The sequence below is a fragment of the Pedobacter jeongneungensis genome (assembly GCF_000633455.1).
Classification (GTDB): domain Bacteria; phylum Bacteroidota; class Bacteroidia; order Sphingobacteriales; family Sphingobacteriaceae; genus Pedobacter; species Pedobacter jeongneungensis_A.
In genome coordinates this window covers 1-57,671 of sequence record NZ_AYMG01000019.1, presented here as the reverse complement: position 1 = coordinate 57,671, position 57,671 = coordinate 1, and the positions used below count along the sequence as shown (strand labels likewise).

The following is a 57,671-nucleotide window of genomic DNA, read 5'->3' as shown; positions in this document are numbered from 1 at the left end:
TACAAAAAGAATAACTTAGTATTAAAATAATTGATCAGCCATGAAAGCAATAGGATTTAAAACCTCACTCCCCATAAACGAAAGCGAAAGTTTTATCGCATTCGAAACACCTGTTCCACAGCCAAAAGGACGCGACCTGCTCGTAAAAATAAAGGCCATCAGTATAAATCCGGTTGATTATAAAATCCGCCAGAACAGTGCTAAAGATACTGTACTGGATACACCAAAAGTAATTGGCTGGGATGCCACAGGTACGGTTGAAGCCGTTGGCGAAGGCGTTACATTTTTCAAAACCGGAGACGAAGTTTATTATGCAGGTGATTTAACGCGTAGTGGTTCGAACGCCGAATATCAATTGGTTGATGAACGTATAGTAGGTTTAAAACCCGCATCATTAACTGACGCTGAAGCAGCTGCCATGCCATTAACAGCACTTACCGCCTGGGAATCACTTTACGACCGCATCCGCATCAGTGAGCAAAAAGATAAAGGAAAAAGCATCCTCATTATTGGTGGTGCAGGTGGCGTTGGTTCCATTGCCATACAGCTGGCGAAAAAAATAAGCGGCTTAAAAGTGATTACCACAGCCTCACGACCAGAAACAAAGGAATGGTGTAAAGCCATGGGTGCAGATGTGGTGGTAGATCATAAAAACCTGGTTGAAGAAGTACGTGCCGCAGGCTTTAAGGAAGTGGATTTTATACTCGATTTTGTAGACCTGAACAGCTATTGGGATGACCTGGTAGAACTGATTAAACCGCAAGGCCATATCGTATCCATAACAGGCTCAGCCACGCCTATCGCCCTAAACAAATTAAAAAATAAAAGCGTTACCTTTTCATGGGAACTGATGTACACCCGTTCCATGTATCAAACTGACGATATGGAACAGCAACACCATATTTTAAATGAACTGGCCAAATTATTCGACAATGGCACAATTAAAACCACTTTAAACCAAACCCTGAAAGGATTTACTGTAGAAAATTTAAAAGAAGCTCATCGCTTATTGGAAAGCGGTAAAACCATTGGCAAGGTAGTAATCGAATACTAGAAAATTTTTAGTCAAAAAAAGAGAGAAGCCGGTTAAGCTTCTCTCCTTTTTATATCCTGTTTCAACTAAACTTTAGTCCTGTTTTCCGAACTTCTTTTTAACTGCGCATTAATGCGTTCCAAAACATCGTAAATATCGAAAGGTTTGCTGATGTAATCATCTGCAAATGCATCGATCGCTTTTTGCTCACTATTGTTCTGTGCAGACATTACAATAATCGGGATGTGTTTGGTAAAAATATCAGTTTTTAAATCTTCGCAGATTTCTGCTCCGTTTCCATCTGGTAACATAACATCTAATAAGAAAAGATCAGGCATTGCATCCTGGATATTTTTCTTCAGCTCTGCAAATGATGAGGAAAGCTGTAATTCAAAACCCTCTTCCTTTAACAGGATTTCAATCACGTTTCTGATCTCCTGATCGTCTTCTAAAATGTGTATTCGTTTTTTTTCCATGTTCAAATTATATGTTTGGGATGTACCGTTCGCGTGGAATGCGCTACACGATAGTAACAGTAACACCCAAGCCCTCTAAATGTTTTACAATTTGTTCAGAAATTCCTTTATCAGTGATAATATGGTCAATTTCTTCTAATCCGCATATCTTTCCAAAGCCCCTCTTACCAAATTTAGTTGAGTCGGCCAGTACAATTGTTTTTTGTGAAGCGCCGATCATTTTACGGTTTAAATGTGCCTCCATGGCATTCGTGGTGGTTAATCCAAAATCAAGATCGATCCCATCTACGCCTAAAAACAGCTTGTTGAAATAAAAATCCTGTAAAACCTGTTCTGCATAAGCCCCCATTACCGATGAGGAACTTTTTCTAAGCAGGCCACCCAGCTGGATCACTTCGATGCTGGGCTCGCGCATTAATTCTAAAGCTACATTTAATGCGGAGGTAACCACGGTTAAGTTTGTTGCGGGCGCAATGTTCTTAGCAAAATAAAGCACAGTGGTGCCCGACGCAATCACAATAGAATCGTTATCGTTTAACAACGCAGCAGCAGCTATACCAATTTTATTCTTCTCGGTAGATTGTATTTTCTCTTTCTCATTAACCGGACGGTCTACAGTATATGGATTATTTACAGTAGCCCCGCCATGGGTCCTAAACAACAGGCTTTTATCTTCAAGTAGTTTTAAGTCCTTTCTTATTGTTACCGACGACACTTTCAGTTCCTTACATAAATCCACTACGTTTATGTACTGATCACGTTGCAGGCGACTTAAAATAAACTGGTGCCTCTCAGCCAAATTCATCATAGTATATTTAATTTGCAGGCTGCAAATTAGCAATAAAAACATTCTTTAAAATATTTTGAACAAATAATTAATAAATTTTTAACAGAGATATTATATTATTCCGATTATGATTTCGTATAATTGCGTATTATTTCGTTTTATTACTTTTAAACATAAAAATGAAAAGATTACATCAGCCGCTCATTGCAGAAAACATAAATTGGGACCTGATCATCATTGGTGGCGGGGCAACGGGCTTAGGCACAGCACTTGATGCGGCTAGCCGGGGTTATAAAACTTTACTGGTTGAGCAGGCTGATTATGCAAAAGGAACATCAAGCCGGAGCACTAAACTGGTACACGGAGGCGTACGCTATCTGGCCCAGGGAGATATTGGCCTGGTGAGACATGCACTTAAAGAACGTGGATTATTACAACAGAACGCTAAACATTTGGTACATAAAGAGGCATTCCTGATCCCCTGCTACAATTGGTTTTCCATTATTAAATATTTAACCGGGCTTACCCTGTACGATTGGCTGGCAGGAAAATACAGCTTCGGAAAATCTAAATATTTATCTAAGGCAGAAACACTGGCCATGATGCCTGGCATTAAAGCAAAAGGTTTAAAAGGTAGCATCAGGTATTACGACGGAAAGTTTGATGATGCCCGTTTAGCCATCAATATCGCTCAAACCGCTATCGAAAAAGGTGCTTCATTATTAAGTTACACCAAAGTAACCGGTTTATTAAAAGATGGCGAAAACGTTACTGGGATCGAAACAGAAGATACGATTACAGGTTTAAAAGCACAGTTTAAGGGCAAAGTAATGATTAATGCCACAGGTGTATTTGTTGATGATATTCTGCATATGAACAATCCAAATTCAAAAAAGATGGTTCGCCCCAGTCAGGGTGTGCATGTGGTATTGGAAAGAGGCTTCTTGAATAGTGAATCGGCTTTGATGATCCCTAAAACTTCTGATGGGCGTGTATTATTTGCTGTTCCCTGGCACGAACATTTATTGGTAGGCACCACCGATACCCCATTGGATGAACACAGCCTCGAGCCACGGGCTTTGAAAGAAGAGGTAGATTTCATTATGAGTACTGCAGCAAGCTATTTTAACCGAAAGCCCCTTGAAAAAGATATATTGAGTGTATTTTCTGGCTTACGCCCCCTGGCTGCACCTACCAGTGGCGATGGGGATAGTACAAAAGAAATCAGTAGGGATCATAAACTGATTGTTTCGGCAAAGGGATTAATTACCATAACGGGTGGAAAATGGACCACTTATCGCCGCATGGCTGAAGAAACTGTTAATTTAGCCATTACACACGCAGGTTTAGAACCGAAAGCATGCGTAACCGAAAATCTCAGCATCCATGGCAGCCAAATGATCGAAGAAGATCATCATTTATCGATATATGGATCAGACCGTGATAAAATTGAGGCTTTAATCAAACAAGATCCTAGCCTTGGGCAGCAGTTACATCCATCTTTTCCTTTTGTAGAAGCCGAAGTGGTTTGGTCTGCAAGGAATGAAATGGCAGAGACTGTAGAAGATATTTTAAGCAGAAGGCTGAGGGTATTATTTATCGATGCACAGGCTGCAAAAGATATGGCGCCGAGGGTAGCTTCACTCCTGGCCAAAGAATTATCTGCAGATCGAAACTGGGAAAACGAACAGATTGAAACTTTTAATAAATTAGCTGATGGTTACCTTTATCATCAACCTATAAAATAACCGGCGGGCACACTCCATTAACCAAATTTTAATTATGAGCAAGTACATCTTATCCATCGATCAGGGAACCACGAGTTCGAGGGCCATTATTTTTAACCACGATGGTGAAATTGTTGCCATTGCACAAAAAGAATTCACACAGATTTATCCTAAAGCCGGATGGGTGGAACACGATCCGATGGAAATTTGGTCTACACAGTTGGCCGTGGTTACCGAAGTAATTGTTAAAGCCAGTCTTACCGTAAACGATATTACTGCTATTGGCATTACCAATCAGCGCGAGACCACAGTGGTTTGGGATAAAGAAACCGGCCTCCCCATCCATAATGCCATCGTTTGGCAAGACAGGCGTACTTCTGCCTATTGCGATGAAGTTAAAGCGAAAGGCTTAGCCAATAAAATACAGGAAAAAACGGGTTTAATCATCGATTCTTATTTCTCCGCAACCAAAGCAAGGTGGATTTTGGAAAATGTAGAAGGTGCAAGAGAAAAGGCTGAAGCAGGAAAACTGGCTTTTGGCACGATAGATAGCTGGTTGATCTGGAAATTAACCGCAGGCGAAAAACACGTTACCGATGTAACCAATGCCTCGCGCACTATGCTTTATAATATCCATACTTTAAGTTGGGATGACGAACTGCTCGAGTTGTTTTCCATCCCAAAAACAATGCTGCCAGAGGTAAAATCATCGAGCGAGGTTTATGGCGAAACCGCCGGAAGAATACTGGCGGCTAAAATTCCAATAGCGGGCATAGCTGGCGATCAGCAATCGGCACTTTTTGGTCAGATGTGTACCGAAATTGGTATGGTAAAAAACACTTATGGCACAGGTTGTTTCATGCTGATGAATATTGGAGAAAAGCCCAAAATTTCTGCCAACAACCTCTTAACCACCATCGCCTGGCAGATTAACGGAGAAGTAAATTATGCGCTCGAAGGCAGTATTTTTATTGGCGGTGCGGTTGTACAATGGTTAAGGGACGAAATGGGATTTATTTCCAGATCGGCAGATGTAGAAACCCTCGCTAAAAAAGTAAAAGATACCGATGGTGTATATGTAGTGCCTGCCTTTGCAGGTTTAGGAGCGCCACATTGGGATCAGCATGCCCGTGGAACAATAACCGGATTAACACGGGGGACAAATAAATCGCACATTGCGAGGGCAGCTTTAGAAAGTATTGCCTACCAAACCATGGATGTGTTAAAAGCCATGGAAGCTGATGCAGGCGTAAACATTGCCGAACTCCGGGTAGATGGAGGCGCTACGGCTAACGATTTATTGATGCAGTTTCAGGCAGATCTTTTAAACTGTAAAGTCATCAGGCCGGAAGTTACCGAGGTAACCGCTATTGGAGCTGCTTATCTGGCTGGTTTGGCCACGGGTTTCTGGGAAAGTATCGATCAGATTCGCAACCAGTGGAAAATAAACAGGACTTTCACCGCTGAAGAAGGCATAGACAATACCGAACGGATAAAAGGCTGGAACAGGGCGGTAAAAGCGGCCAGGGTAAATGCAGAAGATTAATTAGGAAATTGATAAGATTTAAATTGTTATGAACGTATATCTCGCAGAATTTATTGGTACCGCTTTAATGATGCTCTTAGGAAATGGTGTGGTAGCGAATGTAGTATTAAATGGTACAAAAGGCAATAACAGTGGCTGGATTGTCATTACAACCGCCTGGGCACTTGCCGTTTTCGTTGGTGTTGTGGTGGCTGGTCCATACAGCGGAGCACACTTAAACCCTATTGTAACTTTAGGCTTGGCTATTGGAAAAGGCTTTAGCTGGACCTTAGTACCCTATTATATCCTGGCACAATTGGCTGGTGCAATGACGGGTTCTTTTTTGGTCTGGATAATTTACAAAGATCATTTTGATGCTACAGATGATGCGGGTTTAAAAGCTGCGCCTTTTGCGACATCACCAGCCATTAGAAATAAATTATCAAATTCAGCTTCAGAAATTATTGGGACTTTCGTACTCATATTTGTGATTTTCCACTTTACAGATGCCAGCATGGGCACAAAAGAAACGGTAATGCCCATTGGCTTAGGCTCGATGGGTGCTATTCCCGTAGCCTTTTTAGTATGGGTAATTGGTTTGGCTTTAGGTGGAACAACAGGATATGCAATAAACCCTGCACGTGATTTAGGACCACGTATTGTTCACTCATTAATCCCGATGAAAGGCAAAGGCAGCAGCGATTGGGGGTATGCATGGGTGCCTATTGTTGGCCCGATTATCGGATCGGTATTAGCAGCTGTAGCATTTTTGTTGATTAGTAAGTAGTTATTTCTTTGGAACAATTCTCATGAATAAAATTAAAAAAGAAAAGTCGTCATTGCGAGAAGGCTTTTCTGCAGACAAAGCAATCTTTTAATATCTATCTTTTCAGATTGCTTCGTCGTTCCTTCTCAGCAATGACGACCGAATTATGAATATTTTCTGTTACGCAGCTACCGAATAATAATTATCTTTGAAATAACATCGTCCTACTATTTACCTAACCATCTAAAATTGCAGGAATATTTCTTAGTTGTTGACACCGAAACATCTGGTTTGCCCAAAAACTGGTCGGCACCTTATGCAAACGAAAAAAACTGGCCCCATATCGTCCAGATTGCCTGGATTATTTACGATAAGCAGCACAAAGAAATTAAAAGAGCAAACCATTACCTCAACAGTGATGGAATTAAAATGGATAAAGCCGCATTAAAAATCCATCAGATTACTCCAGAATATCTACAGCTTCACGGCGAGCAGAAAGAAAAAGTAATGCTGGAATTTGCCCGGGATATTGAAAAATACCAGCCTTTAGTAATCGGACACTTTATCGAACTCGACTACCACATGGTGAATGTAGAATTAAACCGTATCGGCAAAGAAAGTACATTTAAAAACCTGCCTTTTTTCTGTACCATGAAAGCAAGTTCGCCATACATTACCAATACAGTAATCAGCCACTTAAAACTCGACAAATTTTATACAGTTTTATTTAACGAAATACCTGAAAATGTGCACAATGCATTATCAGATGCTTTGAATACAGCCAAAATCTTTTTTCATCTTTTAGAAACAGATAAAATAAGCTTAACTTCAGCTTACCAGCAAGAACACACTTTTAATCAGGAAAAGAAAAAACCATTTTCGTTTAAAAGGATTTTACAGGGATTTTTTAATGGAAGATAAATTAGCAGATCAGATTTATACCGCCCGCATAGGGGATATCACTTTCAAAAAAATTGTGAGTTGCAGTCCCGGCACCCCTATTTTTGAAGCTGCAATTAAAATGGCAGAACATAAAACCAGCTGTCTTTTTATTAAAAATGATCAGAATGTTTACCTTGGTTTCGTAACCGATATTACACTGAGAGATGATGTGATTGCCAGGCAGTTGGACACCAATCTACCAATTGATGCGGTAATGGATACCAACATCGTCACCATTTCGCCTGAGGCTTATGTATACGAAGCCATATTGATGATGTTTAGCAAAAAATCGCGTTACCTCCTGGTAAACGATAATGGCAACTATCTTGGCTTTTTAAGCAGGAACAGACTTTTGAGCGAACAGGCCGAATCTCCCCTGGTTTTTATTCAATCTGTAAAATCGGCTGTAAATACCAGCGATTTAAAACTAAAATGGCAAAAAGTACCCAATATTGTTGCCCAGCTATTAGCCAGGGGTGTGCATGCTAAAATTGTAAATGAAGTGGTAACTACCATTGCTGATACCATTTCTTTTAAAATTATTGAAGAAGTAATTGATAAACTGGGACCGCCACCTGCTAAATTTGTTTTCATGGTTTTAGGCAGCGAAGGCAGAAAGGAATTGAGCCTTAAAACCGATCAGGACAATGCCATTATCTATGAGGACACTTCAGAAGACAACAGGGCCGCTGTACGCTCCTATTTCCTTGATTTGGCCACACAGGTTTCTGACAAACTAAATTTTGTAGGTTTTGTATATTGCGACGGTGATTACATGGCTACCAATCCAAACTGGACGCATTCTCTTTCGCACTGGAAATACAATTATAAAAACTGGATTGAAGAAGCTTTACCAGAAGCTGCCGTAAAATTTGCAGCTTTTTTCGACTGCAGGGCAATATATGGCGATTTAGACATTATGCAAAGTTTAAGGTCTTTTGTTGATGAGGAACTACAGAAACCCATTGAGAAGTTTTATGTGTACCTGGCCAAAAATGCTTTACTTTACGAACCACCACTTACCTATTTCAGGAACATCAGAACGCAGAAAATCCACAAGAAAGAAGTATTCGACATTAAAACGGCTATGACACCTATTGTCGATCTGGCAAGGGTTTATGCGTTACAGAACAGGATTTTCCAAAAAGAGAATACCGGAGAACGCCTAAAGGCACTTAAAGAATTAGGCGTTTTTAGCGAAGCGCAGTATAACGAACTCTCACAATCCTACTATTACCTGATGGGGTTACGTCTAAAACACCAGGCCAATCTGATTGTCAACGATCAGGCTGCACCAAACAACTTTATTGAAATTGATGCTTTAACTAAAATCGAAAAGGTAACCCTCATCGAAATTTTTAAGATTATCCAGAACTTTCAGAGCGGCATCAGAATGAAATTTACGAATAGTTTGGGATAAGCGCATGGCGTTTGGCGCTAAGCGTTTCCAAGCGATCGTCATGCTGATCCGATAGCTATCGGATTTGTTTCAGCATCTATTATGCCATGAAATAAAATTACACCTAAAGAAAGGCCCTGAAATGAATTCAGGGTGACGTCTTTAGAAGAAATTACCGAAGTAATAAGTGTGCGCTACAAGACTTACGAGGTCTGATAGGCATGGTGCAGGTAGACCTCGTAAGTCTATCCGACAAAACAAAAAAGGTCCCGATTTGCATCGGAACCTTTTCTAAATATGATTATCGCCTAAGCGAAAATTTCTATTTTACTGCATCAATTACAGCTTTGAAAGCTTCTGGGTGATTCATTGCTAAATCAGCCAATACTTTACGGTTTAAACCGATTTCTTTTGAAGCTAGTTTACCGATTAACTGAGAGTAAGAAATACCGTGTTGACGTGCACCAGCGTTGATACGTTGGATCCACAATCCGCGGAATTCTCTTTTCTTAACTTTACGGTCACGGTATGCATATTGCAAACCTTTTTCTACTGTGTTTTTAGCAACAGTATAAACCTTACTTCTTGCTCCCCAATAGCCTTTGGCTAGGTTAAGGATTTTTTTTCTTCTTCTTCTCGAAGCTACTGCGTTTACCGAACGTGGCATGTTGTTGTTGTTTTTTGGTAAGCGGCGTCCAATTTAAGGAACTTTAATGCCTGATACCTGGTGAAATTAATAAATTACTTTCCGATGCAAAGCATACGTTTAACGTTACCTGAATCTGCATCTGTTACAATTCCTGCATTTCCAAGAGCACGTTTACGTTTAGTACTCATCTTTGTTAAGATGTGACTTTTGTATGCTTTGTTTCTTTTGATTTTACCTGTTCCAGTAAGCGAAAAACGCTTTTTAGCACTGGAATTGGTTTTCATTTTTGGCATAACCTGTTTTTTAATTTATAAACCTATTTTTATTTTTTTGCTACTTTAGGCGCAACTGTCAGGAACATACGTTTACCTTCTAACTTAGGTAACAACTCTACTTTCCCTACATCTTCCAAAGCCTGGGCGAATTTTAACAATAAAATTTCTCCCTGTTCTTTGTACACAATTGCCCTTCCTTTAAAATGCACATAAGCCCTAACTTTCTCACCGCTCTCTAAAAAGCTTATTGCGTGCTTTAGTTTAAACTGGAAATCATGATCGTTGGTATTAGGACCAAAACGGATCTCCTTAATTACAGTTTGTTTAGCATTAGATTTAATCTCTTTCTGCTTTTTCTTTTGTTCGTAAACAAATTTACTGTAATCTATAATCCTACAAACTGGTGGTACTGCATTTGGAGAAATTTCTACCAAATCTAATTCCAGTTCATCAGCAAGCGCCAAAGCTTTCGCCAAAGGATAAATCCCCGGCTCAACATTATCGCCAGCTAAACGCACTTCGGGCGATTTTATATACTGATTAATGTTATGCTCTGCTTCTTTTTTCTTAAAAGGTGGACGTGGTCCCCTGTTAAATCCTGGTCTTCCTAATGCCAAATTTGTACTGTTTTAATTTAAACTGTTATTTCTTTTCTTAATAAATTGTTGAATTCTTCCAACGTCATTTCGCCTAAATCTCCCTCACCATGTTTACGTACAGAAACTTTTCCTTCTGCCATTTCCTTATCACCGATAATGAGCATGTATGGGATCTTTTTAACTTCCGAATCGCGTATTTTACGACCGATTTTTTCATCCCGGAAGTCAATCAGCCCGCGAATATCGGAATTATTTAGCTCATCCAAAACTTTTTTTGCATATTCTTCATATTTTTCTGAAATAGGAAGAACAATAAACTGCTCCGGGCTTAACCATAATGGGAAGTTTCCGGCACAATGTTCGATCAGCACGGCGATAAATCTTTCCAACGAACCAAATGGCGCACGATGGATCATTACCGGTCTGTGTTTCTGGTTATCGCTACCAGTATATTCCAGTTCGAAACGCTCAGGCAGGTTATAATCAACCTGAATGGTGCCTAACTGCCATTTTCTACCCAAAGCATCTTTCACCATGAAATCTAGCTTAGGACCATAGAAAGCGGCTTCGCCATATTCTACAACGGTATTTAAGCCTTTTTCTGCAGCTGCTTCGATAATTGCATTTTCAGACAGCCTCCAGTTCTCATCAGAACCGATGTATTTCGCCTTGTTTTCCGGATCTCTCAACGAAACCTGGGCAGTATAGTTATCAAAACCTAATGATTTAAATACATAAAGTACTAAATCGATTACTTTTTTAAACTCTTCTTTAACCTGCTCTGGCATACAGAACAAGTGTGCATCATCCTGAGTAAAGCCACGTACACGGGTTAAACCATGTAATTCGCCACTTTGTTCGTAACGGTAAACCGTACCAAACTCTGCAAAACGAACCGGAAGATCTTTGTAAGAACGCGGTTTTGTTTTGTAAATCTCGCAGTGGTGCGGACAGTTCATCGGTTTTAAGAAGAACTCCTCCCCTTCCTGCGGGGTTTTAATCGGCTGGAACGAATCCTTACCGTATTTCTCCCAGTGACCAGAAGTTACGTATAAATTTTTATGACCAATATGTGGTGTTACTACCTGCTCATAACCTGCTTTAGCCTGTGCTTTAGTTAAAAAGTTAACCAAACGTTCGCGCAAAGCAGTCCCTTTAGGTAACCATAATGGTAAACCCATTCCTACTTTTTCAGAGAAAGCAAATAACTCCAGTTCTTTTCCCAATTTACGGTGATCGCGTTTTTTAGCTTCTTCGATCATCAAAAGATATTCGGTAAGCTCGCTCGCCTTAGGGAAAGTTACCCCATAAATACGGGTTAACTGTTTTTTGGTTTCATCACCACGCCAGTAAGCACCGGCCACATTCATCAGTTTTACAGCTTTTACAAAACCTGTATTCGGAATGTGCGGACCACGACACAAATCAGTAAACGAACCTTGGGTATAGAAGGTAATTTTACCATCTTCCAGGCCATCAATCAAATCCAATTTGTACTCATCGCCTTTTTCAGTAAAATATTTTACCGCATCAGCTTTGCTTACACTTTCGCGCACAAAAGTTTCCTTTTGTTTGGCCAGTTCGATCATTTTGGTTTCAATGGTTTTGAAATCATCCGAAGAAAATTCGCGGTCACCAAAATCTACATCATAATAAAAACCAGTTTCGATTGCCGGACCGATACCAAATTTAGTACCTGGATAAAGCGCCTCTAAAGCCTCAGCCATTAAGTGGGCCGATGAATGCCAAAAAGTTGATTTTCCGGCAGTATCATTCCAGGTTAACAATTTTACTGATGAATCAGATTCGATTGGTCTTGTTGAATCCCAAACCTCGCCATTAACCTCAGCGGCTAATACGTTACGGGCTAAGCCCTCAGAAATTGACAATGCAATTTGATGGGCAGAAGTGCCCTTTTCATACTGGCGGACAGAACCGTCAGGTAAAGTAATGTTAATCATCTACAACTATGATTTAATTTTTAAATAAAAAAGTTTTAAAGATCACTTACAATGTGATTTTATTTTGTGCAAAGGTACGAAATTTATACTGTTATTGATAGAATAACTTAAAAATCTACCTGGCTTGCAGGCCAACTTCGTTGAGGTATGTTTTTTGTATTGCCAGTACATGGTCAGGGTATGTATTCAATTTTTCGTACTTCAACATCAGCTGATCATGTAATTTTTTCTTTTCGTTTATGGTTTTTACCCGCAACATTTCTTGTGCGGTTTTTCCATAATCGTTTATTGCTTTAAGGTAAGCTACCACCCCATCATTAAATTTTTCGGCTGCTTTACCTGGTTTTAAATCAGCAATATCGGCAAGTTCCATTTTTGAATTGTTGACCAGGTTATCTGCTTTGTGCGATAAGGAAATAGAATCCGGAAATCCTTTCATATAAACTTTCGAAGTATCCTTAAAAACACTGTCTGTTTCGTCGATCTGCCTCATCTGGCGCAAAAATATGGACGTTACTTTTTCGTTATAGGCATAATCGTTGGTTGATGATGTACAACTAAACAACAGCATTAAGGAAAGGGATAGCAAAGTAAGTTTTAATGATTTCATATTTTATTGTCGCTTAACTCTTTGTTTAATTATTACTATCGCCATGGTTCGTTTCTCCATGAAACAATCATAACATTAAATCAAAAATTTGGTTTTCAAATATTTACGCAACGGAATATCTATAAACCTCATGATGAGGTAAGATAAAACAATTAAAATCAATACCGAAACAGGAATAACCACCCATAAGGTTGACATTGCAGGTTTAACCACGGCCACATAAGTTAAAAACACCCAAACAAATGGATAATGTGTCATATACAAGGGATATGATATTTCACCAGAAAGTTTACAAATATTTTTTGAAGATGGATTTAATGCTGCACCAGCACCTAAGGCAACCAAAAACGGGAAATAAAACAATACAATTATCGGTTCGGTAATCCAGTTGTAACGATCGGCATAAGGGAATAGAAATGCAGCAAGCAAAAGCACACTCACGCCCAAAAAGCCTAATTTATTTTTAATAATCCAGTTGAAACGGTAAACCAGCATGCCAGCAGAGAAAGAATAAAGTACCCGCGCTCCTCCATCCCAAAAATTTTGTCCGCCCCAGCCGCCGCCTAAATTTCCATTGGGAACCTTTACACCGATATAAACAAGCCATGCCGCCCCGACTAATGCCAAAGCCACCAATACTTTTTTATTCAGTTTGTAAAGGATGATGATGTAAAAAATATTAGCGATATACTCCCAAAACAGTGACCAGGCCGGTGCATTCAAGCAGAACAGATTAGTATATCGTTCAGGCATTACCGGATAAGGAATTAAAAAGGCTGAAGCTAAAAATAACAAAGCCGTTTTTCCAAAACCATAAATGCTGTAAAAATCGCTAAATGGATCGAACAAAAAGGTGAGCAGTCCTAAAACGGAGCCAATAACAACCAGCGGATGCAAACGGATTAACCTCAACTTAAAAAACTGGAATAACCCGATATGTGGCGCACGGTTATCGTATGCATAAGCGATTACAAAACCCGACAAGCAGAAAAAGAAATCGACGGCGAGGAAACCATGCGACAGAAAATTCTTGTTATAATCGGTAATGGCGATTTCCATAAAATGATAAATCACCACAATTATGGCTGCTACGCCTCTTAATCCATCTAAAATCTCAAAATGCTGTTTGGTTGCTAATAGGTTAGTCTTTTCTACTGTAATCACTTGGTTAGGTTATTTAATTTTGTTTCAATAATAACCATTCTCATTTTATATGGCAAATTACGAAGGCAGATGAAGCATAATATTCAAAAATGATACAAAAAAAGCCCTGAAGCTTAAAAGCTTCAGGGCCTGATAGAAAATTATGGTGGTCTTTAATTAATTCATTCCAAATGCTCTTCCCTGACCGCCACCACCTGGCCTGTTCTGTCTAAAACGTTTCATCATGTTCTCCATTTTAGTTTTATATTCTTCAGGAGTGATCAACTTCGCTTTTTTAGGCGCGGTTACATCTTTCGAGCTTACATTTCTATATTCAATGCTTTTGGCAATCGAGCTGTTTCCCCTACCTTCAATGGCCAAAACAGCGCCTTCTGTCCACATATTTGGATTTGGAGAAAAGTCGAAGCCTAAATCTTTCGTATACCAGATTTTAGTTTCTTCCACTACATTTTTATCCATATCCAGGATTTTAATTGCCCGGGTAGATCTTACAATTGCCTGGTGACATGTAAAGCCTAAAATCTGTTTGGTAGAATCAGTTTTAACCACTTCAACAGTTGGTGCCGGAGCTGGTTTTGCCTTTGCAGTATCGTTTGGATTTCCACCGCCCATCCTCATAGAGCCAATCGGACCGGAAGTAGATAAAGTTAACTTACTTGGCATGTAATACGTGGTATTGTTCAGGTCGAAAACCTCGGTAAGGCCTTTATCTGCGAAAGTATAATAGTATTCGCGGTTGCCTCCACCACCACCAAAACGCATCATCATTCGGCCCATTCCGCCGCCACCGCCACCTGCACCATTGCTATCTTCCGTTTCTTCAACAGGCATATAACTGGCGTTTGTAGCGGTAAATAATAACTCAAAATTGGTTTTGCTTGATGAGGGCATTCTGGCTTTCATTTGGTCGGTTAACTGTATACCGCTGGCTGATGCCATAGCGGCCGGATCGATGGTATTTTCGAACTGTATTGCTCCGGAAGTCTTTTTTTGTGCACTTGCAACGCTTGCAATCGACATTACTCCTAATAAAGCGATGAATATTTTTTTCATTATGATTTTGTTTTGTCTGTTAGATACGAAAGCCCTTAAAAGGTTTAACAAAGGTATTGTAGATTATAACGTAAAGCATGTTAAATTGTGTTAAAATCAATAGCAAGATTAGCAGATCGAACTGTTTAAAGGCAGTTGTAATTTATTTTTTACAATTAAGTTTTTTTGAAAAGCAATTGCAGTGGTTCTTCGGTGGCGGTAGTCCTGCCCTCTGCTTAATCCCGATAGAACATACCGTTTAATTTAAAATTGATCTTAAATCGGGATAACGCTGACGGCCAGGTTTATTTTAGAAAAAGCAGTGGTTCTTTTTTACCGAAAAACCTCGCAGGTTTAGTTGTGCTTTACCTTGAATTTAGTTAAAGGCCGATATTTCCCCCGGTCTGTGTCCTCACAGACCGAAATCTTTGATTATAGCCATGATGATCTGTGAGGACACAGACCATGGAGGAAGTTTTTTTGAAAAGCAATTGCAGTGGTTCTTCGGTGGCGGTAGTCCTGCCCTCTGCTTAATCCCGATAGAATATGCCGTTTAATTTAAAATTGGTCTTTAAATCGGGATAACGCTGACGGTCAGGTTTATTTTAGAAAAAGCAGTGGTTCTTTTTTACCGAAAAACCTCGCAGGTTTAGTTGTGCTTTACCTTGAATTTAGTTAAAGGCCGATATTTCCCCCGGTCTGTGTCCTCACAGACCGAAATCTTTGATTATAACCATGATGATCTGTGAGGACACAGACCATGGATAATAATAAAATCCAGTTTATAAATTGACTGATGAGCCACCAGCCTGGGATTGGTGGCTCCCCTTTAGGAGTTGGGGGTTAATATTCTGTACTTTCCAACCACCCATTACAAAGCACATCGGCAATGTGCATGGTTTTTATAGGCAAGTTATTTTTATCAATATAGCCCTGAAGGTGCAAAAGACAAGATAGATCGGTAGAAATAATGTAATCTGCCTGTTGAGCTAAAGCATGATTAACTTTCTGCTCGGCCATGGCAGATGAAATGGCATCGAACTTTACGGCAAAAGTACCACCAAAACCACAGCACATATCGGTATCTTCCATTTCGATCATCTCCAAACCATGTACTTTCGAAAGCAGTTGACGGGGTTCATCTTTGATTTTGCATTCGCGTAGAGCACTGCACGAATCGTGGTAAACCGCTTTACCTTCCAGTTCAGCACCGAAATAATCCTTTTTGGCTACGTTAACCAAAAAGTCAGAAAGCTCCCAGATGTTTGATTGCAGACTTCTGCATTTATTATGCACAATAGTATTGGTAAACAGATCGTTAAATCCACCTTTCACCATGCCTACACATGACGCAGATGGTGCCACCACATAAGTATTTTCGGTAAAATCATTCAGAAACTTTGTGCCTACTTCTTTAGCTTCATCCCAATAACCCGCATTATATGCCGGTTGTCCACAACAGGTTTGCTTTGAATTGTAAGTAACATTACATCCCGATTTTTCCAATAACCTTAAGGTATTAAAAGCAGTTTCAGGATATAACTGATCTACAAAACAAGGCACAAATAATTCTACTTTCATCATATTCTAAACGACTGCAAACTTACAATTTTAGCGATTCTTTAAGTTCGATTTTTCTTAAAAGCACTAAAAAGATTAATCCAACAATAAAAAATGATGCCAAAGCGATAATTGAGAAGCGAATATTTCCGGTTAAATCTTCAATGTATGCAAAGCTGAATAAACCAATTACAATGGCTAATTTTTCGGTTACATCGTAAAAACTGAAAAATGAAGTACTATCTTTTGTATCAACAGGTAAATATTTAGAATAAGTAGAGCGCGATAAAGATTGAATTCCACCCATTATTAAACCCACAATTGCTGCCAATGAATAAAATTGATATTCAGTTGTAATGTAATAGCCATAAACACAGCAACCGATCCATACTAAAACAACCATAATAAGCACATTAACATTGCCTATTTTTTTAGCGAGAAACGACATCAGCATAGCACCCGGAATGGCTACTAACTGAATAATTAATATTACGGCAATCAGTTTTGCAGTTCCTAATTTTAAGGTTTTTTCGGCAAAACCTGCCGCTGCAAGCATAATGGTCTGCACACCCATCGAATAGAAAAAGAAAGAAAATAAAAATCCCTTCAGTTTGTTGATCTGTTTTAGCTGTCCCCATACTTTAGATAGCTCACTAAAACCATCTTTAAAAATATTGGTTTTTACTTTATCATTTTGCGGGGTTCCATTTGGAAGTACTTTAAATGGAATCTGCGAAAAGCCAATCCACCATACACCAACCAGTAAAAAGGACAGTCGGGGTGGAAATGATGCATCGTTAATGCCAAACCATTCCGGTTTTAACACAAACAGAAAACAGATTAATTGTAATATTACCGAACCAATGTAGCCATAAGAAAAACCTTGTGCACTTACACGGTCCTGATGCTCTTCTGTCGCAATTTCAGGCAGGTAGGAGTTGCTAAACAATACCCCACCTATATAGCCCATAGCTGCCAGAGCGAATAAAATAATGCTCATTTCGAGGGTATCCAGTTTAAAGAAATATAAACCGATACAGGCTAATCCACCCATATAGGTAAAAAACTTCATAAAGGATTTTTTATTCCCCCTTCTATCTGCAATAGATGAAAGCATTGGCAGAGCAAAAGCCATAATCAAATACGCAAATGATAAGGCGTAATTAGAAAGAGAAGTGTTGATATAAGTCCTTCCGAAAAACTGCACCTTATCGCCATGCTCTTTTGTGGTGGTAATAATGGTGTAATAAGCCGGGAAAATGGTAGAGGTGATGACTAAGTTATAGGCAGAGTTTGCCCAATCAAAGAATGCCCATGAGCGGATGGTCTTCTTATTATTTTTTGTTATCATTTAGTTTTTTCGCTTCGCTGGTGATTGCGTTGATTAATTTGATTCCACTGATTAAATAGTTCATTACAAAACTAATACTTTATTGGTAACTTAACTGGCATTTTTCTCACATCTCACATCTCACATCTCACATCTCACATCTCACATCTCACATCTCACATCTCACATCTCACATCTAAAGATAATATTTCTTCCCATCTGTTTTTATTTTACCCGCATCTAATAATTCTCTAATGGCATCAATTCTTTCAGCTTCAGCACCATTTTTAATATTGGTAACCAGATCATCAAGGCTAAGCGGTTGCTGTTGCAGTAAAGAAACAATCTCAAATTCGATCTCCTCGCCCATTTGACTTTGGTTCTCGGCTCTTTTTTCTGCCAGACAAACATCGCATACACCACATTTTGTAGCATGGTGTTCATCAAAATAATTCAGTAACTGAACACTCCGGCACAAATTAGACGAGGCATAACCTACCACCGCATTAATCTGTTTATGCAAAATTTCTTTTCTTAGTCCGAGGTATTTTACATCCAGGTCAAAATGATCCATATCTACCCGTGGCCTAACATATTGCAATTGCGGTTGATCGGTTTGTTGAGTGTAGGTAAGCAATTCGATGCTCTGCAGTTTATTAAGGAGCGCGACAATCTCTTTATAAGAAAGTCCGGTTTTTTTGGCCAGATCGGCTTCATTGATTTTCACAAAACCATCAAAAGCGCCGCCATGTGAGCGTAAAATGGTTTTGATAATGCCATCATAAGCTTTGTTTTCGATCTGAAAACGGTAAACATCTTCATGACTAGCGATAAACATCATTCTTGAAGGCAGAAAAACACTTTCTGATAAGGTGAGGTAACCATCGTGCTCCAAAAATTTAAGTGCAGAAATTGTTTTTAATACACTTACATTAAACCTTTTACAGAAATCGGCAATATCGAAATTAAAGGTTAAACCTTCGCCAGCACCAAATGCCAATTGAAAGTAATTGCCCAGGTAGTGATAGGTTTTTCTGATTTCATCCGGTGAAGGAAAGCTATCTAAATATCGGGATTCTAATCCCAAAATATCAGACTGATTAGCCAATAGCACCGCATAACTCCTTTTTTCATCGCGTCCTGCCCTTCCCGCTTCCTGATAATAAGCTTCCAGACTTTCGGGCAGGTCTAAATGCACCACAAAACGAACATCGGCTTTATCGATACCCATTCCAAAAGCATTGGTAGCCACCATGATGCGGGTTTTATTGTTTTTCCACTCTTCCTGTTTCAGGAAACGAACATCGCGTTCTAACCCGGCATGGTAAAAATCGGCTTTAATCTGATTTCTGTTAATAAAATTGGCTACCTCTGCGGTTTCCCTCCGGTTACGCACGTAAACCAGGCCTGTTCCTTTCACATTCTGGCAGATATCGATCAGTTTTTTGTATTTATCTTCATTACCAAAAACCACGTAACTCAGATTGTCCCTGGCAAAACTTTTAACAAAAACCTGTGGGTCTTTCATTTCCAGTTTCTCGATAATATCCTTCCTTACAAAATCAGTTGCCGTGGCGGTAAGTGCCAGCACCGGAACATTAGGAAGAATTTCGCGGAGTTTTGCAATCTGTTGGTAGGGAGGCCTAAAATCGTACCCCCATTGCGAAATACAATGTGCTTCATCAACCGCAATCAGGTTTACATTCATGTACGAAATGCGCACACGCACCAGATCAGCCAATAAACGCTCGGGAGACAGGTAAAGAAATTTAATTTTGCCGTAAATGCAGTTGTCCAATAAAATATCGATTTCACGTTTCCCCATCCCTGCATAGATGGCAATAGCTTCAATTCCTTTCGATTTGAGGTTTTCTACCTGATCTTTCATTAAGGCAATTAAGGGAGAAACTACGATGCAAATTCCTTCTTTGACTAAGGCAGGAACCTGAAAGCAGATTGATTTGCCCCCACCCGTAGGCAACAGCGCTAAACTGTCATTTCCTTCTAAAACCGAGGTAATAATGTCTTGCTGCAGTGGTCTGAAAGCCTGGTGTCCCCAATATTTTTGTAAAATCTCTATTGCTGTCATAAATCGGCGGTATCAAAACTATACATTTAATCCAAAATCGCCACTTATTATTGTTAGAAATTGAAAAAATCATCTTTAGAAAAGATTATTAACTTTGCCATATAAGACAGATTCCATGTTGGAAACGCAGTTTGCTGATTAAATGTTTTCCTTAGCACCGTCACCCTGAATTCATTTCAGGGTCTGAATAGCAAGAAAGATGCTGAAATAAATTCAGCATGACGATCTTAGTAAACTCCATTTATTCAGATTGAAATATTAATTAAATCATCAAAACTCTCACCAGTGGTGAGATAAATACATTCCGATAAAAAACTACTTCAAAGAAAAATACACGAATTATTCAAATAACCATCCAATACATAATGAAACACCTCTATTTTTTATCTGCTCTTTCGCTATTATTTTTCAGTTCTTATGCTCAGGAAAAAAAATGGGATATCGAAAAATACCAGGGCACTACAAAAAACTTCACCTTAAACACAGATGAAGGCACCTGGATGAACCTTGATGTAAGTGCCGACGGACAGGAAATTGTTTTTGACTTATTAGGCGATATTTATGTGATGCCGATAACTGGTGGTGGTGCAAAACTGATTAGCGGAGGCGCGGCCTGGGATGTGCAGCCAAGGTTTAGCCCTAATGGAAAGTACATTTCTTATACGAGTGATAAAAGCGGAGGTGATAATATCTGGATCATGAACCGTGATGGCTCAGGTAAAAAGCAGATTACCAAAGAGAGTTTCAGGTTACTGAATAATGCAACCTGGATGCCTAATAGTGAATACCTCGTGGCCAGAAAACATTTTACCGCAAGCCGATCGTTAGGTGCCGGTGAAATGTGGATGTACAGCATAAATGGCGGCGATGGTGTGCAGTTAACCAAACGTAAAAATGATCAGCAGGATGCTGGAGAGCCTAATGTTTCGCCAGATGGAAGGTATGTTTATTTTAGTGAAGATGTTAGCCCTGGCCCAAACTTCGAATATAGCAAAGATCCAAACGGTACCATTTATGCCATTCGTCAGCTTGATTTAACAACAGGAAAATTAACGACTTTGATTAATGAACAAGGTGGCGCCTGCCGTCCGCAGGTTTCGCCTGATGGAAATCTGATCGCTTTTGTAAAACGGGTAAGGTTAAAATCTACTTTATATGTTCAAAATCTTAAAACAGGTGAAGAATGGCCGGTAAACGAAGATTTATCACACGATCAGCAGGAAACCTGGGCTATTTTTGGCGTTTACCCGAATTTCGCATGGACACCAGACAGCAAAAGCATCGTTTTTTACGCCAAAGGAAAAATCAGGAAAACCGAAATAGGTACATTGATTAATAGCATCATTCCTTTTCAGGCCAATACCATTCAAACCGTGCAACAGGCTTTACATTTTGAGCAGCAGGTTTTCAGCAATGAATTTTCAGCCAAAATGCTAAGACAGTTAACAACTTCACCTGACGGCAAAACAATAGTCTTTAATGCTGCAGGATTTTTATATAAACAGGAATTATCAGTAGGAACGCCAGAGCGGTTAACTAGTGGATTGGATTTCGAGTTTGAACCGGCTTTTAGTCCGGATGGGAAATATGTTGTTTACACCACCTGGAGCGACGAATTACGCGGAGCTATCAAAAGGACCGATCTAAAATCAGGAAAAACCATTACCCTTAGCGATGAAAAAGGCTTTTATTATTCTCCGCAATATTCGACCAAAGGCGATAGGATTGTATTTAGAAAAGGAAGCGGAAATGATGTTTTGGGTTACAATTATGGCCGTGGAACCGGTATTTTCATGATGCCGGCCAACGGAGGAGCAAAAACTTTAATTTCTGACAATGGCATCCGTCCACAGTTTAACAATACAGATACCCGCATTTATTTCCAGAGTTATGCAGATGGTAAAAAAGCATTAAAAAGTATCGATTTAAATGGCGCAAATGAAAGGACGCATTTCACTTCTCAATACGCCAATCAGTTCGTCATCAGTCCCGATAACAAATGGGTAGCATTTAACGAGCTTTTTAATGTGTACATCACCCCAATGATAAACATTGGAACTGCACAGGATGCTTCAGCAGGGAATAAAGCCATTCCGGTAACCAAAGTAACTACCGATGGTGGAACCTATATCCAATGGAGTGCCGATAGTAAAAATTTACACTGGACATTGGGACCAAAATATTTTACTGTTGATGTAAACAGCGCTTTCAACTTTGATGGAACTACACCAAAAACTGAAGCATCATCAATCGATATTAACCTGGTTTTAAAATCCGACATCCCTACCGGAATTGTGGCTTTAAAAGGTGCACGGATTATTTCGATGAAAGGTGATGAAGTAATTGAAAACGGAACTATCCTTACCGATGGAAACAAAATTACCGCAATTGGAAAATCAGATGCCGTAACCATTCCGGCCAATGCCAAAGTGATTGATGTAAATGGCAAAACCATTATGCCTGGCATAGTTGATGTTCATGCTCATTTACGCACCAGTCCGGATGGAATTACGCCTCAGAGCGACTGGAGCTATATGGCCAACCTGGCTTTTGGGGTAACCACTTCGCACGATCCATCGAGTAATACTGAGATGGTTTTTAGCCAAAGCGAAATGCTTAAAGCAGGTAGAATGGTTGGTCCGAGGGTTTATTCTACAGGATCAATTTTATATGGTGCCGATGGTGATTTTAAGGTGGTGATTAACAGTTTAGACGATGCTTTAGCCAATTTACGCAGATTAAAAGCCGTTGGTGCTTTTTCGGTAAAATCATATAATCAGCCACGTAGAGAGCAGCGCCAACAGATTTTAGAAGCCGCACGACAGTTAAAAATGGAGGTTGTTCCTGAAGGCGGCTCAACATTTTTCACCAATATGAATATGGTTGCCGATGGGCATACCGGAATTGAGCACAGTATCCCGGTTTTACCGGTGTATAAAGATGTAACTACGCTTTGGAACAATACCGAAGTAGGCTACACTCCCACTCTGATTGTGGCTTATGGCGGTCAATGGGGCGAAAATTATTGGTACGATAGAACCAATGTTTGGGAAAACGAAAAATTGATGACTTATACCCCACGCTCCATTATAGATGCGAGGGCAAGACGCAGGACCACTTCTGAATACAGCGATTATAACCACATCGATATTGCAAAAGCAACCAAACAGATTGCCGATGGTGGTACAAAAGTTAATCTTGGTGCACACGGGCAAATCCAGGGTTTAGGTGCGCATTGGGAACTGTGGATGTTGGTTCAAGGTGGTTTTAGTCCTCTGCAGGCCATTAGGGCCGCAACATTAAATGGCGCAGGCTATTTGGGTATGAATAAAGAAATTGGTTCATTAGAGGTTGGTAAACTGGCCGACTTGGTTATAATGGATGCCAATCCGTTAGATGATATTAGAAATTCGGAAAAAATTAAATATGTAATGATCAATGGCCGCCTTTACGATAGTGCAACATTAAATGAAGTGGGCACAAGAGAAAAATTAAGAGGCAAACTTTGGTTCGAAAATGCAAGGGGAAATGGTTACATCATTCCAAATGGCGAATCAGAAACCTGGACATTTACGGTTCCGCATTGTGATTAAGTTATACATTTTTAAGCTACCTAAAGAACATGAACTTTTTTAAGTTGATGTTCTTTAGGTGGTAAATTAAATCAATATGAAACCAAATAAACTTTATACAACCGCTTCAGTTATATTCTTAATATTAAGCATACTGGTTTTCTCTTATAGCGGCTATTACATTTTGGGCATCCAGACTGTAAACTTATTCCTTGCGCTTATTGCGATGGCTTACATCACATCTTTTATAGCGTTGATGAAAAACCGGAAATCCATTATTTCGTGGTTATTACTCATCTTAAATTCGATTATACTCATCTGTATTATCTATTTTCTTACGCATTTTAAAATGAAAATGTGATTTTAGTGATGTTTGAGATAGAAAGACGATTAAATTGTCATTAAAGCACCAGCAAACCGTATTCTCTTAACGTATTAATAGGTTTCGAATACCAGAATAATTCGAAGTTTTCCAATTCCTGTTCAAAATCGGCTTTGACTTCCTGAAAAGTAAATACTTTCTCATTCGAGATCGAAATTTTATCTAAAACAGCACTTAACCATTCCCCTTCGCTTTTATTCGTTTGTACTGTAAAGGTTTCTTTTTTATCGTGAAAAGTAAGCGATGCCATTTCCCAGGTATTGCCTTTTTTCGATTTGGTGAAATAATCAGCCGAAGGTTTCCCTCCTATCCATACTACTTTTGCGGTAGGTTTGGTATTAAAATGATCTCCGTCATTTAAGGCTTTTTCAATAAAATCAGCTGGGATTTTCGTCCTTGGGATTTTAAAATCGAACCAATCCTGCAGTTCGTAGTCAAAACAGATTCCATGCATAAAATTGAAAAGCGATTTCTTCAACCCAAAGCTGAATTTATTGTGATCGATACCTGTTTTATCGGTATAGTTAATATCATTGTTGGCAAAAGTTCCAATCACTTCGGTTTCTTTTACTACGCCAAATTTTTCGGGGTACATACCTACCGGACTATGTGCCGTCATGGCAAACTGATGCCAAAAACCCGATTGCAATATCCCAACTTCAAACAGCTGGCGCACCATTTCTAAACTATCAACAGTTTCTTGTATAGTCTGTGTTGGATAGCCATACATTAAATAAGCATGCACCATAATCCCTGCTTCAGTGAAGTTGCGGGTAACCCTGGCCACTTGTTCTACTGTTACGCCCTTATCGATCAGCTTCAGCAAACGATCTGATGCTACTTCCAGTCCACCCGAAACAGCAATACAACCTGAAGCCTTAAGCAACAGGCATAAATCCTGACTAAAACTCTTTTCAAAACGGATATTCGTCCACCAGGTAACGGCTAATCTCCTTCTGATAATTTCTAAGGCCACTTCACGCATCAATGCTGGTGGAGCTGCTTCATCAACAAAATGGAAACCATTCTGTCCGGTTTTCTCATATAGATCCTCAATCCGGTCTACAATTAATTTAGCAGCAACAGGTTCGTAAACTTTAATATAATCAAGAGAGATATCGCAGAAAGTACATTTACCCCAGTAACAGCCATGCGCCATGGTGAGTTTGTTCCAGCGCCCATCGCTCCACATGCGGTGCATCGGGTTAACAATTTCAATTACTGAAATATATTTATCTAAAAGCAGACCTGTGTAATCGGGTGTGCCTACATCTGCTTGTTTGTAGTCATTTCTGAAGGCATCGTTACGATAAAGCACTTTGTCATTTTCCAGCAAAAAAGTCCTCTTGTAAAAATGGGCTTCAGCAGGAATAGGATGTGTGATGTTATGGTATAAAAGTTCTATCGGAAGCTCTCCGTCATCCAGGGTGATGTAATCGAAAAACTCAAATACCCTTGCATCTGATAACGATCTTAATTCGGTATTCGGAAAACCACCACCCATAGAAATTTTAATTTCAGGATGATTGGCCTTTATCCATTGTGCACAGCGAAAAGCACTGTACAGATTGCCAGGAAAAGGAACTGAAATCAGAAATAATTTAGGCTGTACCGTTTCAATTTTCTCTTTTAAAACCGAAATCAGGATGTGATCGATGTAAGTAGGTTCTTTTAATAATGCATTATATAATTCATCAAAAGAATTCGCACTTCTGCCTAAACGTTCGGCATATCGGCTAAAACCAAAATTTTCATCGATACATTCTACAATATAATCGGATATATCCTCGAGATAAAGTGTGGCCAGATGTTTTGCTTTATCCTGGGTCCCCATGGCTCCAAAAGCCCAGTCTAACTCTTCTAACTGTGAAAAACGTGAAGCCTGAGGTAAAAAATCATCGCTGCAGATCTGCAAAGCTAATGTTGGGTTTTTTCCCTGCAGAAATGCAATTACTGCGTCAATAGTTTTTAAATATTCGTCCTGTAAAGCGAAAATACGTTTTGAATTATCGCTTTTTGGTCTTCGGATTGCACTTTCACCCTGCTCAGTGTGACCAAATAAATCTTGTAAACCATTTTTAGAGAACAATTTCAAAATTACTTCGATCCCTAAATCGGCTTGGGTTGCACTGATATTTTTGGTATTCAGAAAACCTTTTATATACGCCGTTGCTGGATATGGGGTATTCAGTTGGGTAAACGGCGGCGTAATGGCAAATATTTCGGTTTTCAAAAGGAATTGTTTTTTATGCAAAAGTACGGGATTTTTGGAAGTTTAGCGGTGTAATTTTAGCACCATTACACTAGCTGAAGGTAAACTGCGATTAATTTTCAATGTTTTCTGTGATTCCGTGGCTGTATTGGTCTTTGAGCTGAATGGCAAACTAAAAGCACAAACCAAACGTTTTAACCTTACATCAATACCTTTTTCTGCCTGAATGAAAGTTTTTTATTTATCCATCCTGATGCTCTGTGCGCAAATCGGTTTTGCGCAAAAAACATTTATTTTTCCAAAAATCAAAGCACAAGGATCTTCTGTTGAACAGTTTACTCCGCCAAACTGGATGATTATAGATCAAGTTCACGGCGATTTAAATAATGATGGTTCAGAAGATTTAGCGGTAGTTTTTGAATACAACAAACCGATTGATGAAACAAGGGTTTATGGCGACAATAGCAGCGCCATTATAAAGGAAACACAAAAACCGAGGATTTTGGCCATATTTTTTAAAGATAAATCGACAGGTGCTTTAAGTTTATCTACACAAAATAACGATTTCATTTTACGCTCCGAAGAAGGTGGTAAACTGGGAGACCCACTGCAACAAATTGCGATTAAAGACCAACAACTTTATCTCCGTTTTCAAGGGGGGGCAGAATGGCGCTGGGAATTGGGCTATACCTTTAAATTTGAAAACAAAGATTGGTTTTTAACCAGTGCCATTAATCTTTACTTTAACCAAAATACTGGAGATATGACCGAGAGGGTTTACGATTTTAAAACACGGGAATTATTTACCACCGTTGGTAACCTGCACAGAAGGGATATTGCGAACCGCAGAACAAGTGAAGTATTATATTTTTCTGAACTGAGAACGTTTAGGACATTTAAAAAGCCCTGGGCCTGGGAAATTATGCCGAATGTTTATTTGTAGGTGATTATGTTAGTGCCAACTTTAAGATTCGATTTCAGTAATAATAAATTTGAGGTATAAATTCCTTTAATGTCAGATAAGTATTATCAAATGCATTCAAAACGATTATTGGAAGTGTATATTTTGAAAAATTTTGTTGAAACTGAAGATTTTTATCAAAAGTAATCAATACATCAAATTCATCGGCAATCATTAATTTCAGTAATTCTCCATTCTTAACACCGTTCCAGCCCATGTCACGAACAGTATAAATCTCATGTTCTTCGAAATGTTCTTTTAATCTTTTGGGAAGGTTTTCATCAAGAAGCAATTTCATAGATTTTATCTATATGATCTGATGTTATCAATTTATTAGCAACTTCTAAAACACTAATAACTTGCTTCTTAGAAACACTTGGAAAATCTTCTAAAAATTCGTCAATGGTAATTCCCTTTTCGACATGGAAAAATAAGGTTTCAACTGGAACTCTTGTACCTGCAAAAACAGGTAAACCTCCCAAAATATCGGCGTTGGTTGAAATAATATCTTTTAATGATTCCATAGTATATCAAATTTACTAAATTTAATCGTAAGTTTCAAACCTCGCAGGTTTTGAAAACCTGCGAGGTTTATTTTAACTATCCCTTAATAACCAGTGTTTTAGGTTAAATAAACCTGATAAAGTGGAAAGCCCGGAGCGAGGAACGAGTGAGGACTTGAAACGATAGCAGGGCTGCAAATCCGAAGCACTACAGCCGTTCATTTTCAAAATAATATTTGACCACTTTAGTCTCCTGAGGACATTTAAGTAGAGCGACTTACAACCCTTAAATATGCTGCGCAATTACAAAGCCACTGGCCCAGGCCCATTGAAAGTTATAACCACCCAACCAACCGGTTACATCTAAGCATTCGCCTCCAAAAAACAGGTTCGGGATTTTTTTACACTCCAGCGTTTTAGAAGAAATTTCGTTGGTATCAATTCCGCCACGCATCACCTCGGCCTTATCATAACCTTTATCGCCTGCGGGCTTCACTTTAAAGTGGTGGATCGTTTGTTCAATTAAATCGATTTCTCCTTTAGTTAATGCAGCAACAGGTTTATTTAAAGGCAAAAACTTACCTAATGCATCGGTAAATTTCCTGGTATAAATCCGGCACAGCAGCGTCGACAATAAAGTTTTACCATTTGTTTTCCTTTCTTCATCCAATAATGCTGCGATATCCTGATGGGGTAATAGATTCAGGTTGATGCTTTCACCCCTCCTCCAGAAAGATGAAATCTGCAAAATAGCCGGACCGCTTAACCCCCAATGGGTAAAAAGAATATTTTCTTCAAAGGAAATTTCATCATTGCTGACTTCACAAAAAACAGAATTGCCCGAAAGCTGTGCAAACCATTCCTCATCCTTGCCGGTAATGGTTAAGGGAACCAAAGCCGGAGCAGTTTCTACAATTTTCAAATCGTGTTTTCTGGCAAAACGCAAGGCAAAATCGGTAGCACCCATTTTCGGAATTGGTAAACCACCAGCGGCAATTACCAGTTTAGCTGCCGTTAAAACCACTGTTTTACCATTTTTCTCATAACTTACTTTAAAGCTGTCAGGTAATATTTCAATATCCTTTACATCAGCACTGCACCTAATTTCCTGTCCGAAATCTTCACAGATAGACGTAAAAACCTGTACCACATCTTTGGCATTTTTATCATCAGGGAATAATTGTCCCAATGTTTTTTCTTTGCCCTCAATGCCATAAGTTTCAAAAAAACTGATGGTATCATCAACGGTCCACTGGGTAAAGGCAGATTTAATAAAATGAGGATTGGCAGATATAAACTGCTCAGCTGATGCGAATTGATTGGTGTAATTGCAACGGCCGCCACCAGAAATTAAAATTTTGGCGCCAGGTTTTTCATTTTTTTCGAGCACAATTACTTTTTTACCCAGATAGCCTGCCTGCACCGCACACATCAATCCGCAAGCACCTGCACCAATAATTATTGCATCAGCATTCATCAATAAAATTTATTATGGTTACTTTTGTGCAAAAATAGCATTATTTTCAAGCGCATGGCAAAACAGATTAGCGAATTAAAATTAGGTATTTTAGGTGGCGGACAATTGGGCAGAATGCTCATCCAACAGGCAATTAACTACAATGTAAGCACATTGGTTTTAGATCCTGATCCTGATGCTCCCTGTAAACATATCTCAAATTATTTCGAAAATGGCTCTATTACCGATTTTGACACCGTTTATAACTTCGGAAAGAAAGCCGATATCATTACCATCGAAATTGAAAAAGTAAATATCGATGCGCTTGAGCAGCTCGAAAAAGAAGGTAAAAAAGTTTTTCCTCAATCGAGGGTTATCCGTTTAATTCAGGATAAAGGTGTACAAAAACAGTTTTTTAAAGAAAATGACATTCCTACCTCCCCTTTCCAGATTGTAAATACCAAGGAAGATATGGAGAATAGTCCTTTTCATTTCCCATACATCTTGAAATTGAGGAAAGATGGTTATGATGGTAAAGGCGTGATGAAAATCAATAGTGCTGCTGATCTGGATAAAGCATTTGATGCTCCTTGTATTATTGAAAAATTAGTCGATTTTGAAAAAGAAGTCGCCGTAATTGTGGCCCGTAACGCAAATGGCGATATGAAAACCTTCCCAATGGTAGAAATGGAATTTAATCCGGAAGCCAATTTAGTAGAGTTTTTGATTTCTCCATCAACTTTTGCTGAAAGCTTGCAGCAAAAAGCAGAAAATATTGCTAAAAATATCGCTTCGGCAATGAACATCACCGGGATTTTAGCGGTTGAGATGTTTGTTTGCAAAGATGGAGAGTTATTGGTTAATGAGGTAGCCCCTCGTCCGCATAACAGTGGTCACCAGACTATCGAAGGTAACTATGTTTCTCAATTTGAACAGCATTTACGTTCCATCTATAATTTACCACTTGGCGACACCAGCAGTATTACCAATGCCATCATGATCAATCTGCTTGGAGAAAAAGGTTTTGAGGGTGTGGCCAAATATGAAAATTTAGAAAAAATACTGGCTATTGATGGTGTTTATGTTCACCTTTATGGTAAAAAATATACCAAGCCTTTCCGCAAAATGGGACACGTAACCATTGTAGATATCGACAGAGATAAAGCAATAGAAAAAGCAAGGTTTGTACAAAAAACATTAAAAGTAATCGCTTAAGCCCCCTGGCCCCCTGGAGGGGGAACTAATAGCAGGGTGGTAATACAAAAAAGCTTAAAGGACAAATAAATATAAGATTAAACGACATATATGAACTTTGGAAATTCAAAGTCCCCTTCAGGGGATTTAGGGGCATTAGTAGGAATTATCATGGGAAGCAAATCGGATTTGCCAGTGATGCAAGATGCGGCTGATGTATTAAAAGAATTTGGAATAAATTATGAAATAACGGTGGTTTCTGCGCACAGAACACCAGAACGTATGTTTAATTATGCTAAAGAAGCACAAGGCAGGGGTTTAAAGGTAATTATTGCCGGTGCCGGCGGTGCTGCACACCTACCTGGCATGGTGGCTTCTATCACAACATTACCCGTAATTGGTGTTCCGGTTAAATCATCAAACTCTATTGATGGCTGGGACAGTATTTTATCGATCTTGCAAATGCCAAATGGTATTCCTGTGGCAACAGTAGCCTTAAATGCGGCTAAAAATGCAGGTTTACTGGCTACGCAGATCTTAGCTACAGCTGATGAATCTTTAACGGTTAAAATGCAGGCTTATAAAGATGAGTTGAGAAGAAAAGTTGAGGAAAGCGCTGAAACAATGTAATAAAGGACTAAGACAAATTCTTAAAAAGAGTCGTCATTCCCGCGCAGGCGGGAATCTTAAAGCTTATTGCATTACGATTCCCAATCAAGTTGGGAATGACGCTCTAACTATGCTTGTCTAGAAAATCAACACTCCAAACTAATTCAAACTCGGATCTGCCGGGAAATTACTGATATGTGCATATTTCGGCCCCAGGTTTACAATTACATCTCTCCATAACTTTTCATCGTCGTTACTGAAAATAAGATCCGGATTAAAAGTATCACTCACCATCCATGCATTTTGATCTATTTCCTGATCAAGTTGTCCATTGCCCCAGCCTGAATAACCCATAAAAAATTTCACTTCATCCTGGCTTATAGCATTGGTATTTAAGAGAATTTTAAGTGTTTCAAAATTCCCACCCCAATACAAACCATTTCCAATAGGTTCGCCACTTTGCAATTTATCATAACACCTATGGATAAAATGTAAGGTATCCGCAGCAACAGGTCCGCCGAAATAAATATAGTTTTTTGCATCCCATAAGTCCTGGATTACATCGTTCAGGATCAGGTTTCCTACTTGATTGAGGATGTAGCCCACCGTACCATCATCGCCATGTTCGGTTAACAATACCACAGATCTTTTAAAATTGGGATCGGCCATAAAAGGTTCTGAGATGAGTAAGCGGCCTGTTTTTGGTTTTATATTGTTCAGCATGATGATAATCATTTGTTACACCGTAAAAGATGCCTATTTTTGTTGTATGCAAGTTACAAATGAATTTCTACAAAACCTGCGCCAAGATTATAAAAGCGCTTCGCTGGATGAATCTGACGTTGATGAAGATCCGATTGTCCAGTTTCAAAAGTGGTTTCAACACGCGGTTGATGCCCAAATATATGAACCCAATGTAATGACTTTGGCTACAGCCGATAAAGCTGGGCGTCCAGATGCCCGTATTGTGCTGTTAAAAGGGGTTGATGAAGACGGCTTTAGATTTTTCACCAATTATCTCAGTGCCAAAGGGAAAGAACTAAAACGCAATCCTTATGCAGCTTTGGTATTTTTCTGGCCTGAACTGGAAAGACAAGTAAGAATTGAAGGAACGGTAGAAAAATTAGATAAAGAAACTTCTGAAGCTTACTTCAATACCAGACCAATTGCCAGCCAGATTGGAGCTGTTGCTTCGCCACAGAGCCAGGTTATTCCAAACAGATCATTTCTGGAAGAAAAATTTGAAGAACTTAAAGCTAAAAGTACCGATAAGGGAGTTGCTAAACCAGCGCATTGGGGCGGTTATATTGTAAAACCAACCAGAATCGAATTTTGGCAAGGGAGAAGAAGCAGGTTACACGACAGGATAAACTTTGAACTGATAAAAGGTGCCTGGAGCAAAACCAGGTTAGCACCATAAATGGCTTTAAAAAATAAATAGAGATCGGCTATCCAGCAAGATCTCTATTATAACTAATCATTAACTAACCTAAATTTACTAGGAAGTACCTTTATTAAAACGTCTGCATTTTTATAAATGCCGACAGTAATTTTCTTTTATTTTATAAGCAATTTTATTACTTTTTTGTTTTTCTTGATGGATCAAAAATCCTTAAAAAAGACATTAAAATGAAGCAGGTATCGATGAATAATTGCTTTGTGTCGATAAACAAAACACATCCTAACTGTTACATTTTATTTAACAAAAATTAACGTTATATTTTTGTTAATCAGTATTTTAAAGCATAAACAAAAAGTAAAAATTTAGTATTAACGGGTTACTATTTCGTTGTAATAAGCTGCGAAGAATCGTCATTGCGAGAAGGCTTTTTCAGCCGACGAAGCAATCTTTCTTGCAAGAATTACTTGCCGGAAAGATTGCTTCGTCGTACCTCCTCGCAATGACGAGTTTTTATTGAGTCTGTCAATGATAGCTTGTTTAGGGCCTTACATAAAATCAACTTATTTAAGGCGTTTCGACAGGCTCAACGTGACAAATAGAAATGAGTTATTCCATTTAATTACTTTATTTTCAAAAACTTTTACCTCGCACTTGCGTACTTAATCACCAATGTCATATCCCGGGTGGTACTGGTTGGGTTCCACCTGAAGTTTAACGTAAACGTTTTGGTAGCCGGATCGTATTTATTGTCTTTACCAGCTATATTAGCAAGTGTGGTATTACCCAAAGAAGTCATGGTTACCAGGTTTGTGGCAGGATCTACCGTAGCCCTAAGGTTATCGATACCCGAAACGCCTGATGTTCCGCCGGCCCATTTTAAATTGGTAATTTCTACCGCTGTCGCACTTACGGTGCTCAGGGTTAAATTCGGGTTACCGGCAATACTTCCACTCAAGGCATCGTTTGCAGGTACTCCGGGGGCTGTATAACGCGTTACACTGCTTCCTGCTCCAACTGTATATATCCCGTCGTAAGCGTTTTTGGCATTAATTTTAAATAAACCACTTCCATAATTGCCGCTAACGGTTCCGCTTGAAGTAGATTTAACCACTACACCCAGAGCATAACTTTTACTGAAATCGAATGCGCTTGTTTTAAGTTTGATGTGAAATATGCCCTGTTTCTGTCCTTTTGGTATGGTAACGGTATAAGATGGAACAGTGTACAGACTAGCATCCAGGTTGGTTAAAACAGCAGTAGAAGTCGACATTGCACTCACTATTGTAGCATCAAGTCCTAAAGTAACAGTTACATCTTCTGGTGCGCCGTTTACACCAGTATAGTTGATTAAAATCGGACAATCTACTTCTGTTACCGCATCAAAAGATTTAGTTACCGAAGCATAAGCGGTAGAACTTGTTCTCGAAGGCAGATCAGCTAATTCTACGATACCGCTAGATCCATTTTCGGCATAAATACCATCCTGCTTGGTGCATGATGAAAAGCCCACTGCCATAGCCAACAGTGCAAAGCCTAATTTTTTATAATTTTTCATATCTATTTTCATATCTAAAAACTAGTTAGTATTTACGTCCCAAAAGATTTTTGAAGTATAAGCGTTCAAACCAGTGGGAACATTCGGATTTAAATTATACTCTGTAGTTGGATACAGGTTTCGTACAGGCAAGCGGTCTGCTGCTGTAGCCGATGACTGCAACGACACAAAAGTTGTAGTTGCTGCCGTGCCCGATATAGCCGGATAACCTGTTCTTTTATATTCCTGCCAGGCTTCGAAACCATTTACAAAATTAAGGGCAATGTATTTTTGTGTAATAATGGCTTCCAAACGTTGTGCTGCAGTAGTTGCCAAACTGTAGTTAACGAGATAGCTGCCTGAATTTGCTGCTTTATAAGCTGTTAGATAGGCATCCAAAACAGCACTGGTAGCCGATGTAGTGGTTGCACCCGATTTTTGAAGGTAATTGTAAGATGCCCTGATCCCGTTGTCGAAATTGGTTGCTGCATCACCTGATAAAGTATGACCTTTTAAAGCTGCTTCGGCAAGCAAAAAGTAAGTTTCGGCAGCTGGCATAATCAATTGCCCCATTACCCTGCTCTTTATTATTCCCTGTGCTGCAGGGGCACTTAAAGCTGTTCCAGTACCAATATACCAGGCCGGGTAGCCAGAAATCCACGAAGGTACGTTGCTTTCGTTGCCCAATTGATTGGTTGGTGTAGTGTTAGCCGCATAATTTTTATAAATCAGCGCACCACGTGTGGCGTCGCTTAGTTTTGTGCCGTTATAAAAAGAAAAAATCCATTTTGTTGGGATTTGCTGAGCTGCATAAGCGCCATTACTACCTGTGTAGGTTGAATGATAAGTATTCCACAGCGGATTTTGACGCGCACTTGTGCTTACATAACCTGGATCAATCAGTACATCACTGGTTAAAAAACCTTCTGAAGAAAAAGTACCAAAAGCAGTAGCTGAGAAAGAAGCTAAAGGCCCATCCTGTGCCCTTGTTAAAATGCGCAATTTAATGTTGTTTGCAAATTGAATCCATTTGGTAACATCGCCTCCAAACATCACATCTGCCGAACCTAAAGCTTTTACCACAGTGCTCGATCCATTGGCTTTAAGCTGTGCAATGGCAGCGTCGATTTCTGTTACCAACGATTTATAAATCGTTGCTGCATCATCATAATGTGGCGTAAGGTTATCAACACCAGCTAAACCTTCTGTATAGGGCACATTACCATACTCATCTACCAGAATCTGATAATAATAGGATTTCATTACCCTTGCAACAGCATTAAACAGCACATATTTGCTTACGCCAGAAGTTGAAGTAATGATATACTGATAACTTCTTAAATCAGAAAACGCACTATTAAAAAGGCCATTATTTGTTCCGGAGTTCCAGTTATAGGTAAAAAAAGTCGATCCGGAAAAAGAATAACCACCCGCATTGGCCTGATAACCGGCCATCCACGCACCATAATTAAAGTAAGTAATAAAATTTGAGGCCGTATTGTTTAAGGTAGCAGGCAAAACCAGTTCTGGAGAAGAAGAAGTTGCCGAATTGGTATTTTCGTTGATATCCAGGTAACTTTTTTTACAGCCAGGAGCGGCAAAAATGATAGTTAAAAGGACAGTTAATTTTAAAAATTTTTTCATAATTCTTTTCATTAGAAAGTTAATGATATAGTTCCGCCATAATATCTTGTTGGAGGCGTCTGTGATAATGAAGTAATACCTACAGCGTTACTGTCTGATCCGTTATTGCTGTAATCAGGATCGGCATATTCGTTCGATTTTGGCAACCAGATAAATAAATTTCGACCCTGCGCACTGATTGTTGCCGATTTAATAAATTTCACATTGCGTAATACTGAAGATGGAAGTTTGTAAGCCAATGCCAGCTCCCTTAATTTCCAGTAATTTCCCGAATACACATAGTTACTGGTTACACTTGAATACAAACTGCTGCTCGTCCAAAAGCCAGCACCGCCATCTGATACAGTAACGCTGTTATTGGCTACATAAGTTCCACTGGCCGAATCGTAATATGATGAATTAGGAAAAACAAACTTTTCTCTGTTGTAATAAGCACTTCTGGCCGATGAACCAGAAAAGTCATAAGTAGAACCTGCCGTGCTATATTGTACATAGTTAGACCTGTACTCAAACAATCCAGATAAGGTCAAACTTTTGTATGAAAGTTGAAAATCGAGCCCTAATCTGTTTTTAGGAATGGTATTACCCAAAATATTTCCTTCCGTTTTTCCTACAGGATAACCAGTGTTTTTATCAACCACTACCCTGCCTTCCGAATCGCGGATATAATCAGACCCGATAATTACCGGATAAACACTACCCACCTGACCAAAAATGGTTGAACTGTTGCTCACCCCAATACGGGTTAAGTCGTTAGAAAGCGATACTAATTTGTTATTATTATAAGTATAGTTACCACCAAGCGTTAATTTCCAGTCTCCTTTTCTAATCGGCGTAAAGTGCAGTGCCGTTTCCAAACCTTCGTTAGTTAATTCGCCGGTATTTAAAAGGTAATAGTTATAACCTGTAGTTACCGGAACGCCAGCTGTAATGGCCTGCCCGGTAGAGCTGGTATTATAATAGGTTACCGTTCCATCAACTAAACCTTTAAATAATCTAAAATCTACACCACCTTCATAACCTGTCGTAATTTCTGGCTTCAGATTATTCGACACTAAAGTATTATTAGGGGTATAACCTGTGCCATAACCGTAACCTGTTTGAGAATCGAAGGTTGATTGCAGTGAGTAAGCGCCACCATTTGTAGTATTACCCACGTTTACGTTACCCACTTTTGAAACTCCTGCCCTGATTTTCAGGTAATCTATAACCTTACTGTTTTTCAGGAAACTAAAAGCATCAGTCGGGATAAACGATACATCTGCTGCAGGATAGAAAAATGATCTGTTTGCCGGAGCAAGCACCGAAACCCAATCGTTCCTGCCTGTTACATGCACGTACAGGTATTTTTTATAACCAACAGTTACATCGGCCCATACCCCGTATTGACGCGTATTGTAATTCGCTTCACCAGCAGATGGTGTTCCGGTAATGTTACCCAAATTATACAGTTCACTTACCTGCAAACCACTGCCTGAAGCATTAAGATCTTTATAGACATAACTTTTTAAAGATGTTCCAAGCAAAGCATTGAAAGAAAAATCTTTCACATCTTTTTTAATATTGGCAAAAAAGTCGGTACTAAAGTTACTCGTGTTAAGCATTTCATCACTCACCCCACTGCTTTGGTTTGTTTTAGCAGAATGATCTAAAGTGTATTGCGTATAATTATAACCTGTGGTACTATTCTTGTTCCTGTAGTAACGGTTAGAGATAGCAGCTCTGTAAGTAAAATCCAACCAATCAGCCGCTTTATATTTCAACTCCAGTAATCCGGTCAAATAATCGTTGGTGGTATTTTGCCTGTAATTATCTATAGACCAGTAAGGGTTTTTATAGTAATCATTATAATAACTATCAGGATTCCCCCAGCCCGTTGCATCCTGCCAGTTTGAATACGACAATAAAGGTATCTGTGCAGGTGTATTTAACAGGTTATCATAAACTGTAGAAGTCACACTGGTAATATCGTACTTATTCTGTGTATAACTGGCATTATAATTTGCCGTAAATCTTTTACTAAAATTACGCGAACCATTAAATCTTATGGCTGCCCTGGTGTATTTATCTTTTGGCGTGGTTCCAGATCCATCTAAATACTGTGCAGATAAGTAAGTTGATGATTTTTCATCAGCGGATGAAATAGAAAAATCGGTTTGGTTAGATACCCCTGTTTTCCAAAAATCATATTTATCATCGGTAGCCGAATAAGGCGTGTACTGTTGCGCACCGCTTTCGGTTACACGGCCAATTGCTCTTAAAGTTCCATCAAATGCCGGACCATATTGCTGGTTTTCAATCGGATCGTACACCTGTGCACCGGAAGTTGAACCAGACCCGAAACGGTTCTGCAATAAGGGATAGTAGCTCACCTGTTCCAATACTGTGGTATTAGCCACTTTGATTACTGGTGTTCCGATTTTACCTTTTTTGGTGGTGATGATCAAGGCACCGTTAGATGCATCAGAACCATATAAAGCGGCCCCACTTGCACCGTTCAATACGGTGATATCATCAATATCGTCGGGATTTAAATTTCCTAAAATGGCATTTGGTACTACAGCACCATCCAATACAATAAGCGCCTGGTTATTACCGGTAATGGAGCGGTTACCCCTCAATACCAAACGGTAACTTGGGTTTACGCCACTACCAACAGCGTTAATCTGCAAACCCGGCACTTTACCTACCAAACCTCCGGCAATGGTTGGCGATTTACCAGCAGTTAACGATTCGTTATCTATCCTGGTAGAAGCATACCCCTGCTCTCTGGCCGTTCTTTTAATACCTCCGGCTGCAATTACCACTTCATCCAGACTGTTTACATCAGATTCAAGCGTAATGTCAAGGTTTTTGGCATTCACATTCTGTTCTCTTGTTTTGTAGCCGATAAAAGTAAATACAAGGGTTTGAACACCCGATGATACTTTGATGGAATAAACTCCGTTGGCCCCAGTGGTTACGCCATTGTTTGTTCCTTTCACTTTTACACTTACCCCGGGAAGTGGTAAGCCGTCTTCTTTGGCCGATACCACCCCGGTAACGGTTCTTTCTTGCGCCGAAACCTTGGTTGCCAGCAAAACAATAAAGAACAACAAACACTTTAGTAGTTTTCTTTTCATTTACATTTTTAGTTTAATAAGTTAATAATGTGTCTGAAAAATTAATCACAACAAGAATCGCAACAGAAGCCAATGCCCAGCTTTAATTGAAACATGTAAAATGGTTAGTTAAATTTTTCACCATACACGGAAAATGAGAGGAGATCCGGTCCGTTACGAACAAATGCGGTGATTAATAATTCAGCCTCTAATAAAAAAGAATGGCAACAACTAAAATTTTAAGAAACGACGAACAGATATTTTGTATCGATAAATCGTTTTAACAATGTTAAATGATCCTTTTTAACAGAATATTTAAATATTTTTTATTAATAGATAAAAAAAGTACAAAAAACATTAGATTTTAACTAAAAAACCGACTCAACAACTAAAACACTATTCAAAAAAACCGTAAAAAAGATAAAAAAAAATCAAAACAAACTTCAAAAGTTAAAACATTACAACAAAAACAACAAATTCACCAATCAAAAACATTTAAATCGACTCAATTTTATAATAAGCAAAGATTAACGTAACTCAGTTACAAATAAGTAAATTCGCTTTTTTAAATCCGTTAAAAGATGAAACAAATCGCAGTTATAGGATCTGGTACAATGGGAAACGGTATTGCCCATACCTTTGCACAATTTAATTATCAGGTAAACCTGATCGACATTAACCAATCTGCTTTAGATAAAGCCATAGAAACGATTAGCAAAAACCTCGACAGGCAAATTACCAAAGGTACCTTAACCGAAGAGCAGAAAAACATTACGCTTCACAATATCACTACCTACACTTCAATAAAAGACGGCGTTCAAAATGCCGATTTAGTGGTAGAGGCTGCAACCGAAAATGTAGAACTTAAGCTTAAAATTTTTAAGGATTTAGATGAACATGCTCCCGCACATGCCATTCTGGCCTCTAATACATCTTCCATTTCCATTACGCAGATTGCTGCAGTAACTGGCAGAGGAGATAAAATAATCGGGATGCATTTTATGAATCCTGTTCCGGTAATGAAACTGGTTGAAGTTATCCGCGGTTATGCCACCAGTGATGAGACGACCAATACCATTATGTCGCTTTCTCAAAACCTCGAGAAAGTCCCCGTAGAAGTAAATGATTACCCTGGTTTTGTAGCCAACCGCATTTTAATGCCAATGATTAATGAAGCCATTTACACGCTTTACGAAGGCGTTGCAGGTGTTTACGAAATCGATACCGTAATGAAATTAGGAATGGCTCACCCCATGGGTCCATTGCAATTGGCCGACTTTATAGGTCTGGATGTTTGTTTGGCCATTTTAAAAGTACTGCATGATGGTTTTGGCAACCCGAAATATGCGCCATGCCCTTTACTGGTAAATATGGTTGCTGCAGGTAAAAAGGGCGCCAAAAGCGGCGAAGGCTTTTATAAATACACAGCGGGCTCAAAAGATCTGGTAGTTTCGGATAAATTTAAAAAATCCTAATTTTTTTAGCATTTAATTTTATATTTGCTGTATGAATGAGCATCTGGATCCTGAAGCAAACAACTTAACCCCTACCGATCGTGATATTGAAAGGGTTTTAAGGCCGCAGGCTTTTGAAGATTTTACGGGACAGGAAAAAGTGATGGAGAATCTGAAGATTTTTGTTCAGGCAGCAAAACTCCGTGGAGAAGCTTTAGATCATGTGCTTTTACATGGCCCTCCGGGATTGGGTAAAACCACTCTTTCACATATCATCGCCAACGAAATGGCTACGGGCATTAAGGTAACCTCTGGTCCTGTTTTAGATAAACCCGGCGATTTAGCAGGCTTGTTAACAGGCTTAGATGAAGGCGATATTCTTTTTATTGACGAGATTCACCGTTTATCGCCCCTGGTAGAAGAATACCTGTATTCGGCCATGGAAGATTTTAAGATCGATATTATGCTCGAAACCGGCCCTAATGCCCGTTCGGTGCAGATATCCCTTAATCCTTTTACGCTTGTTGGCGCGACAACCCGTTCCGGCTTGTTAACCGCTCCATTACGGGCACGTTTTGGTATTAATGCCCGCTTAGCTTATTACGATGCCAAATTATTAACGACAATTGTTTTACGGTCATCTGAGATATTAAAAACACCGATCAGCGATGAAGGTGCTTACGAAATTGCCCGCCGTAGCCGCGGTACACCCCGTATCGCCAACGCACTTTTACGGAGAACAAGGGATTTCGCACAGATAAAAGGAAATGGAAATATCGATACCGAAATTGCCCGTTATGCCTTAAATGCACTCAATGTAGATGAGCACGGTTTAGACGAAATGGATAACAGGATTCTGGTTACCATTATCGATAAATTTAAAGGTGGTCCGGTGGGTTTAAAAACCATTGCAACTGCCGTTGGAGAAGATGAAGGCACTATTGAAGAGGTTTATGAACCCTTTTTGATCCAGGAAGGTTACATTATGCGTACCTCACGGGGCCGGGAGGTTACTGAAGCAGCCTATAAACATTTAAAGAAGAATTATCCGGGTCAAACGGGGAAGTTGTTTTAACATCTTTGCTATTCCTAGTTAGGCCGTCATTTCGAGCGTCTGGTGAGATCTTTGATTTTTATTTAAAAGGCTGAGTCTTTCCGATCCAGTCGAAAGGATAAAAACTTAGAAAAAATTAGCCGTCATTCCCGCACAGGCGGGAATCTTAATGCACCCGAGTAAAGCATTAAGATCCCCAATCAACCCGATAGCTATCGGGTTGGGAATGACGAAACGCGGCTAACCCAGAGTCCCTGTTTGAAAGATTTCGCGACTGTACTGCTGTCGAAAGTATATCTACTCTGAACCATTTACTAAAAAATAAAATCCATCTGAACATTTAAGCCCTTTTTCTGTTCATTAAAGTAGAAATCAAACATTATGAATATTGAATTACGTAAACTAACGCTCGAAGATTACGCAGATTTAAAAGAATCTATGCTTCAGGCTTACGACAGTATGGGTGGTTCCATCTGGCCAAAATCTAGTATTGCCAAACTTTTAAATATTTTTCCTGAAGGACAACTTTGTATTGCTGTTGATGATAAGGTGGTGGCCTGTTCGTTAGCCATTATTGTAGAATATGATGAATATGGAGACCGTCACACTTACAAACTAATTACAGGAGATTATTCCTTCTCTACGCACGATCCAAATGGGGATACGCTTTACGGTATCGAAATTTTCGTTCACCCTGAATTTCGAGGTTTGCGTTTAGGAAGAAGGTTATATGAAGCCCGAAAAGAGCTTTGCGAAAGTTTAAACCTTAAAAGTATTATCGCTGGTGGCAGGATCCCCGGATACCATGAATATGCAAATGAATTGAGTCCGAGGCAGTATATTGATAAGGTAAAATCTAAAGAAATTTACGATCCAACGCTTACCTTTCAGATTTCCAATGATTTTCACGTAAGAAAAGTATTAAAGAACTATTTACCGGGTGATAAAGAATCTAAAGAATATGCCACATTAATTGAGTGGAACAATATTTATTATCAAGGCATAGATGCTTCTGCCCGCTCTGCAATGACCATCCGTTTAGGTTTAGTACAATGGGAAATGCGTTTATTTCCTAATATGGAGGCATTTTATGAGCAGGTAGAATTTTTCGTTGATGCGCTGAGTGGCTACAAATCGGATTTCGTGATGTTTCCCGAGTTATTTAATACCCCGCTACTCCAACCTTACAATCACCTGCCGGAAATTGAGGCCATGCGCAAGCTTGCCGAAAAAACGGAAGAAATTGTACAAAAAATGCACGAATACTCATTAAGTTATAATACCAATATCATTACAGGTAGCATGCCACTGATAGAGGATGGCAAACTTTACAATGCCACTTACCTTTGTCATCGCACAGGTAAAATAGATGAATACAGAAAAATCCATATTACCCCCAATGAGCAGAAATATTACGGGATGATTGGCGGGGATAAGGTTCAGGTTTTTGATACCGATTGTGGTAAGGTAGGTATCTTGATCTGTTATGATGTAGAATTCCCTGAATTAAGCCGTATTTACGCTGACCAAGGCATGCAGATCCTTTTTGTTCCTTTCTTAACAGATACACAAAACGGTTATACGCGTGTTCGCCATTGTGCACAGGCCAGAGCAATAGAAAATGAATGTTATGTAGCCATTGCCGGCTGTGTAGGTAATTTACCGAAAGTAAACAATATGGATATTCAGTTTGCGCAATCGGCGGTTTTTACACCATCTGATTTTGCTTTCCCAACCAATGCCATTAAAGCTGAAGCTACGCCAAATACAGAGATGGTTTTGGTAGTAGATGTTGATTTACACTTATTGGACGAATTACACCACTACGGAACAGTAAAAGTATTGAAAGACCGCAGGAAAGACCTTTATCAGGTTAAACTCTTAAAATAACAGCCATAAAAAATGCCGGTCAAATTAATGAGCCGGCATTTTCATTTTAATCTAAAGCTAATTATTTTCGCATTATAAACCAGATGATCAGGCCAATAATAACGGCTATTGGTAGTACCCATTTCAGGGCCTGTCCACCACCATTTTCATCTTTTTCGGTAACAGCTGGTTTTGCCGGTCCTGGATCTTGTTTATGACTTTCGTAATCTTTTTCAATCGGCTTAGGAGCTTCTCCTGATTCCGTATGTTGTGGATCGATGTTTTCCATATCTTATCTTTAAAAAGCCCTTCCGTTCAGGTAAAATCCAGATCAGGAAGCGCGATAATCAATTAATTTAGTTTCTGTATTTAGAACAAGCGATAAATGAAAATGTTTTAAATCCTAAGCCTTATCTTTGTAGTTCGGTGTACAACAATTCTGCAAAATATAGCCAATTGATTAAAGATGAAGCCCTTCGTTTGGGTTTTATGGCCTGTGGCATTTCTAAAGCCGAGTTTCTGGAAGAAGAAGCACCAAGGTTAGAGAAATGGCTCAATCAAAACCGCCATGGCGAAATGAAATACATGGAAAATTATTTCGATAAACGCCTCGACCCGACACTTTTGGTTGAAGGCGCCAAATCGGTAATTTCTTTATCGTTAAATTATTATACAGAAGAAAAACAATCAGATCCGAACGCACCAAAAATCTCTAAATATGCCTACGGACAAGATTACCATACTGTAATCAAAGAGAAACTAAAGGAACTCACTCATTTTATAGAAGAAAATATCGGAGAAGTTTCGGGAAGAGCCTTTGTAGATTCGGCCCCGGTATTAGACCGTGCCTGGGCAAAAAAATCGGGAATTGGCTGGATCGGAAAAAACTCTAACCTGATCAGTAAAACCAATGGTTCTTTTTTCTTCCTTGCCGAGCTGATTGTTGATTTGGAATTGGATTACGACCATCCATATCAGGCCGATTATTGCGGAAGCTGCACCCGCTGTTTGGATGCCTGCCCTACTGATGCTATTATTGCCCCTCAAGTTGTAGATGGCACTAAATGCATTTCTTACCTCACCATTGAGCTTAAAAATGAAATCCCTAAAGAGTTTAAGGATAAAATGAGCAACTGGATGTTCGGTTGCGATATTTGTCAGGATGTTTGTCCCTGGAACCGTTTTTCGAAGGCGCACAATGAAAGTGCTTTTAAACCTGAAAATGGTTTATTGGATCTGAATGCAAAAGATTTAACTGAAATTACAGATGATGTTTTTAAAAAGGTTTTTAAAGGATCAGCAGTAAAACGTACCAAATATGCGGGACTTAAAAGAAATATCGATTTTTTGAAACCTGAATAGTCATAAATATTTTTTTTATATTTGATATGATGACTGATATTCAATTATATACAAAACTAGCTGACTTACCTACTGAATTAAAAAAACGGGTTTCAGATTACATCGATTCTTTAATCGTTAAAGAACAATCTGCGAATAATACCAAAAAGAGAAAAGCAGGCTTAGCAAAAGGTTTAATCAATATGAAGGACAACTTTAATGATCCAATTGAAGGCTTTGAAAATTATTTATAATGAATCTTTTACTTAATACTCATATTGTAATATGGTTTATTACTAATGATAATAAACTTTCAAAAAAGATCAAAAGTCATATTGAAAACTCAGATAATAAATGTTTTGTAAGTATAGCCAGTTATTGGGAATTATCTATCAAATATGCTTTAGGTAGGTTAAATTTAAATTCAACTGTTGAGGAAATATTCAATATTATAGAAAAAAGTGGTTTTGATACTTTGCCAATTACATTAAACCACCTATTGCAACTCTCCAAACTTGATCATTTCCACAATGACCCTTTCGATAGATTAATAATTTCCCAATCAATTATTGAAAATCTTCATGTTGTTAGCAGTGATAGTTACTTTCCTTCTTATAAAATACAACTCATAAAAGAATAATAAGTATTTAGGTGATTCTAAAGTAGCGGAACCTAAAAGAAATATCGATTTTTTGAAACCTGAATAGTCATAATTAAAGAAGCCAGGCTCAAAAAACTGGCTTCTTTAACGGTATTACAATGTGTCCATATCAATTACGAAACGGTATTTCACATCACTGGCCAGTACGCGTTCATAAGCTTCGTTAACGTAGTTGATGTTAATTACTTCCACATCCGAAACAATATCATGTGCTGCACAGAAATCAAGCATTTCCTGTGTTTCTTCTATCCCACCAATGCTAGAAGCTGTTAAAACCCTGTTACCTTGCATCAAGCCTGAGCCCGGGAATTTTATAGGTTCTGCAGGAATGCCAACGCAAATGTGTACTCCATTCACGTTCAATAACTTGAAATACATCTCATAATCATGCGGTGCAGATACCGAATCGATAATGAAATCGAAATGTTTGGCATATTGTTTCAATTGCTCAGGATCTTTGGTAATCACAAAGTTATGCGCTCCTAAATTTCTCGCATCCGCCTCTTTTGAGGGAGAGGTACTTAAAACCGTTACTTCGGCACCAAAGGCAACCGCAAATTTAACCGCCATGTGGCCCAAACCACCCAAACCTAAAACCGCAACTTTATGTCCTTTTGTAATTCCCCAACGCTTAATTGGCGAATAGGTGGTAATGCCAGCACATAATAATGGTGCAACACCTGCTAAAGGTAATTTATCTGAAACATGCACTACAAATTCTTCCGTACAAACAATTTTGTTCGAATAACCGCCATAAGTTGGTGTGGTTTTATCGCGTTCTACACTATTGTAAGTCCAAACAGTTTCGCCTTTCTCGCAGAACTGTTGCTGACCGCCTTTGCATGTAGGGCATTCTTTACAGCTATCTACCATACAGCCAATCCCTGCTAATTCGCCTACTTTGAATTTAGTAACCGCTGATCCCACTTCAGTAATGCGGCCAACAATTTCGTGTCCAGGAACCATCGGATATCTTGCTGGTCCCCATTCGCTCCTTACCTGGTGGATATCAGAATGGCAGATGCCACTAAATAAAATTTCTATTAATACATCTTTCGGCCCAACATTCCTTCTATCGAAATTCCATGGAGCCAATTTATCGGTTTGGCTGTGAACAGCGTATCCTTTTGCAGCTATCATATATATTTAAATTTTGTTCAAAGCTAGAAGATTAAGCATTATGCTTTGTCAGCGCGGGTTCATTTCAACAGGTGCCATATTGTTGCAATTACAGGCCTCTCAGGTTTTAAAAAACTACGACATCTAAACGGAAAGGTAAACTGAAATTGCCAATTGATAATTAGAAACTAATATGGGCGTTCCCTAATCCCGTGAAATACGGGATTGGGTCGGGCTTTTCAGGGCTACGCTTCGCTCCGGTACCGATAAAAAATCGGCACTGAACCCTTACAATCCCTAACGCAAAACCTGCCTCTTGAGTTAAAACGCTCTATAATCCTCGTTTATAACGAGTACCGTAGTACGATTTAAGCTAGAAAAACGCTTACGCTCATTTCCGAAGGATCGAATAGATAGCTAAACGATTGTATCGTTTAAAAGCCTGCGAGATCTAAACTAACCTAAGCCAATACCTTATCAGGCGTTATTGGCAACGTTCTGATTCTTTTTCCGGTTGCATTAAAAACCGCATTGGCCACCGCTGCCGAAAAACCGATTAAAGCAATTTCGCCCATTCCTTTTGCACCCATAGGGTTGATATAAGGATCGGGTTTGTTGATAAAGTTGACATCAATTTCTGGTACATCGGCACTTACCGGAACGTGATAATCGGCAAAGTTGTTATTGATGTATCTTCCGTAACGGTGATCAATAATAGATTCTTCGGTCAAAGCCATACCAATACCGCCTACCGCACCACCCAGCATCTGGCTCCTGGCTGTTTTCGGACTCACAATAGTACCCGAATCGCCGACAGAAACAATTTTACTCACTTTTACCACACCCGTTAAAGCATGAACTTTTACCTGTACAAAGTGGATCGAAAAGGAATACATCGAATAATTATCTTTTTCCTTGCCACTCTGGCTTTCTTTAGTTACCTCTATAGCAGGTAAATTGTTCTTTTTTAATACCTCAACAAAATTAGCTGTTGCATCCATGTTCGAATTTGCTGCCAGCTCGGCAATGGCCGATTTTAAAGCCACACAAACATCGTTTACAGCCGAACCCACGGTAGATAAGGTAGCAGAGCCACCCTGACTTGGAGCAGGTGGCAAAGAAGAATCACCCAGTTCGAAAGTAATTTTATTTACAGGGATCTTCATCAGTTTATTGGCAATTAAAGTCATTCCGGTTCCGGTACCCGGGCCGATATCACTTGTTGCACTTTGTAAAAGCAACGATCCATCTGCCTTTAAAACTCCCTTTACACTGGCTTTTCCTCTATTGGCGTTAAATACGCCAACACTTACACCATAACCTGTTTGCCATGGTCCTTCGACCAGGCTGCCAGGTTTGTTTTTCCGGTTGCTCCAGCCTATTTTTTCGGCACCGATTTTATAGGCTTCCTTAATATTCTTGCTTGAAAAAGGTTTGTTTTTTTGTTGATCGGTTTCAGGATCGTTTTTGATCCTAAAATCCAAAGGGTCCATATCTAAAGCATGCGCCATCTCGTCGATCGCACTTTCTAAAGCAAAAGCTCCGGTTGCTTCACCAGGACCACGCATCCAGATCGGTACTCCAAGATCTACAGGAACGATGGCATAAGAAGTATTTACGTTATCGCATTGATACATAAACTTCGCCATGTTTACTACACCTTCGGTAAAATTCTCATAAGTAGAAGTTTCGCCATAAGCACGGTGTGTGATACCTGTTAATTTTCCATCTTTATCTGCCCCCAAACCAATGGTTTGGATGGCGGCGGGCCGGTTACCCACCATGGTAAACATCTGCATCCTCGTAATGACCACCTTTACTGGTTTACCGATATGTTTGGAAGCCATTACCGTTGCAATTTCCAATGGCCAGGTACGTAAAGCCATACCGAAACCACCACCAACAAACTCCGAATTTACCTGTATATTTTCCATCGGAATTTTAAAAACATTGGCAATAGTACCCTGAGTGGCTTTTACACCCTGGGTTTTTGCATAAACGGTAACCTGATTATTTGGACGCCAATCGGCAATAATCCCATGCAGTTCCATTGGGTTATGCGTTTCAATCGGTAAAAAATACCGCTCTTCGAGTTTTACTTCAGCTGTTTTATAAGCATTTTCTATACCGCGTTTATAATCGGCCTGCCCTTGCAGTTTTTTTGCTTTAGGATCCTTTAAAGCCTTTGCAAAATCGGTATTAAATTCTTCTTTGGCATAAGTTGCTTTTACTAAAGAAGCTGCATAAGTTGCCCTTTCGAAGGTATTGGCCACCACAATGGCAATGGGTTGCCCATTGTAAAAAATCTTATCAGTATAAAAGATTTTCATCTGCGGACCACCCTCCTGCTCGTAAGCGGCTGCCGATGGTTTATTTAAATGCGAAACAACAGCAATTACACCAGGGGCATTTTCGGCTGCCCTGGTATCAAGTCCGGTAATTTTTCCTTTGGTGATGGTACTGGTTACCAATACGCCATAAGTTAAACCAGGAAGTTCGTATTCTGCAAAATATTTAGCTTGTCCGGTAACCTTTAAAATTCCATCTACACGATCGGTATCATCTTTTAAAATTTTCTTTTCCATAACTAAGCTTTCGATTTTGCAAGATTTAACGCCTCGATAATTGTATTTGGAGCCAGTTTAAGCTTAAAATTGTTTTCACCAAAACCTTTGGCACCCGTCATGGCTAATTCTGCTGCCTTTTCGAAATTCGATAAAGTAGCTTCTTTTCCTTTCAGGAAATTTTCGGATGCCGTTAAACGCCAGGGTTTGTGTGCAACACCGCCCATAGCCAAACGGATATCGGTAATTTTATTATTGTTCAGTTCAAATGCCGCTGCTACCGAAACGAGGGCAAAAGCATAAGAAGCACGATCGCGTACTTTTAAATAATGGTAGTTTTTAGCGAGATTATTCACCGGTATTTCTACACGGATAATCATTTCATCGGCCTTTAAGTTATTATCCAACTGTGGCGTATCTCCCGCCAGGCGGTGAAAATCTTTAAAGGCTATCTTACGTTCACCTTTACCATTGGCTAGCACCACTTCAGCATCTAAAGCAGTTAAGGCCACACACATATCGCTTGGATGAACGGCAATGCACTTTTCGGAAGTTCCAAAGATGGCATGCATGCGGTTAAAACCTTCCATCGCACCACAACCTGTACCCGGCTGGCGTTTATTACAAGGCATTTCGGTATCGTAAAAATAACCGCAACGGGTACGCTGCATCATGTTCCCTCCCACTGTAGCCACATTCCGTAACTGTGCTGAAGCACCAGCCTGTAAAGCCCATGAAAGCAATGGCAGCTTCTCTTTTATCAAAGCATGATCTGCAACAGCCGTATTGGTAGCCAAAGCGCCAATGTGGATTTTATTTCCTATCTGTTCGATCTGTTTTAACGGAACATGATTGATATCAATGAGCTTTTCGGGTGCGGTAACCCCTCTTTTCATCAGGTCGATCAGATTGGTACCACCAGCCAAAAATTTGGCGTTTTTATCTTTTAACAATAGCGCAATGGCCGATTTGACCGAAGTTGTTCTTAAATATTGAAAATTGATCATACCGTTGCCCCTCCTTCCTTCACATCAACAATGGCATCAACAATATTCGGATAAGCACCACACCTGCAGATGTTGCCACTCATGTATTCACTTATTTCCGCCCTCGAACTAGTATGTCCTTCACGGATACAGGCCACTGCCGACATGATTTGCCCCGATGTACAGTAACCACATTGAAAACCATCATGTTTAATGAAAGCTGCCTGCATAGGGTGTAACGTATCTCCATCGGCCAAACCTTCTATTGTGGTAATTTTCTTTCCTTCATTCATCACCGCTAAACTTAAACAGGAGTTTACCCGCTGTCCATCTACATGTACGGTACATGCACCACACTGACCGTGGTCGCAGCCTTTTTTGGTTCCGGTTAAGTGCAATTCTTCACGCAGGTAATCCAAAAGTGTCACCCTTGGTTCAACCAATGCTTTATACGCTTTATTATTTACAGTCAGATTTAAGGGAATTTTCTCAAAAAGTTCAGCAAAACGTTCATCAGCATTATTTTCAGCTGCTTTAACCGCGATGCCCGGTGTTAAGGCAATGGCCGTAATTACGGAGCTTTTTTTAAGGAAATCGCGCCTGCTGTCGCCCTGATTTGGTTTTTGATCAGAAGGTTTCATATTTGGATGAGATTAGCTTTAGGATGTTTTTCTAAGTTCGTAATTCTATAGCTCAAATGGTAGTAAATCAGAAATTTAGAATTATTCTATCGTTAACATTTAAGATAACTCCTTAGAAATAAAACATTAACAAAATAATTTCCATAATGTTCATTCAATTTATATTTTTATAAAATGGACAACGTAAAACCACTCCCCGATTTATCTGCAGAAGAGCAACGCGTTTTAGGTGCTTTAATAGAGAAAAGCCGCACCACGCCTGATTATTATCCGATGACTTTAAACAGTTTAACGGCTGCCTGTAATCAAAAAAGTTCCAGAAATCCAGTGGTAAATTACGATGAGGAAACCATTACCCTCACTTTAAACCAACTTAAAATAAAAGGCCTGATCTCGACCGCCACAGGAGGATCGAGCCGCGCAACCAAATACAAACATAATTTAGCGATAGTTTATCCATTATTACCTTCAGAACTGGCCATTATCTGCCTGTTGCTTTTACGTGGCCCATTAACACCAGGCGAAATCAACAGCAACTCAGGCAGATTATACGAATTTGAAAGTATAGAAGAAGTTTTGGAACAGCTTCAAAAACTATCAGATGATGAGCCTGCATTCGTAAAACAACTGCCTAAAAAAGCCGGACAAAAGGAAGCCCGTTTTGTTCACCTTTTAGGCGAGCAGGCAGAAACCACCACGGAATCAGAAACTGAAACCATCGCAGCGCCACAATTTGATACCACCGAACTGGAAAACCGCATCGAAAAACTCGAATTAGAAGTAGAAGAGTTAAAGGAAATGGTTAATTTATTGATGGATAAGTAGGTTTAGTGGTTCATCAGGCATTGGTTTTCCACCCATCGACACAACTAAAATAGAATCGTCATTTCGAGCGGAGTGCAACGGAGCCGAGAAATCTGTCTCGAGATAGATCTCTCCGTTCCACTGCGTTTCAGTCGAGAAATGACGAATTTATATAAGATTTTGTCATTCTGAGTGCAACGAAGAATCTCTGCGTTCCGTTGCTCTAGCTAAAAAGATTCTTCACTGCGTTCAGAATGACAGAATTGGAGTTTTCCATTCCCGTGTTTTCCGTGCATCCGTGGCAAAACAAATCGCAATAAAAAGGTCTTAGCGGGACGCTAAGACCAGTAAAGTAAATCATTGTTATTATATACGATCTATAAATCTAACTAGGCTTCATACTTTTTAAAAATCGTACTCGCCGTATGTCCACCGAAACCAAAAGTGTTATTTAATACATAATTGATTTCCTTTTTAATCGGTTGGCCTAATACAATATTTAATCCTTTCGGGATATTTTCATCCAGGTTTTTAGTATTAATGGTAGGCGGAATCACATTATCCCTGATTGCAAGAATACTGATCAAACTTTCAACGGCTCCTGCAGCACCCAATAAATGACCTGTCATCGATTTAGTAGCACCGATTATCACCGGTAAGCCATTAAAAACAGTATTGATCCCATTTAATTCACTTAAATCTCCCAAACCGGTTGAGGTAGCATGCGCATTGATATAATCAATTTTATCAGCAGTAATATTGGCATCTTTTAGTGCATTTTTCATACCCAATGCAGCACCAATCCCATCCGGAGGTGTTCCGGTTAAGTGGTAGGCATCAGCAGCCATTCCACCGCCAACAATTTCAGCATAAATATGAGCACCACGTTGCAAAGCATGTTCCAGTTCTTCTAAAACCAAAGCTCCGGCACCTTCACTCATCACAAAACCATCCCTATCTTTATCAAAAGGTTTAGAAGCACCCTGAGGATCTTCATTGTTTTTAGATAAAGCCTGGGCAGCATTAAAGCCACCAACTGATGATTTGGTCAACGCTGCTTCAGAACCACCAGCAATCATTACACTTGCTTTTCCTAAACGGATGGTATCAAATGCATTGATAATCGCGGTATTTGATGATGCACAGGCCGAAACCGTGCAATAATTTGGTCCGCGTAATTTATGACGGATAGAAATCGCTCCGGCGGCGATATCCACAATCATTTTCGGGATGAAATAAGGATTGAACCTTGGTGTTCCATCTCCGGCATGAAATTCTTCCAACTGTGATTCAAAAGTACCAATACCACCATTTCCGGTTGCCCAGATTACTCCAACTTCTGCCAGTTGATCATCGTTCATGGTGCTGAAATCCAATCCCGCATCTTTTATCGCCTGATCACTCGAACCGATAGCGTACTGGGTAAACAGATCGTACTTTTTAATCTCTTTTTTCTCCAGGTATTCTTCAGGGTTAAACCCCTTCACTTCACCTGCAAATTGCGTTTTAAATTTGCTCGAATCAAATTTTGTAATTGGGCCAATGCCACTTTTACCAGCTAAAATCTGTTGCCAAAATTGCTCAACAGTATTGCCAAGCGGGGTTATTGCACCTAAACCTGTTACTACTACTCTTTTCATTTTATTTTTTTTAGTCACTAAGCTAAAATGATCAAACCATGCAATATGGCTGATCATTTGAGTTTTTACACTTATTGCCGCGAAAGTAAGCATTCCTGCGGTGAAAAATGTCATAATAAAAGCAAAGGAAAATCCTTGCCTGTCTATTTACGGTTAATGTTGAACCGAATCAATATTGGCCCTTCTGCTGGCATTCATTACGTTTAATGCATCAACAGGTGATTGCCTGAAAAGTTCATAAATTTTTGCAGTGTCTCCCACTCTGATCTCATATTCATCATTTGCCAAAGCAGCCAATAAATCATCAGCCACAACAGATGGTTTGATACCATTATGTCCGCCGATTTCTTTTGAGAATTCGGTATCTACCAATGGAGGCATCAATTCAAAAACTTTTACCGATGTTTCTTCCAGACTTAACCTTAAAGAAGTGCTGTATGAATGAAGTGCTGCTTTACTGGCGGCATAAGTTGGTAATGTAATACCAGGAACGTAAGCCACAATTGAAGATACATTTACTATAGCAGATGATTCTTGCGCTAATAAAACAGGCAATAATTTTTGATTGATCCTGATGATTGACAGATAATTCGTTAACATTTCATCTTCTGCATTTGCAAAAGCATCCTGACCTTGGTCTGCTAAATTATAAAGAATTGCCCTACCAGCATTGTTGATTACGATATTTAACTGAGGAAAATCTACTTTGATCCTTTCTACCAATTGATCTACATCTCCGGCTTTACTTACATCAGAAAGAATGGTAGTTACATTTTGTAGTGATGCAGCAGCTGCATCCAGTCTTTCCTGGTTTCTGCCGGTAATAATCACGTGATTATCTAAAGCAGTTAATTGTTTTGCGATTTCTAGACCGATCCCGGCAGTTCCGCCGATCAATAAAACAGTATTTTGTGAAGTTTTCATTTTATATTTTTTTTTAAAATTTTAAGATTAAACAGGTGCTCACGGCATGAGCGTAAACAATATCATTCTCATCAAGTAATTGAGCTTCTACCAAAGCAGTCCGGCCACCCAGGTTAATCACTTTAGCAATGGTTTTTAATTTTCCAGTTTTAATGGTGATGGCTTTCAGGAAATTCACCTTAAGCTCCAAAGTAGTGTAACCTTTCCCGGCAGGTAAAAGCGAGTGTACTGAGCAGCCCATCGCCGAATCTAAAATGGCGGTGATTACGCCACCATGTACAGTACCAATCGGGTTATAATGAAATTCCTGTGGTGTAAATTCAAAAACTACGTTTCCGGCTTCAATTATACTAACGCTGAAATCCAGCGTATGTAAAAGTGGCGGCAAAGGAAATTTGTTATCACTCATTGCTTTTAAATAAGCAATTCCATCCATTTGCATGGCTTCTTTTGCACCTTTCATGGGATCATCCCAGGTTATTGTTCTTTTTCTTTCCATATTAAAATACCAATCGGTATATTTTTGGTTAAAAATTTTTAGCCGAGGCTATCTACATATTTTTTTAAAGAGCCCATAATGAGGTTCCAGTATTCGGTTTTTAATGTTAGTTTAGAAATCATGATTCCTCCTTCTACCATGGCAATAATGGTTAAGGCAATTTGTTCGGGATTATGATTTACATTGATTTCTTTATTGGCAATCCCGGCTTCAACCAGTTTAGCAATTTTATTTTTCCAGTCTAAAACAGCTTTTAACACTCTTCCCCGCAATTCGGGATGGGTATCATCGGCGTCAATTGCAGTATTTAAAACCGGGCAGCCCCCTTCAGACACCGAACCATCAATAAATTTCTGATAAATATCGATGTACACTAAAAGTTTATCTTTTATACTGGGCAGACGATTCATTTCAGCCTCTATCCTGCTTGATACATTATTCAGGTTATAATCAAAAGCTGCCAGTGCTACTTCATCCTTATTGGCGAAGTTGCCATAAATACTACCCTTGGTTAAACCTGTAGCAGCCGTAATGTCATTCAAAGAAGTACCTGCATAACCTTTCATATTAAAAATCGGCGCGGTTTTCTCTACAATGAAATTTCTCGTTTTTTCTGCTTTAGTCATGTTGTTCTGAATTGACGATACAAATATATACCAATCGGTATATTAATGACAAATTATTTTATCATCAGAATCTCCTTTTACTTGAAGTAAATTAATTTACGACTTGTTTTAATCAACAGATAAAAGCACATTATTTGTTTTACGTTTGAATTTTGTAACTTTGATTTATGAACAAACCAGAAAGCATAGAAGATTTTTATCAGAACAAATTTAGTTTCATGCCGGATAATCTACAGAATGGCGTTGGGCATTTTAACGTTTTTAAACTGGAAGATTGTTTAAGGGACGACTCAAAACCGATGAGTTACAACCGCAGGGATTATTATAAGATCTGTCTTACCCGTGGTCATAATGTATACCATTACGCCGATAAAAGTATCGAGATAGACGGAACGGCACTGATTTTTTTCAATCCCCTGGTTCCTTATACCTGGGAACTGGCCAGTGGAAAACAAAGTGATGTAACCGGTTATTTCTGTATTTTTACAGAAGCTTTTTTTACGGAAAAGATCCGTGGAAACATTGGCGATTTACCCATGTTTACCCCTGGCGGAAAACCTGCATATATATTGAATGAACAACAGGACAAACAGATAGAGGCTATTTTTGCCAAAATGTTTGAAGAGATCAATACAGATTATATCTATAAGTATGACCTCCTTCGGAATTACATTACCGAGATTACTCACTTTGCTTTAAAAACGCAGCCATCAGAAAGTTTATTTAAACATACAGATGCCAATACCAGGATTACTTCCGTTTTTACGGAACTACTGGAACGCCAGTTCCCCATTGAAACCACAACACAAAGGCTCACCATGCGTTCGGCTAAAGATTATGCAGCGCAACTTTCGGTACATGTAAACCATTTAAACAGGGCGATCAAAGAAACTACCGGAAAAACCACCACAAATTACATTACGGAACGTTTATTGAGCGAAGCAAAGGCTTTATTAAAACATACGGACTGGAACATATCGGAAATAGGTTATTGCCTGGGCTTCGAAGAACCGACCCATTTTAACAACTTTTTCAAAAAACTGACCAACCATACCCCTACTTCTTATAGAATTGTTTGAATTTCGTAATCATAAGTTTGATTGACGTAATAGGCTGAAGCTATTTGTACTGTAATTTTGTATAAAGAAAAAGAAGAAAATTATGGGCATGAAAAAAGTTTGGTTTATTACCGGAGCTTCAAAAGGCTTAGGATTAAGTTTAGTAAATCAATTATTGAAAGCTGGCCAGTCTGTTGCGGCTACTTCAAGAAATATTGATGAGCTTAAAAAAGCTGTAAATGCAGATACGGGAAAATTCCTTCCACTGGCTGTTAACCTGGCTGATGAACAAAGTGTGGAGGACGCAATAAAAGCGACCATTGCAAAATTCGAAAGGATTGATGTGGTAATCAATAATGCTGGCTATGGCATCGGAGGCAGCATAGAAGAATTAACTGATGCCGAAACACGCAATAGTTTTGATGTTAATGTTTTCGGAACGTTAAATGTAATCAGAAAAGCTTCACCTTATTTAAGAGCACAACACTCAGGGCATATCATCAACATTGCATCTATTGCAGGCATTGCTGGCGCAACTGGCTGGGCAATATACGCTGCAACAAAATCGGCGGTTATTGCATTATCGGAAGTATCGGCCGAAGACCTTAAAGAATTTGGGGTAAAAGTAACTGTTGTTGCGCCAGGAGCTTTCAGAACGAGTTTTTTAACTCCTGATTCACTAACATTGGCTGCAAACCCAATTGCAGAATATGAAGAAGTAAGGGCAATACACAATAAGTATTTAAAAATGGATGGCCAACAAGTTGGAGATCCGGAAAAAGCAGCTGCAGCCATGATTTCGCTGGCCAGTATGCCTAATCCACCGGTACATTTACTATTAGGAAATGATGCTTTTCAAAGGGCAAACAGTAAGGTTGAGGCTTTAACAAAAGAGTTTAAGGACTGGAAAGCCATCACGATTTCGACAGATTTCGACAATTAAATTATAAGCTAATGGCGAATTAGCATTCAAAACGGCTGCAGTTCCGAAGTATTTTGGGACTGCCTTCCAATCAATTCATTTCATTCTAAAAAACAATATCATGGAAAATCAAAAAGTTTGGTTTGTAACGGGCGCGTCCAAAGGTCTGGGATTAACCCTAGTAAAAACATTATTAAACAACGGCATTAATGTTGCCGCAACTTCAAGAAATTTAAATGATTTAATCAAAGCTGTTGGTGAACACGAAAACTTTTTACCGTTAAGCGTTGATTTGATCAACGAAGGCAGTGTAGAAGCTGCAGTGAGTCAAACCATTAGCAAATTTGGTCAGGTTGATGTAGTGGTAAACAACGCTGGTTATGGCATGGTTGGCGCATTGGAAGAATTAAGCGATAAAGAATCGCGAGAAAATTTTGACGTAAATGTTTTCGGCTCGTTAAACGTAATTAGAAAAGTGCTTCCTCAATTAAGAAAACAACAATCGGGGCATATTTTCAATATTTCATCGATTGGTGGATTTTCAGGGAATTTCCCAGGCTTCGGAATCTACTGTGCCACAAAATTTGCAGTAGTTGGCTTTACGGAATCATTAGCGGCTGAAGTAAAATCACTGGGCATCAAAGCAACAGTGGTAGAACCAGGTTATTTCAGAACGGCGTTTCTAACAGAAGGATCACTAGCAGTGCCAAGTTCGCCAATTGATGCTTATAAAGAGGTACGCGAATCGCAGGCTGCACACCAAAACGACATCAACAACCAACAACCTGGCGATCCGGCAAAAGCGGTTGAAGTTATTATTGAAGCTGCAAAAAGCGAAAATCCGCCATTGCATTTATTCCTTGGGCCTGATGCTTATCAGGTTGCGGATGCTAAAATTGCAGATGTACAAAGAGATATGGCGAATTGGAAATATCTGGCAACAGCGACCAATTTCGAAGAGATTGGCGCTTAATATTTACCGCAGTCGTAATTACGAGAAGGCTTTTTCAGCCGA

51 protein-coding genes are annotated in these 57,671 nt (G+C 39.3%); 22 read left to right on the top strand and 29 right to left on the bottom strand.

Annotated elements, in window-relative coordinates; all coding sequences use genetic code 11:
- Window positions 1–40 precede the first annotated feature (40 nt).
- Complete coding sequence (locus U859_RS0118005) at window positions 41–1,054, top strand: zinc-binding alcohol dehydrogenase family protein (RefSeq protein ID WP_025144722.1); 1,014 nt, start codon at window positions 41–43, stop codon at window positions 1,052–1,054.
- Between the two features lie 65 nt (window positions 1,055–1,119).
- Here U859_RS0118005 and U859_RS0118000 read toward each other — a convergent pair whose 3' ends face one another.
- Both U859_RS0118000 and U859_RS0117995 read right to left on the bottom strand, forming a co-directional pair.
- Window positions 1,120–1,509 carry a response regulator transcription factor gene (locus U859_RS0118000; RefSeq protein WP_025144721.1) on the bottom strand — a complete coding sequence of 130 codons (390 nt, stop codon included), beginning with the start codon at window positions 1,507–1,509 and terminating at the stop codon, window positions 1,120–1,122.
- Window positions 1,510–1,552: 43 nt separating this feature from the next.
- A complete protein-coding gene (locus U859_RS0117995) occupies window positions 1,553–2,317 on the bottom strand; it encodes a DeoR/GlpR family DNA-binding transcription regulator (protein WP_025144720.1) in 765 nt (254 codons plus the stop codon).
- Between the two features lie 158 nt (window positions 2,318–2,475).
- Between U859_RS0117995 and U859_RS0117990 the strand changes: the two genes are divergently transcribed.
- The 5 genes from U859_RS0117990 to U859_RS0117970 all read left to right on the top strand — a co-directional run bounded on the left by U859_RS0117990 (window position 2,476) and on the right by U859_RS0117970 (window position 8,676).
- Window positions 2,476–4,044, top strand: a complete 1,569-nt coding sequence (locus tag U859_RS0117990; RefSeq protein ID WP_051584728.1) for a glycerol-3-phosphate dehydrogenase/oxidase — start codon at window positions 2,476–2,478, stop codon at window positions 4,042–4,044.
- A gap of 34 nt (window positions 4,045–4,078) precedes the next feature.
- Window positions 4,079–5,569 carry a glycerol kinase GlpK gene (glpK, locus tag U859_RS0117985; RefSeq protein WP_025144718.1) on the top strand — a complete coding sequence of 497 codons (1,491 nt, stop codon included), beginning with the start codon at window positions 4,079–4,081 and terminating at the stop codon, window positions 5,567–5,569.
- 28 nt (window positions 5,570–5,597) lie between these two features.
- Window positions 5,598–6,335, top strand: coding sequence for an MIP/aquaporin family protein (locus tag U859_RS0117980; protein ID WP_025144717.1), 738 nt, complete (start codon window positions 5,598–5,600; stop codon window positions 6,333–6,335).
- A 228-nt stretch (window positions 6,336–6,563) separates the two neighbouring features.
- Window positions 6,564–7,235, top strand: a complete 672-nt coding sequence (locus U859_RS0117975) for a 3'-5' exonuclease (RefSeq protein WP_025144716.1) — start codon at window positions 6,564–6,566, stop codon at window positions 7,233–7,235.
- Entirely contained in the window at window positions 7,225–8,676 is a 1,452-nt protein-coding gene (locus U859_RS0117970; RefSeq protein ID WP_025144715.1) for a DUF294 nucleotidyltransferase-like domain-containing protein, read from the top strand. The genes U859_RS0117975 and U859_RS0117970 overlap by 11 nt, the downstream gene beginning before the upstream one ends.
- 301 nt (window positions 8,677–8,977) lie before the next feature.
- Here U859_RS0117970 and rplT read toward each other — a convergent pair whose 3' ends face one another.
- The 10 genes from rplT to U859_RS0117915 all read right to left on the bottom strand — a co-directional run bounded on the left by rplT (window position 8,978) and on the right by U859_RS0117915 (window position 19,924).
- Window positions 8,978–9,322, bottom strand: coding sequence for a 50S ribosomal protein L20 (gene rplT, locus U859_RS0117965; RefSeq protein ID WP_025144714.1), 345 nt, complete (start codon window positions 9,320–9,322; stop codon window positions 8,978–8,980).
- Between the two features lie 74 nt (window positions 9,323–9,396).
- On the bottom strand, window positions 9,397–9,597 hold the full coding sequence (gene rpmI / locus U859_RS0117960) for a 50S ribosomal protein L35 (RefSeq protein ID WP_010600880.1): 201 nt from the start codon (window positions 9,595–9,597) through the stop codon (window positions 9,397–9,399).
- Window positions 9,598–9,626: 29 nt separating this feature from the next.
- Window positions 9,627–10,196, bottom strand: coding sequence for a translation initiation factor IF-3 (infC, locus tag U859_RS0117955; protein ID WP_025144713.1), 570 nt, complete (start codon window positions 10,194–10,196; stop codon window positions 9,627–9,629).
- Window positions 10,197–10,213: 17 nt separating this feature from the next.
- Complete coding sequence (thrS, locus tag U859_RS0117950; protein WP_025144712.1) at window positions 10,214–12,139, bottom strand: threonine--tRNA ligase; 1,926 nt, start codon at window positions 12,137–12,139, stop codon at window positions 10,214–10,216.
- A gap of 115 nt (window positions 12,140–12,254) precedes the next feature.
- Window positions 12,255–12,749, bottom strand: coding sequence for a hypothetical protein (locus U859_RS0117945; RefSeq protein WP_162799984.1), 495 nt, complete (start codon window positions 12,747–12,749; stop codon window positions 12,255–12,257).
- A 75-nt stretch (window positions 12,750–12,824) separates the two neighbouring features.
- On the bottom strand, window positions 12,825–13,913 hold the full coding sequence (locus U859_RS0117940; protein ID WP_029985919.1) for an acyltransferase family protein: 1,089 nt from the start codon (window positions 13,911–13,913) through the stop codon (window positions 12,825–12,827).
- 156 nt (window positions 13,914–14,069) lie between these two features.
- Window positions 14,070–14,966, bottom strand: a complete 897-nt coding sequence (locus tag U859_RS0117935) for a hypothetical protein (protein WP_025144709.1) — start codon at window positions 14,964–14,966, stop codon at window positions 14,070–14,072.
- Between the two features lie 822 nt (window positions 14,967–15,788).
- Window positions 15,789–16,526 carry a (Fe-S)-binding protein gene (locus tag U859_RS0117930; protein WP_025144708.1) on the bottom strand — a complete coding sequence of 246 codons (738 nt, stop codon included), beginning with the start codon at window positions 16,524–16,526 and terminating at the stop codon, window positions 15,789–15,791.
- Window positions 16,527–16,548: 22 nt separating this feature from the next.
- On the bottom strand, window positions 16,549–17,856 hold the full coding sequence (locus tag U859_RS0117925) for an MFS transporter (RefSeq protein ID WP_025144707.1): 1,308 nt from the start codon (window positions 17,854–17,856) through the stop codon (window positions 16,549–16,551).
- A gap of 175 nt (window positions 17,857–18,031) precedes the next feature.
- Window positions 18,032–19,924: an ATP-dependent DNA helicase RecQ gene (locus U859_RS0117915; protein WP_025144706.1), complete on the bottom strand. Its 1,893-nt coding sequence runs from the start codon at window positions 19,922–19,924 to the stop codon at window positions 18,032–18,034.
- Window positions 19,925–20,289: 365 nt separating this feature from the next.
- Between U859_RS0117915 and U859_RS0117910 the strand changes: the two genes are divergently transcribed.
- Both U859_RS0117910 and U859_RS0117905 read left to right on the top strand, forming a co-directional pair.
- On the top strand, window positions 20,290–23,517 hold the full coding sequence (locus U859_RS0117910) for an amidohydrolase family protein (RefSeq protein ID WP_025144705.1): 3,228 nt from the start codon (window positions 20,290–20,292) through the stop codon (window positions 23,515–23,517).
- 76 nt (window positions 23,518–23,593) lie between these two features.
- Window positions 23,594–23,857, top strand: a complete 264-nt coding sequence (locus U859_RS0117905) for a hypothetical protein (protein WP_025144704.1) — start codon at window positions 23,594–23,596, stop codon at window positions 23,855–23,857.
- A gap of 40 nt (window positions 23,858–23,897) precedes the next feature.
- On the opposite strand, the gene U859_RS0117900 is transcribed toward U859_RS0117905, so the two are convergent.
- Window positions 23,898–26,111, bottom strand: a complete 2,214-nt coding sequence (locus U859_RS0117900) for a B12-binding domain-containing radical SAM protein (protein ID WP_025144703.1) — start codon at window positions 26,109–26,111, stop codon at window positions 23,898–23,900.
- Between the two features lie 205 nt (window positions 26,112–26,316).
- On the opposite strand from U859_RS0117900, the gene U859_RS0117895 reads away from it, so the two are divergent.
- Window positions 26,317–27,033, top strand: coding sequence for a hypothetical protein (locus U859_RS0117895; protein ID WP_025144702.1), 717 nt, complete (start codon window positions 26,317–26,319; stop codon window positions 27,031–27,033).
- A gap of 34 nt (window positions 27,034–27,067) precedes the next feature.
- Here U859_RS0117895 and U859_RS0117890 read toward each other — a convergent pair whose 3' ends face one another.
- From U859_RS0117890 to U859_RS0117880, 3 genes are all read right to left on the bottom strand, one after another.
- Window positions 27,068–27,349 (bottom strand): DUF5615 family PIN-like protein, encoded by a 282-nt coding sequence (locus tag U859_RS0117890; protein ID WP_025144701.1) that lies wholly within the window; start codon window positions 27,347–27,349, stop codon window positions 27,068–27,070.
- The gene (locus U859_RS0117885; protein WP_025144700.1) at window positions 27,333–27,575 is read right to left on the bottom strand and encodes a DUF433 domain-containing protein; all 243 of its coding nucleotides are present in this window, start codon (window positions 27,573–27,575) and stop codon (window positions 27,333–27,335) included. The genes U859_RS0117890 and U859_RS0117885 overlap by 17 nt, the downstream gene beginning before the upstream one ends.
- A gap of 265 nt (window positions 27,576–27,840) precedes the next feature.
- Window positions 27,841–29,031, bottom strand: coding sequence for an NAD(P)/FAD-dependent oxidoreductase (locus tag U859_RS0117880; protein WP_025144699.1), 1,191 nt, complete (start codon window positions 29,029–29,031; stop codon window positions 27,841–27,843).
- Between the two features lie 54 nt (window positions 29,032–29,085).
- Here U859_RS0117880 and U859_RS0117875 point away from each other — a divergent pair, with 54 nt between their 5' ends.
- Both U859_RS0117875 and purE read left to right on the top strand, forming a co-directional pair.
- Window positions 29,086–30,225, top strand: coding sequence for a 5-(carboxyamino)imidazole ribonucleotide synthase (locus tag U859_RS0117875; RefSeq protein WP_025144698.1), 1,140 nt, complete (start codon window positions 29,086–29,088; stop codon window positions 30,223–30,225).
- Between the two features lie 90 nt (window positions 30,226–30,315).
- Window positions 30,316–30,834 (top strand): 5-(carboxyamino)imidazole ribonucleotide mutase, encoded by a 519-nt coding sequence (gene purE, locus U859_RS0117870; RefSeq protein WP_025144697.1) that lies wholly within the window; start codon window positions 30,316–30,318, stop codon window positions 30,832–30,834.
- A 138-nt stretch (window positions 30,835–30,972) separates the two neighbouring features.
- On the opposite strand, the gene U859_RS0117865 is transcribed toward purE, so the two are convergent.
- A complete protein-coding gene (locus U859_RS0117865) occupies window positions 30,973–31,536 on the bottom strand; it encodes a YqgE/AlgH family protein (protein WP_025144696.1) in 564 nt (187 codons plus the stop codon).
- 46 nt (window positions 31,537–31,582) lie between these two features.
- Between U859_RS0117865 and pdxH the strand changes: the two genes are divergently transcribed.
- The gene (gene pdxH / locus U859_RS0117860) at window positions 31,583–32,233 is read left to right on the top strand and encodes a pyridoxamine 5'-phosphate oxidase (protein WP_025144695.1); all 651 of its coding nucleotides are present in this window, start codon (window positions 31,583–31,585) and stop codon (window positions 32,231–32,233) included.
- Between the two features lie 622 nt (window positions 32,234–32,855).
- Here pdxH and U859_RS0117855 read toward each other — a convergent pair.
- Genes U859_RS0117855 through U859_RS0117845 form a run of 3 tightly spaced genes read right to left on the bottom strand, consistent with a single transcriptional unit; the run spans window position 32,856 to window position 38,515 of the window.
- Window positions 32,856–33,770: a DUF1735 domain-containing protein gene (locus U859_RS0117855; protein WP_162799983.1), complete on the bottom strand. Its 915-nt coding sequence runs from the start codon at window positions 33,768–33,770 to the stop codon at window positions 32,856–32,858.
- 21 nt (window positions 33,771–33,791) lie between these two features.
- Window positions 33,792–35,393 carry a SusD/RagB family nutrient-binding outer membrane lipoprotein gene (locus tag U859_RS0117850; protein ID WP_029985916.1) on the bottom strand — a complete coding sequence of 534 codons (1,602 nt, stop codon included), beginning with the start codon at window positions 35,391–35,393 and terminating at the stop codon, window positions 33,792–33,794.
- A gap of 11 nt (window positions 35,394–35,404) precedes the next feature.
- Window positions 35,405–38,515: a SusC/RagA family TonB-linked outer membrane protein gene (locus U859_RS0117845; protein ID WP_025144692.1), complete on the bottom strand. Its 3,111-nt coding sequence runs from the start codon at window positions 38,513–38,515 to the stop codon at window positions 35,405–35,407.
- A gap of 560 nt (window positions 38,516–39,075) precedes the next feature.
- Here U859_RS0117845 and U859_RS0117840 point away from each other — a divergent pair.
- From U859_RS0117840 to U859_RS0117830, 3 genes are all read left to right on the top strand, one after another.
- Window positions 39,076–39,969, top strand: a complete 894-nt coding sequence (locus U859_RS0117840) for a 3-hydroxyacyl-CoA dehydrogenase family protein (protein WP_025144691.1) — start codon at window positions 39,076–39,078, stop codon at window positions 39,967–39,969.
- A gap of 31 nt (window positions 39,970–40,000) precedes the next feature.
- The gene (gene ruvB, locus U859_RS0117835; RefSeq protein ID WP_025144690.1) at window positions 40,001–41,023 is read left to right on the top strand and encodes a Holliday junction branch migration DNA helicase RuvB; all 1,023 of its coding nucleotides are present in this window, start codon (window positions 40,001–40,003) and stop codon (window positions 41,021–41,023) included.
- A gap of 360 nt (window positions 41,024–41,383) precedes the next feature.
- The gene (locus U859_RS0117830) at window positions 41,384–42,892 is read left to right on the top strand and encodes a bifunctional GNAT family N-acetyltransferase/carbon-nitrogen hydrolase family protein (RefSeq protein WP_025144689.1); all 1,509 of its coding nucleotides are present in this window, start codon (window positions 41,384–41,386) and stop codon (window positions 42,890–42,892) included.
- 61 nt (window positions 42,893–42,953) lie between these two features.
- On the opposite strand, the gene U859_RS0117825 is transcribed toward U859_RS0117830, so the two are convergent.
- Entirely contained in the window at window positions 42,954–43,160 is a 207-nt protein-coding gene (locus tag U859_RS0117825; protein WP_025144688.1) for a hypothetical protein, read from the bottom strand.
- Between the two features lie 137 nt (window positions 43,161–43,297).
- Here U859_RS0117825 and queG point away from each other — a divergent pair, with 137 nt between their 5' ends.
- The 3 genes from queG to U859_RS0117810 are packed head-to-tail and all read left to right on the top strand — an operon-like array spanning window position 43,298 to window position 44,852.
- The gene (gene queG, locus U859_RS0117820) at window positions 43,298–44,233 is read left to right on the top strand and encodes a tRNA epoxyqueuosine(34) reductase QueG (RefSeq protein ID WP_025144687.1); all 936 of its coding nucleotides are present in this window, start codon (window positions 43,298–43,300) and stop codon (window positions 44,231–44,233) included.
- Window positions 44,234–44,259: 26 nt separating this feature from the next.
- On the top strand, window positions 44,260–44,466 hold the full coding sequence (locus U859_RS0117815) for a DUF2281 domain-containing protein (protein ID WP_084153104.1): 207 nt from the start codon (window positions 44,260–44,262) through the stop codon (window positions 44,464–44,466).
- Entirely contained in the window at window positions 44,466–44,852 is a 387-nt protein-coding gene (locus U859_RS0117810) for a type II toxin-antitoxin system VapC family toxin (RefSeq protein ID WP_025144685.1), read from the top strand. Before U859_RS0117815 ends, U859_RS0117810 begins: the two co-directional genes overlap by 1 nt.
- A 114-nt stretch (window positions 44,853–44,966) precedes the next feature.
- Here the strand turns inward: U859_RS0117810 and U859_RS0117805 are convergent, their stop codons facing one another.
- From U859_RS0117805 to U859_RS0117790, 4 genes are all read right to left on the bottom strand, one after another.
- Window positions 44,967–46,013 (bottom strand): NAD(P)-dependent alcohol dehydrogenase, encoded by a 1,047-nt coding sequence (locus U859_RS0117805; RefSeq protein ID WP_025144684.1) that lies wholly within the window; start codon window positions 46,011–46,013, stop codon window positions 44,967–44,969.
- Window positions 46,014–46,453: 440 nt separating this feature from the next.
- The gene (locus U859_RS0117800; protein WP_025144683.1) at window positions 46,454–48,577 is read right to left on the bottom strand and encodes a xanthine dehydrogenase family protein molybdopterin-binding subunit; all 2,124 of its coding nucleotides are present in this window, start codon (window positions 48,575–48,577) and stop codon (window positions 46,454–46,456) included.
- Window positions 48,578–48,579: 2 nt separating this feature from the next.
- Complete coding sequence (locus U859_RS0117795) at window positions 48,580–49,563, bottom strand: FAD binding domain-containing protein (protein WP_025144682.1); 984 nt, start codon at window positions 49,561–49,563, stop codon at window positions 48,580–48,582.
- Window positions 49,560–50,183, bottom strand: coding sequence for a (2Fe-2S)-binding protein (locus U859_RS0117790; protein ID WP_025144681.1), 624 nt, complete (start codon window positions 50,181–50,183; stop codon window positions 49,560–49,562). Before U859_RS0117790 ends, U859_RS0117795 begins: the two co-directional genes overlap by 4 nt.
- Window positions 50,184–50,357: 174 nt before the next feature.
- Between U859_RS0117790 and U859_RS0117785 the strand changes: the two genes are divergently transcribed.
- The gene (locus U859_RS0117785; RefSeq protein WP_025144680.1) at window positions 50,358–51,008 is read left to right on the top strand and encodes a YceH family protein; all 651 of its coding nucleotides are present in this window, start codon (window positions 50,358–50,360) and stop codon (window positions 51,006–51,008) included.
- A 368-nt stretch (window positions 51,009–51,376) separates the two neighbouring features.
- Here the strand turns inward: U859_RS0117785 and fabF are convergent, their stop codons facing one another.
- The 4 genes from fabF to U859_RS0117765 form a co-directional block, all read right to left on the bottom strand.
- Window positions 51,377–52,627: a beta-ketoacyl-ACP synthase II gene (gene fabF, locus U859_RS0117780; RefSeq protein ID WP_025144679.1), complete on the bottom strand. Its 1,251-nt coding sequence runs from the start codon at window positions 52,625–52,627 to the stop codon at window positions 51,377–51,379.
- 153 nt (window positions 52,628–52,780) lie between these two features.
- A complete protein-coding gene (locus U859_RS0117775; protein ID WP_025144678.1) occupies window positions 52,781–53,551 on the bottom strand; it encodes an SDR family oxidoreductase in 771 nt (256 codons plus the stop codon).
- 13 nt (window positions 53,552–53,564) lie between these two features.
- Window positions 53,565–54,050: a PaaI family thioesterase gene (locus tag U859_RS0117770; protein WP_025144677.1), complete on the bottom strand. Its 486-nt coding sequence runs from the start codon at window positions 54,048–54,050 to the stop codon at window positions 53,565–53,567.
- A gap of 38 nt (window positions 54,051–54,088) precedes the next feature.
- Entirely contained in the window at window positions 54,089–54,676 is a 588-nt protein-coding gene (locus U859_RS0117765) for a TetR/AcrR family transcriptional regulator (RefSeq protein WP_025144676.1), read from the bottom strand.
- 167 nt (window positions 54,677–54,843) lie between these two features.
- Between U859_RS0117765 and U859_RS0117760 the strand changes: the two genes are divergently transcribed.
- The 3 genes from U859_RS0117760 (at window position 54,844) to U859_RS0117750 (ending at window position 57,629) form a co-directional block, all read left to right on the top strand.
- Window positions 54,844–55,755 carry a helix-turn-helix domain-containing protein gene (locus U859_RS0117760; RefSeq protein ID WP_025144675.1) on the top strand — a complete coding sequence of 304 codons (912 nt, stop codon included), beginning with the start codon at window positions 54,844–54,846 and terminating at the stop codon, window positions 55,753–55,755.
- 88 nt (window positions 55,756–55,843) lie between these two features.
- Window positions 55,844–56,677 (top strand): SDR family NAD(P)-dependent oxidoreductase, encoded by an 834-nt coding sequence (locus U859_RS0117755; RefSeq protein WP_316931575.1) that lies wholly within the window; start codon window positions 55,844–55,846, stop codon window positions 56,675–56,677.
- A 100-nt stretch (window positions 56,678–56,777) separates the two neighbouring features.
- The gene (locus U859_RS0117750) at window positions 56,778–57,629 is read left to right on the top strand and encodes an SDR family oxidoreductase (protein WP_025144673.1); all 852 of its coding nucleotides are present in this window, start codon (window positions 56,778–56,780) and stop codon (window positions 57,627–57,629) included.
- The last annotated feature ends 42 nt before the right edge of the window (window positions 57,630–57,671 follow it).

Bases quoted from the DNA above. Each gene is read 5' to 3' on its own strand.
- U859_RS0118005 (WP_025144722.1), top strand. From the start codon at position 41: ATGAAAGCAATAGGATTTAAAACCTCACTCCCCATAAACGAAAGCGAA.
- U859_RS0118000 (WP_025144721.1), bottom strand. From the start codon at position 1,509: ATGGAAAAAAAACGAATACACATTTTAGAAGACGATCAGGAGATCAGA.
- U859_RS0117995 (WP_025144720.1), bottom strand. From the start codon at position 2,317: ATGATGAATTTGGCTGAGAGGCACCAGTTTATTTTAAGTCGCCTGCAA.
- U859_RS0117990 (WP_051584728.1), top strand. From the start codon at position 2,476: ATGAAAAGATTACATCAGCCGCTCATTGCAGAAAACATAAATTGGGAC.
- glpK (WP_025144718.1), top strand. From the start codon at position 4,079: ATGAGCAAGTACATCTTATCCATCGATCAGGGAACCACGAGTTCGAGG.
- U859_RS0117980 (WP_025144717.1), top strand. From the start codon at position 5,598: ATGAACGTATATCTCGCAGAATTTATTGGTACCGCTTTAATGATGCTC.
- U859_RS0117970 (WP_025144715.1), top strand. From the start codon at position 7,225: ATGGAAGATAAATTAGCAGATCAGATTTATACCGCCCGCATAGGGGAT.
- rplT (WP_025144714.1), bottom strand. From the start codon at position 9,322: ATGCCACGTTCGGTAAACGCAGTAGCTTCGAGAAGAAGAAGAAAAAAA.
- rpmI (WP_010600880.1), bottom strand. From the start codon at position 9,597: ATGCCAAAAATGAAAACCAATTCCAGTGCTAAAAAGCGTTTTTCGCTT.
- thrS (WP_025144712.1), bottom strand. From the start codon at position 12,139: ATGATTAACATTACTTTACCTGACGGTTCTGTCCGCCAGTATGAAAAG.
- U859_RS0117945 (WP_162799984.1), bottom strand. From the start codon at position 12,749: ATGAAATCATTAAAACTTACTTTGCTATCCCTTTCCTTAATGCTGTTG.
- U859_RS0117935 (WP_025144709.1), bottom strand. From the start codon at position 14,966: ATGAAAAAAATATTCATCGCTTTATTAGGAGTAATGTCGATTGCAAGC.
- U859_RS0117930 (WP_025144708.1), bottom strand. From the start codon at position 16,526: ATGAAAGTAGAATTATTTGTGCCTTGTTTTGTAGATCAGTTATATCCT.
- U859_RS0117925 (WP_025144707.1), bottom strand. From the start codon at position 17,856: ATGATAACAAAAAATAATAAGAAGACCATCCGCTCATGGGCATTCTTT.
- U859_RS0117915 (WP_025144706.1), bottom strand. From the start codon at position 19,924: ATGACAGCAATAGAGATTTTACAAAAATATTGGGGACACCAGGCTTTC.
- U859_RS0117910 (WP_025144705.1), top strand. From the start codon at position 20,290: ATGAAACACCTCTATTTTTTATCTGCTCTTTCGCTATTATTTTTCAGT.
- U859_RS0117905 (WP_025144704.1), top strand. From the start codon at position 23,594: ATGAAACCAAATAAACTTTATACAACCGCTTCAGTTATATTCTTAATA.
- U859_RS0117895 (WP_025144702.1), top strand. From the start codon at position 26,317: ATGAAAGTTTTTTATTTATCCATCCTGATGCTCTGTGCGCAAATCGGT.
- U859_RS0117890 (WP_025144701.1), bottom strand. From the start codon at position 27,349: ATGAAATTGCTTCTTGATGAAAACCTTCCCAAAAGATTAAAAGAACAT.
- U859_RS0117885 (WP_025144700.1), bottom strand. From the start codon at position 27,575: ATGGAATCATTAAAAGATATTATTTCAACCAACGCCGATATTTTGGGA.
- U859_RS0117880 (WP_025144699.1), bottom strand. From the start codon at position 29,031: ATGAATGCTGATGCAATAATTATTGGTGCAGGTGCTTGCGGATTGATG.
- U859_RS0117875 (WP_025144698.1), top strand. From the start codon at position 29,086: ATGGCAAAACAGATTAGCGAATTAAAATTAGGTATTTTAGGTGGCGGA.
- purE (WP_025144697.1), top strand. From the start codon at position 30,316: ATGAACTTTGGAAATTCAAAGTCCCCTTCAGGGGATTTAGGGGCATTA.
- U859_RS0117865 (WP_025144696.1), bottom strand. From the start codon at position 31,536: ATGCTGAACAATATAAAACCAAAAACAGGCCGCTTACTCATCTCAGAA.
- pdxH (WP_025144695.1), top strand. From the start codon at position 31,583: ATGCAAGTTACAAATGAATTTCTACAAAACCTGCGCCAAGATTATAAA.
- U859_RS0117855 (WP_162799983.1), bottom strand. From the start codon at position 33,770: ATGAAAAATTATAAAAAATTAGGCTTTGCACTGTTGGCTATGGCAGTG.
- U859_RS0117850 (WP_029985916.1), bottom strand. From the start codon at position 35,393: ATGAAAAAATTTTTAAAATTAACTGTCCTTTTAACTATCATTTTTGCC.
- U859_RS0117845 (WP_025144692.1), bottom strand. From the start codon at position 38,515: ATGAAAAGAAAACTACTAAAGTGTTTGTTGTTCTTTATTGTTTTGCTG.
- U859_RS0117840 (WP_025144691.1), top strand. From the start codon at position 39,076: ATGAAACAAATCGCAGTTATAGGATCTGGTACAATGGGAAACGGTATT.
- ruvB (WP_025144690.1), top strand. From the start codon at position 40,001: ATGAATGAGCATCTGGATCCTGAAGCAAACAACTTAACCCCTACCGAT.
- U859_RS0117830 (WP_025144689.1), top strand. From the start codon at position 41,384: ATGAATATTGAATTACGTAAACTAACGCTCGAAGATTACGCAGATTTA.
- U859_RS0117825 (WP_025144688.1), bottom strand. From the start codon at position 43,160: ATGGAAAACATCGATCCACAACATACGGAATCAGGAGAAGCTCCTAAG.
- U859_RS0117815 (WP_084153104.1), top strand. From the start codon at position 44,260: ATGATGACTGATATTCAATTATATACAAAACTAGCTGACTTACCTACT.
- U859_RS0117810 (WP_025144685.1), top strand. From the start codon at position 44,466: ATGAATCTTTTACTTAATACTCATATTGTAATATGGTTTATTACTAAT.
- U859_RS0117805 (WP_025144684.1), bottom strand. From the start codon at position 46,013: ATGATAGCTGCAAAAGGATACGCTGTTCACAGCCAAACCGATAAATTG.
- U859_RS0117800 (WP_025144683.1), bottom strand. From the start codon at position 48,577: ATGGAAAAGAAAATTTTAAAAGATGATACCGATCGTGTAGATGGAATT.
- U859_RS0117795 (WP_025144682.1), bottom strand. From the start codon at position 49,563: ATGATCAATTTTCAATATTTAAGAACAACTTCGGTCAAATCGGCCATT.
- U859_RS0117790 (WP_025144681.1), bottom strand. From the start codon at position 50,183: ATGAAACCTTCTGATCAAAAACCAAATCAGGGCGACAGCAGGCGCGAT.
- U859_RS0117785 (WP_025144680.1), top strand. From the start codon at position 50,358: ATGGACAACGTAAAACCACTCCCCGATTTATCTGCAGAAGAGCAACGC.
- fabF (WP_025144679.1), bottom strand. From the start codon at position 52,627: ATGAAAAGAGTAGTAGTAACAGGTTTAGGTGCAATAACCCCGCTTGGC.
- U859_RS0117775 (WP_025144678.1), bottom strand. From the start codon at position 53,551: ATGAAAACTTCACAAAATACTGTTTTATTGATCGGCGGAACTGCCGGG.
- U859_RS0117770 (WP_025144677.1), bottom strand. From the start codon at position 54,050: ATGGAAAGAAAAAGAACAATAACCTGGGATGATCCCATGAAAGGTGCA.
- U859_RS0117765 (WP_025144676.1), bottom strand. From the start codon at position 54,676: ATGACTAAAGCAGAAAAAACGAGAAATTTCATTGTAGAGAAAACCGCG.
- U859_RS0117760 (WP_025144675.1), top strand. From the start codon at position 54,844: ATGAACAAACCAGAAAGCATAGAAGATTTTTATCAGAACAAATTTAGT.
- U859_RS0117755 (WP_316931575.1), top strand. From the start codon at position 55,844: ATGAAAAAAGTTTGGTTTATTACCGGAGCTTCAAAAGGCTTAGGATTA.
- U859_RS0117750 (WP_025144673.1), top strand. From the start codon at position 56,778: ATGGAAAATCAAAAAGTTTGGTTTGTAACGGGCGCGTCCAAAGGTCTG.